The organism is Micromonospora sp. NPDC049203 (assembly GCF_043197215.1).
Taxonomy (GTDB): domain Bacteria; phylum Actinomycetota; class Actinomycetes; order Mycobacteriales; family Micromonosporaceae; genus Micromonospora.
In genome coordinates this window covers 96,057-153,727 of record NZ_JBICSV010000009.1, presented here as the reverse complement: position 1 = coordinate 153,727, position 57,671 = coordinate 96,057, and the positions used below count along the sequence as shown (strand labels likewise).

At 71.7% G+C, this 57,671-nt stretch carries 51 protein-coding genes (1 of these 51 only partly in view); 36 read left to right on the top strand and 15 right to left on the bottom strand.

Annotated features, from left to right (window positions below; genetic code table 11):
- The 19 genes from ACGFIA_RS23475 to ACGFIA_RS23385 all read left to right on the top strand — a co-directional run.
- Positions 1–210 carry the 3' end of a carboxymuconolactone decarboxylase family protein gene (locus ACGFIA_RS23475; RefSeq protein ID WP_357385821.1) on the top strand. It extends 453 nt beyond the left edge of the window, so the window shows 210 of its 663 coding nt (coding positions 454–663); its start codon lies beyond the left edge, outside the window; its stop codon occupies positions 208–210.
- Entirely contained in the window at positions 207–872 is a 666-nt protein-coding gene (locus ACGFIA_RS23470) for an SDR family NAD(P)-dependent oxidoreductase (protein WP_357385819.1), read from the top strand. Before ACGFIA_RS23475 ends, ACGFIA_RS23470 begins: the two co-directional genes overlap by 4 nt.
- Before the next feature lie 31 nt (positions 873–903).
- On the top strand, positions 904–2,127 hold the full coding sequence (locus tag ACGFIA_RS23465; RefSeq protein WP_357480307.1) for a CoA transferase: 1,224 nt from the start codon (positions 904–906) through the stop codon (positions 2,125–2,127).
- 49 nt (positions 2,128–2,176) lie between these two features.
- Entirely contained in the window at positions 2,177–3,025 is an 849-nt protein-coding gene (locus ACGFIA_RS23460) for a cyclase family protein (RefSeq protein ID WP_357385815.1), read from the top strand.
- A complete protein-coding gene (locus tag ACGFIA_RS23455; RefSeq protein WP_357385813.1) occupies positions 3,018–4,460 on the top strand; it encodes an MmgE/PrpD family protein in 1,443 nt (480 codons plus the stop codon). The genes ACGFIA_RS23460 and ACGFIA_RS23455 overlap by 8 nt, the downstream gene beginning before the upstream one ends.
- Positions 4,457–5,914 (top strand): dihydroorotase family protein, encoded by a 1,458-nt coding sequence (locus tag ACGFIA_RS23450; RefSeq protein ID WP_357385811.1) that lies wholly within the window; start codon positions 4,457–4,459, stop codon positions 5,912–5,914. The genes ACGFIA_RS23455 and ACGFIA_RS23450 overlap by 4 nt, the downstream gene beginning before the upstream one ends.
- Complete coding sequence (locus ACGFIA_RS23445) at positions 5,911–6,762, top strand: CoA ester lyase (protein WP_357480299.1); 852 nt, start codon at positions 5,911–5,913, stop codon at positions 6,760–6,762. The genes ACGFIA_RS23450 and ACGFIA_RS23445 overlap by 4 nt, the downstream gene beginning before the upstream one ends.
- 389 nt (positions 6,763–7,151) lie before the next feature.
- On the top strand, positions 7,152–8,468 hold the full coding sequence (locus tag ACGFIA_RS23440; protein ID WP_357385807.1) for a cellulose binding domain-containing protein: 1,317 nt from the start codon (positions 7,152–7,154) through the stop codon (positions 8,466–8,468).
- Between the two features lie 407 nt (positions 8,469–8,875).
- Complete coding sequence (locus ACGFIA_RS23435; protein WP_393262044.1) at positions 8,876–10,279, top strand: arabinofuranosidase catalytic domain-containing protein; 1,404 nt, start codon at positions 8,876–8,878, stop codon at positions 10,277–10,279.
- Positions 10,280–10,329: 50 nt separating this feature from the next.
- Positions 10,330–12,747, top strand: a complete 2,418-nt coding sequence (locus ACGFIA_RS23430) for a ricin-type beta-trefoil lectin domain protein (protein ID WP_357480296.1) — start codon at positions 10,330–10,332, stop codon at positions 12,745–12,747.
- 118 nt (positions 12,748–12,865) lie between these two features.
- The gene (locus ACGFIA_RS23425) at positions 12,866–14,620 is read left to right on the top strand and encodes a family 43 glycosylhydrolase (RefSeq protein ID WP_357480319.1); all 1,755 of its coding nucleotides are present in this window, start codon (positions 12,866–12,868) and stop codon (positions 14,618–14,620) included.
- Between the two features lie 11 nt (positions 14,621–14,631).
- Positions 14,632–15,756, top strand: coding sequence for an RICIN domain-containing protein (locus ACGFIA_RS23420; RefSeq protein WP_357471698.1), 1,125 nt, complete (start codon positions 14,632–14,634; stop codon positions 15,754–15,756).
- 94 nt (positions 15,757–15,850) lie between these two features.
- Positions 15,851–16,267, top strand: coding sequence for a PPOX class F420-dependent oxidoreductase (locus ACGFIA_RS23415; RefSeq protein ID WP_357385799.1), 417 nt, complete (start codon positions 15,851–15,853; stop codon positions 16,265–16,267).
- Between the two features lie 47 nt (positions 16,268–16,314).
- Positions 16,315–16,905: a DinB family protein gene (locus ACGFIA_RS23410; protein WP_357385797.1), complete on the top strand. Its 591-nt coding sequence runs from the start codon at positions 16,315–16,317 to the stop codon at positions 16,903–16,905.
- 90 nt (positions 16,906–16,995) lie between these two features.
- Positions 16,996–18,807: a hypothetical protein gene (locus ACGFIA_RS23405; RefSeq protein ID WP_357385795.1), complete on the top strand. Its 1,812-nt coding sequence runs from the start codon at positions 16,996–16,998 to the stop codon at positions 18,805–18,807.
- Between the two features lie 39 nt (positions 18,808–18,846).
- Positions 18,847–19,848 carry a glycosyltransferase family 2 protein gene (locus tag ACGFIA_RS23400; protein WP_393262039.1) on the top strand — a complete coding sequence of 334 codons (1,002 nt, stop codon included), beginning with the start codon at positions 18,847–18,849 and terminating at the stop codon, positions 19,846–19,848.
- Positions 19,849–19,960: 112 nt separating this feature from the next.
- Positions 19,961–21,097 carry an SPFH domain-containing protein gene (locus ACGFIA_RS23395; protein ID WP_357385791.1) on the top strand — a complete coding sequence of 379 codons (1,137 nt, stop codon included), beginning with the start codon at positions 19,961–19,963 and terminating at the stop codon, positions 21,095–21,097.
- On the top strand, positions 21,094–22,185 hold the full coding sequence (locus ACGFIA_RS23390; protein WP_357385789.1) for a hypothetical protein: 1,092 nt from the start codon (positions 21,094–21,096) through the stop codon (positions 22,183–22,185). Before ACGFIA_RS23395 ends, ACGFIA_RS23390 begins: the two co-directional genes overlap by 4 nt.
- 147 nt (positions 22,186–22,332) lie before the next feature.
- Entirely contained in the window at positions 22,333–23,031 is a 699-nt protein-coding gene (locus tag ACGFIA_RS23385; RefSeq protein ID WP_357385787.1) for a DUF4386 domain-containing protein, read from the top strand.
- Between the two features lie 6 nt (positions 23,032–23,037).
- Here the strand turns inward: ACGFIA_RS23385 and ACGFIA_RS23380 are convergent, their stop codons facing one another.
- Positions 23,038–23,835 (bottom strand): glucose 1-dehydrogenase, encoded by a 798-nt coding sequence (locus ACGFIA_RS23380; protein WP_357385785.1) that lies wholly within the window; start codon positions 23,833–23,835, stop codon positions 23,038–23,040.
- Between the two features lie 87 nt (positions 23,836–23,922).
- Here ACGFIA_RS23380 and ACGFIA_RS23375 point away from each other — a divergent pair, with 87 nt between their 5' ends.
- Positions 23,923–24,762 (top strand): helix-turn-helix transcriptional regulator, encoded by an 840-nt coding sequence (locus tag ACGFIA_RS23375; RefSeq protein ID WP_357385783.1) that lies wholly within the window; start codon positions 23,923–23,925, stop codon positions 24,760–24,762.
- A 19-nt stretch (positions 24,763–24,781) separates the two neighbouring features.
- Here the strand turns inward: ACGFIA_RS23375 and ACGFIA_RS23370 are convergent, their stop codons facing one another.
- Entirely contained in the window at positions 24,782–26,047 is a 1,266-nt protein-coding gene (locus tag ACGFIA_RS23370; protein ID WP_393262034.1) for a cellulose-binding domain-containing protein, read from the bottom strand.
- A gap of 187 nt (positions 26,048–26,234) precedes the next feature.
- Positions 26,235–27,140 (bottom strand): DUF6745 domain-containing protein, encoded by a 906-nt coding sequence (locus ACGFIA_RS23365; protein ID WP_393262031.1) that lies wholly within the window; start codon positions 27,138–27,140, stop codon positions 26,235–26,237.
- A 154-nt stretch (positions 27,141–27,294) separates the two neighbouring features.
- Between ACGFIA_RS23365 and ACGFIA_RS23360 the strand changes: the two genes are divergently transcribed.
- Positions 27,295–27,756: an SRPBCC family protein gene (locus ACGFIA_RS23360; RefSeq protein ID WP_357385777.1), complete on the top strand. Its 462-nt coding sequence runs from the start codon at positions 27,295–27,297 to the stop codon at positions 27,754–27,756.
- 686 nt (positions 27,757–28,442) lie between these two features.
- Positions 28,443–28,853, top strand: coding sequence for a DoxX family protein (locus ACGFIA_RS23355; RefSeq protein ID WP_393262028.1), 411 nt, complete (start codon positions 28,443–28,445; stop codon positions 28,851–28,853).
- A 24-nt stretch (positions 28,854–28,877) separates the two neighbouring features.
- Here ACGFIA_RS23355 and ACGFIA_RS23350 read toward each other — a convergent pair whose 3' ends face one another.
- Entirely contained in the window at positions 28,878–30,002 is a 1,125-nt protein-coding gene (locus tag ACGFIA_RS23350) for an arabinogalactan endo-beta-1,4-galactanase (RefSeq protein ID WP_393262025.1), read from the bottom strand.
- Positions 30,003–30,033: 31 nt separating this feature from the next.
- Positions 30,034–31,215 carry a cellulose binding domain-containing protein gene (locus tag ACGFIA_RS23345; protein WP_393262022.1) on the bottom strand — a complete coding sequence of 394 codons (1,182 nt, stop codon included), beginning with the start codon at positions 31,213–31,215 and terminating at the stop codon, positions 30,034–30,036.
- A 184-nt stretch (positions 31,216–31,399) separates the two neighbouring features.
- Here ACGFIA_RS23345 and ACGFIA_RS23340 point away from each other — a divergent pair, with 184 nt between their 5' ends.
- The 4 genes from ACGFIA_RS23340 (at position 31,400) to ACGFIA_RS23325 (ending at position 34,224) form a co-directional block, all read left to right on the top strand.
- A complete protein-coding gene (locus tag ACGFIA_RS23340) occupies positions 31,400–31,678 on the top strand; it encodes an FmdB family zinc ribbon protein (protein WP_357385769.1) in 279 nt (92 codons plus the stop codon).
- A gap of 60 nt (positions 31,679–31,738) precedes the next feature.
- Entirely contained in the window at positions 31,739–32,992 is a 1,254-nt protein-coding gene (gene fmdA, locus ACGFIA_RS23335) for a formamidase (protein WP_357480293.1), read from the top strand.
- 102 nt (positions 32,993–33,094) lie between these two features.
- Positions 33,095–33,424, top strand: a complete 330-nt coding sequence (locus ACGFIA_RS23330) for a cupin domain-containing protein (RefSeq protein ID WP_357385765.1) — start codon at positions 33,095–33,097, stop codon at positions 33,422–33,424.
- 290 nt (positions 33,425–33,714) lie between these two features.
- The gene (locus ACGFIA_RS23325) at positions 33,715–34,224 is read left to right on the top strand and encodes a hypothetical protein (protein WP_357480290.1); all 510 of its coding nucleotides are present in this window, start codon (positions 33,715–33,717) and stop codon (positions 34,222–34,224) included.
- A 58-nt stretch (positions 34,225–34,282) separates the two neighbouring features.
- Here the strand turns inward: ACGFIA_RS23325 and ACGFIA_RS23320 are convergent, their stop codons facing one another.
- Complete coding sequence (locus ACGFIA_RS23320; RefSeq protein ID WP_393262017.1) at positions 34,283–35,239, bottom strand: helix-turn-helix transcriptional regulator; 957 nt, start codon at positions 35,237–35,239, stop codon at positions 34,283–34,285.
- A 58-nt stretch (positions 35,240–35,297) separates the two neighbouring features.
- On the opposite strand from ACGFIA_RS23320, the gene ACGFIA_RS23315 reads away from it, so the two are divergent.
- Positions 35,298–36,041 carry an alpha/beta fold hydrolase gene (locus ACGFIA_RS23315; protein WP_393262014.1) on the top strand — a complete coding sequence of 248 codons (744 nt, stop codon included), beginning with the start codon at positions 35,298–35,300 and terminating at the stop codon, positions 36,039–36,041.
- 68 nt (positions 36,042–36,109) lie between these two features.
- Here ACGFIA_RS23315 and ygiD read toward each other — a convergent pair whose 3' ends face one another.
- On the bottom strand, positions 36,110–36,955 hold the full coding sequence (ygiD, locus tag ACGFIA_RS23310) for a 4,5-DOPA dioxygenase extradiol (RefSeq protein WP_393262011.1): 846 nt from the start codon (positions 36,953–36,955) through the stop codon (positions 36,110–36,112).
- 129 nt (positions 36,956–37,084) lie between these two features.
- On the opposite strand from ygiD, the gene ACGFIA_RS23305 reads away from it, so the two are divergent.
- The gene (locus ACGFIA_RS23305) at positions 37,085–38,173 is read left to right on the top strand and encodes an epoxide hydrolase family protein (RefSeq protein ID WP_393262008.1); all 1,089 of its coding nucleotides are present in this window, start codon (positions 37,085–37,087) and stop codon (positions 38,171–38,173) included.
- Here ACGFIA_RS23305 and ACGFIA_RS23300 read toward each other — a convergent pair.
- The 4 genes from ACGFIA_RS23300 to ACGFIA_RS23285 all read right to left on the bottom strand — a co-directional run bounded on the left by ACGFIA_RS23300 (position 38,157) and on the right by ACGFIA_RS23285 (position 41,934).
- Positions 38,157–38,489, bottom strand: a complete 333-nt coding sequence (locus ACGFIA_RS23300; protein ID WP_357385753.1) for a hypothetical protein — start codon at positions 38,487–38,489, stop codon at positions 38,157–38,159. The genes ACGFIA_RS23305 and ACGFIA_RS23300 overlap by 17 nt on opposite strands.
- Entirely contained in the window at positions 38,486–38,665 is a 180-nt protein-coding gene (locus ACGFIA_RS23295; RefSeq protein WP_357385751.1) for a hypothetical protein, read from the bottom strand. The genes ACGFIA_RS23300 and ACGFIA_RS23295 overlap by 4 nt, the downstream gene beginning before the upstream one ends.
- Positions 38,666–39,153: 488 nt before the next feature.
- Positions 39,154–40,350 (bottom strand): helix-turn-helix transcriptional regulator, encoded by a 1,197-nt coding sequence (locus tag ACGFIA_RS23290; RefSeq protein WP_357385749.1) that lies wholly within the window; start codon positions 40,348–40,350, stop codon positions 39,154–39,156.
- A 1,200-nt stretch (positions 40,351–41,550) separates the two neighbouring features.
- Positions 41,551–41,934: a PadR family transcriptional regulator gene (locus ACGFIA_RS23285; RefSeq protein ID WP_357385747.1), complete on the bottom strand. Its 384-nt coding sequence runs from the start codon at positions 41,932–41,934 to the stop codon at positions 41,551–41,553.
- Positions 41,935–42,040: 106 nt separating this feature from the next.
- Here ACGFIA_RS23285 and ACGFIA_RS23280 point away from each other — a divergent pair, with 106 nt between their 5' ends.
- Complete coding sequence (locus ACGFIA_RS23280; RefSeq protein ID WP_393262003.1) at positions 42,041–43,288, top strand: FAD-dependent oxidoreductase; 1,248 nt, start codon at positions 42,041–42,043, stop codon at positions 43,286–43,288.
- An 8-nt stretch (positions 43,289–43,296) separates the two neighbouring features.
- The gene (locus ACGFIA_RS23275; RefSeq protein WP_393262000.1) at positions 43,297–43,785 is read left to right on the top strand and encodes a MarR family transcriptional regulator; all 489 of its coding nucleotides are present in this window, start codon (positions 43,297–43,299) and stop codon (positions 43,783–43,785) included.
- Between the two features lie 25 nt (positions 43,786–43,810).
- Here ACGFIA_RS23275 and mraY read toward each other — a convergent pair whose 3' ends face one another.
- A complete protein-coding gene (gene mraY / locus ACGFIA_RS23270; protein ID WP_393261997.1) occupies positions 43,811–44,914 on the bottom strand; it encodes a phospho-N-acetylmuramoyl-pentapeptide-transferase in 1,104 nt (367 codons plus the stop codon).
- 210 nt (positions 44,915–45,124) lie between these two features.
- Here mraY and ACGFIA_RS23265 point away from each other — a divergent pair, with 210 nt between their 5' ends.
- Positions 45,125–45,334, top strand: coding sequence for a hypothetical protein (locus ACGFIA_RS23265; RefSeq protein WP_357385739.1), 210 nt, complete (start codon positions 45,125–45,127; stop codon positions 45,332–45,334).
- A gap of 89 nt (positions 45,335–45,423) precedes the next feature.
- Positions 45,424–46,230, top strand: a complete 807-nt coding sequence (locus ACGFIA_RS23260; protein ID WP_357471676.1) for an aminoglycoside adenylyltransferase domain-containing protein — start codon at positions 45,424–45,426, stop codon at positions 46,228–46,230.
- On the opposite strand, the gene ACGFIA_RS23255 is transcribed toward ACGFIA_RS23260, so the two are convergent.
- Both ACGFIA_RS23255 and ACGFIA_RS23250 read right to left on the bottom strand, forming a co-directional pair.
- Positions 46,227–47,375: an MFS transporter gene (locus tag ACGFIA_RS23255; RefSeq protein ID WP_393261994.1), complete on the bottom strand. Its 1,149-nt coding sequence runs from the start codon at positions 47,373–47,375 to the stop codon at positions 46,227–46,229. The genes ACGFIA_RS23260 and ACGFIA_RS23255 overlap by 4 nt on opposite strands.
- Before the next feature lie 167 nt (positions 47,376–47,542).
- A complete protein-coding gene (locus tag ACGFIA_RS23250) occupies positions 47,543–48,406 on the bottom strand; it encodes an aldo/keto reductase (protein ID WP_357385733.1) in 864 nt (287 codons plus the stop codon).
- A gap of 87 nt (positions 48,407–48,493) precedes the next feature.
- On the opposite strand from ACGFIA_RS23250, the gene ACGFIA_RS23245 reads away from it, so the two are divergent.
- Positions 48,494–48,907, top strand: coding sequence for a nuclear transport factor 2 family protein (locus ACGFIA_RS23245; protein ID WP_357385731.1), 414 nt, complete (start codon positions 48,494–48,496; stop codon positions 48,905–48,907).
- Between the two features lie 8 nt (positions 48,908–48,915).
- On the opposite strand, the gene ACGFIA_RS23240 is transcribed toward ACGFIA_RS23245, so the two are convergent.
- Positions 48,916–49,893, bottom strand: coding sequence for an aminoglycoside phosphotransferase (locus tag ACGFIA_RS23240; protein ID WP_357385729.1), 978 nt, complete (start codon positions 49,891–49,893; stop codon positions 48,916–48,918).
- Positions 49,894–50,433: 540 nt separating this feature from the next.
- Between ACGFIA_RS23240 and ACGFIA_RS23235 the strand changes: the two genes are divergently transcribed.
- The 3 genes from ACGFIA_RS23235 to ACGFIA_RS23225 form a co-directional block, all read left to right on the top strand.
- Entirely contained in the window at positions 50,434–53,499 is a 3,066-nt protein-coding gene (locus tag ACGFIA_RS23235) for a hypothetical protein (protein WP_357385727.1), read from the top strand.
- Positions 53,500–53,815: 316 nt separating this feature from the next.
- On the top strand, positions 53,816–55,153 hold the full coding sequence (locus tag ACGFIA_RS23230; protein WP_357385725.1) for a hypothetical protein: 1,338 nt from the start codon (positions 53,816–53,818) through the stop codon (positions 55,151–55,153).
- Positions 55,146–57,671 (top strand): tetratricopeptide repeat protein (locus ACGFIA_RS23225; protein ID WP_393261990.1); only part of this gene is annotated, 2,526 nt, incomplete at its 3' end. The genes ACGFIA_RS23230 and ACGFIA_RS23225, both read left to right, overlap by 8 nt.

Below are 57,671 nucleotides of genomic sequence, written 5' to 3'. Positions count from 1 at the left end.
GAGGAGGCGTTCCTGCACCACCTCGACCGGCTGTACGCCGCCGGGGTGCGGGAGCGGGACATCGCCGAGGCGATCAGCTACCTGCTGCTGCCGCGCGGCGCCAACGCGCTGCTCTGGGCCACCGACCAGTGGCTGGCCGCGGTGGAGTCCGGCCGCGTCACCCCCACCGGTGAGCTGGCCGGCGTCAACACCCGGACCCGCCGGTCATGACCTCGCTGGTGGTCGGCGGACGCGGGGCGATCGGCGCCGCCGTGGTCGACGCCCTGCGCCGCGACGGGGAGACGGTCCACGTGCTGGACCGGGCCGACGGCGTGGACGCCGCCGACCCGCGCCAGGTCAGCCGGTTCCTGGACGCGCTCCCCGAGGCGCCGACCCGGGTGGCGCACCTGGCCGGGTCGGTCGGGCACGGCGGGCTGCTGGACGTATCGCCCGAGCAGTGGCGGCAGGTGCTGGACGACAGCCTGACCAGCGCCTACGTCGTGGTCCGGGCGGTGCTGCCGGCCATGCTCGCGGCCGGTGGCGGCGCGATCGTGCTGATGAGCTCGGTGAACGGCCGGCACGGCGGGAACGCGATGTCCGGGCCGGCCTACGCGGCGGCGAAGGCCGGTGTGCTGGCGCTGACCCGCAACGTCGCCAAGGAGTTCGGCGGCCGGGGCGTACGGGCCAACGCGGTGGCGCCCGGACCGGTCCGGTCGGTGATGACCGAGCGCCTGTCCGCCCGGGAGCTGTCGGACCTGGTCGGGCAGGTGCCGCTGCGCCGGCCCGCCGAGCCGGCGGAGGTCGCCGAGACGATCGCGTTCCTGCTCGGCGAACGCGCGAGCTACGTCAACGGCGCCACTGTCGACGTCAACGGCGGGATGTGGACGGGATGACCGGGACCGTACGAGTAAGGAGGTACCAGCGGTGACTGAACGGGAGAACCGGGCGGACGGGCACGGCCCGCTGCACGGCATCCGGGTGCTTGACGTCTCGACCATTCTGGCCGGGCCGCTCTGCTGCCAACTGCTCGGCGACTACGGCGCCGACGTCGTCAAGATCGAGCACCCCGTCGCCGGGGACAGCATGCGCGGCCACGGCGAGGCCAAGGACGGCGTGCCGCTGTGGTGGAAGGAGATCTCGCGCAACAAGCGGACCGTCGGGCTCAGCCTCTCCGACCCCGACGGCGCCGACCTCTTCCTCCGGCTCGCCGCCACCGCCGACGTCGTGGTGGAGAACTTCCGCCCCGGCACGCTGGAACGGTGGGGCGTCGGCCCGGACCGGTTGCACGAGGTCAACCCCGGGCTGGTGATCGTCCGGATCACCGGCTTCGGTCAGACCGGCCCCTACGCCGCCCGCCCCGGCTTCGGCACGCTGGCCGAGGCGATGAGCGGCTTCGCCCACCTGACCGGCGAGGCGGACGGCCCGCCGACGCTGCCCGCGTTCGGCCTGGCCGACAGCATCTGCGGCATCGCCGCGTCGTCGGCCGCGGTGATGGCCCTCTACGCCCGCGACGCCCGGAGTGGCCGGGGCCAGGTCGTCGACATGAGCCTGCTGGAACCCATCATGACCGCCGTCGGCCCCGGGCCGATCGCGTACGACCAGCTCGGCGTCGTCGGGCAGCGGCACGGCAACAGGTCCACGAACAACGCCCCGCGCAACACCTACCGCACCCGGGACGGGAGCTGGGTCGCCGTGTCCACCAGCGCACAGGCGATCGCCGAGCGGGTCCTGCGCCTGGTCGGTCACCCCGAGGTCATCGACGAGCCGTGGTTCCGCTCCGGCCGGGAGCGGGCCGCGCACGCCGACCTCCTCGACGCGTACGTGGGCGGATGGATCGCCGAGCGTACCCGCGACGAGGTGTTGCGGGAGTTCAGCGCGGCGGGCGCGGCCGTCGCCCCCGTCTACGACGCGCGGGACCTGGTGGAGGACGAGCACGTCCGTGCCACCGAGATGATCACCACGGTGCAGGACGACGACCTCGGACCGATGCGCATGCACAACGTGATGTGGCGGATGTCGGACACGCCCGGCGCGATCCGGTTCACCGGACGGGCCCTGGGCGCCGACACCGACGAGCTGCTCGGCACCGAGCTGGGCTGCACGCCCGAGTTCCTGGCCGAGCTGCGCGCGCGCAAGGTCGTCGCCTGACCGCCCCCGTGGTCGGTCGACCGATTCCGAAAAGAGTGAGGAACAACCCGTGACACCCCCAACCCAGGCCACAGTCGCCGATCCGCTGCTCGCGGCCGTCCGTGGCGGAGTGACCGTCTACGACCTCGGCCGCCGGCTCTCCGTCGGCATGCCGCAGTCCCCCAACCACCCCGCCTACTGGCACTCCCTGCCCCGCCGGCACGGGGACATGGTCCGGTCCGACGGCGGCTCCGCGGCGAACGACATGATCACCATGGGTACGCACGTCGGCACGCACATCGACGCGCTCGCCCACGTCTCGCACCGCGGCCTGCTCCACGGCGGGGCGGACGCGGTCGAGGCGGGCCGGGGCGGCCGGTACGTGGAACTCGGCGCGCACACGATCGCCCCGATGGTGCGCCGTGGCGTGCTGCTGGACGTGCCCCGCGCGATCGGCGCCGGCGACGGCTGCCCGGCCGGCTACGAGATCACGCCGGACGACCTCGCGGCCACGGAGGCGGCCCAGGGCACGCCCGTCGGCGCTGGCGACGTCGTCCTGGTGCGCAGCGGCTGGGGCCGGTTCTTCGAGCACGAGGACCGCACCGTCTACATGGGCCTGGAGTCCGGGGTGCCGGGCGTCGGCGAGGCCGGAGCGGTGTGGCTCGCCGACCGCGCGGTGCACGCCGTCGGGGCCGACACCATCGCCTTCGAGCGGCTGCGCCCGGGTGCGGCGCACAGCGTTCTGCCGGCGCACCGGGTGCTTCTGGTGGAACGCGGCATCTACATCATCGAGGCGATGGCGCTGGAGGAGCTGGCCGCCGCCGGAGTACACGAGTTCACCCTGGTCCTGGCGCCGCTGCCGCTGTTCGGCGCGACCGGTTCGCCGGTGCGTCCGCTGGCGGTGGTCGGGCATGGCTGAGCCCACGCTGGCCGAGCGGCTCGCCGCGTTCGCCGCGGCCACCACGCACACCGGCCTGCCCGACGACGTACGGCACAGCGTCCGCCAGCGCGTGCTCGACGTGCTGGGCCTCTGCGTCGCCGCGTACCGGCTGCCGACGAGCACCGCGGCGGCCGGGTTCGTGGCCGACCAGGGCGGCCGGCCCGAGGCGCACGCCGTCGGCCTGCCCGAGGCGGTGCCGGCCGCGCAGGCCGCCTTCGCCAACGGGGTGCTCGCCCACTCGCTCGACTACGACGACACGCACCTGCCCTCGGTGCTGCACCCCAGCGCCGGCGTGGTGCCGGCCGCGCTGGCCGCCGCCCAGGCGGCGGGGGCCAGCGGCGGTCAGTTGACGGCCGCCGTCGCGGTCGGCCTGGAGGTCGCCGTCCGTCTCGGCATGGCCGGGTACGACCGCGAGCTGGGCAACTCGGTCTTCTTCGAGCACGGGCAGCACGCCACGTCGATCTGCGGGGCGATGGGCGGAGCCGCCTCGGCGGCGCTGCTGTTCGGCCTGGGCTCCGAGGGGGTCGCCAACGCCCTCGGCGTCACCGCCTCCTTCTCCGCCGGCATCATCGAGGCCAACCGCACCGGCGGCACCGTCAAGCGACTGCACTGCGGATGGGCGGCGCACTCGGCGGTCACCGCCGCGCAACTCGTCAAGCGCGGCTTCACCGGCCCGCCGACCGTCCTGGAGGGCAGGTTCGGCTTCTTCCGCGCCTTCCTGCGCGACGAGGTCGACCTGGACCAGGTCACCGACCGGCTGGGCGAGGAGTGGTCGGTGCCGGGGATCTTCTTCAAGCCGTACCCGGCCAACCACTTCACCCACGCCGCGATCGACGCCGGGCTGCGGCTGCGCGAGCGCGGCCTGCCGCTGGACCGGATCAGCCGCATCGAACTGCGGGTACCCGCCGCGGTGATCCGCACGATCGGCCAGCCGATCGAGGTCAAGCGGGCGCCGGAGACCGGCTACCAGGCGCAGTTCTCCGGGCCGTACGCGGTCGTGGCGGGCCTGCTCGGCGGCTCCGGGCTCGGCGTCGGGCTGACCGACTACACCGACGAGCTGGCCCGCGATCCCCGCCGCCGCGCGCTGATGGCGACCGTCGACGTGCTCCCCGACGACCGCTGCGACTCGATCTTTCCCAACCAGTTCCCGGCGATCGTGACGGTCCGCACGGACGACGGCCGGGAGTGGACCGAGGAGGTGCTGGCCAACCGTGGCGGCCCGCAGCGCCCGCTCAGCGACGAGGAACTCGCGGTGAAGTTCCGGGAGAACGTCGCCGGCCGGCTCACCGACGAGGCCGCGCGCCGGGTCGAGGACCTGGTGCTGCGCCTCGACACCCTCGACTCGATCGACGAGATCCCCCGGACCCTGGCTCGCCTGGAGGCCGGCTCACCCACCTCAAGGAGTAACCCATGACGTCCTTTGACACCCTCGTGACAAACGTCCGCGTGGTGCGGCACGAGTGGACGCAGCCGCGGCAGGTGGACATCGCCATCCGCGACGGCCGCGTCGTGCGGGTCGCCGCCGGCATCGACCCGGCGCTGGCCCGGACCGTCGTCGACGGCGGCGGCAGGCTCGCCTTCCCCGGCGTGGTCGACGCGCACCAGCACTGGGGGATCTACAACCCGCTGGACCAGGACGCCGCCTCGGAGAGCCGGGCCTGCGCCCAGGGCGGGGTGACCTCAGCCATCACCTACATGCGCACCGGGCAGTACTACCTGAACCGGGGTGGCGCGTACGCCGACTTCTTCCCCGAGGTGCTCGCCGCCACCGCCGAGCGGTCGCACGTGGACTACGCGTTCCACCTCGCGCCGATGTCGAAGCAGCACATCGGCGAGATCCCCGAGCTGGTCGAGCGGCACGGGGTCACCTCGTTCAAGGTGTTCATGTTCTACGGCAGCCACGGCCTGCACGGCCGGTCGTCCGACCAGAGCAGTTTCCTGATGATCCCGGAGAACGAGCGGTACGACTACGCGCACTTCGAGTTCGTGATGCGCGGCGTGCAGGCGGCCCGGGAGCGGTTCCCCGAGCTGGCCGACGAGATCTCGCTGTCGCTGCACTGCGAGACCGCCGAGATCATGAACGCGTACACCCGGATGGTGGAGGAGGAGGGGACGCTGTCCGGGCTGGCCGCGTACCACGCCTCCCGGCCGCCGCACTCCGAGGGCCTGGCCGTGAGCATCGCGTCGTACCTGGCCCACGAGACCGGCCTGCCGACGATCAACCTGCTGCACCTGACCTCCCGCAAGGCGGTCGACGCCGCCCTGCGGATGTCGCAGGCGTTCCCGCACATCGACTTCCGCCGCGAGGTCACCGTCGGGCACCTGCTCGCCGACATCGACACCGCGAACCTGGGCGCCAAGGTGAACCCGCCGATCCGGCCGCGCGAGGACGTCGAGGCGCTCTGGGAGTACGTCCTGGACGGCAAGATCGACTGGGTGGTCAGTGACCACGCCTGCTGCCGCGACGAGGTGAAGTTCGGCGAGCCCCGGGACGACGTGTTCGTGGCGAAGTCGGGCTTCGGCGGCGCCGAGTACCTGCTGCCCGGCCTCGTCTCCGAGGGCCGCCGCCGCGGCCTGCCGTACCACCGGATCGCCGAGATGACCGCGTGGAACCCGGCCCGGCGCTTCGGGCTGCGCACCAAGGGCGACATCGCCGAGGGCTTCGACGCCGACTTCTGCCTGGTCGACGACGACCACACCTGGACGGTGCGGGCCGCCGACTCGGAGTCGGTGCAGGAGTACACCCCGTTCGAGGGCTTCGAGCTGAACGCCCGGGTCACCGACACGTTCCTGCGCGGCGAGCGGATCCTGGAGGCGGGCGCCGTGGTCGGCACGCCCCGCGGGCGTTACCTGGCCCGGCCGGCGTGACCCGTACGCCGCGCAGTTACCTGTACGCGCCCGGGAACGAGCCGAGGAAGCTCGCCAAGGCCGCGACGGCCGACGCCGACGCCGTGATCTGCGACCTGGAGGACGCGGTCCCACCGGCCGCCAAGTCGCAGGCCCGGGACAACGTGGCCGCGTTCCTGGCCGACCCGCCGCGGCGCGACGGTGAGTGGTGGGTGCGGATCAACGCCGACTCGGCCACCGCCGACGTGGCGGCGGTGGCCGGCCCGGCGCTGCGCGGCGTCGTGGTGCCCAAGGCCGAGCCGGAGTTGCTCGACGAGGTGGCCGAGGCGCTGGCTCGGGCCGAGTCGGCGTGCGGGCTGCCGCCCGGCACGCTGCGGGTGCTGCCGCTGCTGGAGACCGCGCGCGGCGTGCTCACCCTGGACCGGGTGGCCGCCGCGCCGCGGGTCCTGCGGCTGGGCCTCGGCGAGGCGGACCTCGCCGCCGAGCTGGGCCTGCGGCCGGGGCCGGACCGGGAGGAGCTGTGGCCGCTGCGCACGGCTGTGGTGCTCCACTCGGCCGCGGCCGGCCTGGTGCCGCCGGTGGGTCCGGTCGAGACGGCGGTACGCGACGCCGAGCGCCTGGACCGGAGCACCCGGATGCTGCTGCGGCAGGGCTTCCGGGCCCGCACCGCGATCCATCCCGCGCAGGCGGCGGTGATCAACGACGTGTTCACCCCGTCCGCCGAGGAGGTGGCCGACGCGCGGGACGTGGTGGCGCGTCTCGCCGCCGTCACCGGGCACGGGCACGGCGTCGCCGTCGCGGCGGACGGCCGGATGATCGACGCCGCCGTGGCCCGAGCCGCCCACGACGTCCTGGCCCGCGCGGTCTGAGGCGGGGCCGGCGAGACATCTGTTATCGCTAACAGGCTGGGCCCACGGCCCGGCCGCCGAGACCGCGGCGACCAGCGCCGGGACGGGTCCGCACGGCCCGTCCCGGCGTTAGCTGTTGAATGTGTTATCGATAACCTGCTATGTTCCGGGACGGGAGCGAAGGGCACGCTCCCCGTCACCCCCACAACCGGCAAGGCGTCCCGAGGCACCCTCCTCGCCGCCCGGCCGGTCGGTGACCAGTCCGGGCCGCTCCGCCGATGCACGCGACGCAGGCGGCCACGGACGACTTCGGCCCCGGCCCACGCGCGGCTCCGCGCCCTTCTCGCAGGCGACGTCGGCATCGACGGACGGCCCGGCCTGCACCGCCACCAAGGGCAAGGAGTCAGTCAATGGCGAAACGAACACGGCTCTTCTCATCCATCGCCGCCGCGGCGGTGCTTCTCGCGGCGGCGGCCGGCGGCGCGCTCAACGGCGGCCTCGGCGAGACGGCGCAGGCGTCGACGAACGGCACGCTCGCGGCGACAGCCGGCTGCGGCAAGGCGCCCACGCTGTCCAGCGGTACGCGCACCATCTCCAGCGGCGGCCAGAACCGCAGCTACATCCTGCGCATCCCGGACGGGTACGACCGCAACCGCCCGTACCGCCTGATCTTCGGTTTCCACTGGTTGAACGGCTCGGCGAACAACGTCGCCTCGGCCGGCTACTACGGCCTGCTGCCGTTGTCGAACAACAGCACGATCTTCGTCGCGCCGCAGGGCATCGACAACGGCTGGGCCAACACCAACGGCCGGGACCTGACTCTGTTCGACGACATCTCCCGGCAGATCGAGAACGACCTCTGCGTGGACACGTCCCAACGGTTCGCGCTCGGCTGGAGCTACGGCGGGGCGATGAGCTACGCGGTGGCCTGCGCCCGGCCGAATGTCGTCCGCGCGGTCACCGTCATCTCCGGCGCCAACCTCAGCGGCTGCAACGGCGGCACCCAGCCGGTCGCCTACTTCGGCATCCACGGCATCTACGACAGCGTGCTGAACATCTCCATGGGCCGGTCGCTGCGGGACACGTTCGTCCGCAACAACGGCTGCACCGCGCAGAGCCCGCGCGAGCCGAGCCGGGGCAGCCTCACGCACATCACCACCGCGTACTCCGGCTGCCGTGAGGGCTACCCCGTGCAGTGGGCCGCGTTCGACGGCGACCACACCCCCAGCCCGGTCGACGGGTCGTCGAGCCCGAACGACTCCCGGACCTGGACGTCGGCGGAGATCTGGCGGTTCTTCAGCCAGTTCGCGTCCACCACGCCGCCGACCACGGCGCCGCCGACGACCACGCCGCCGACCACTCCGCCGGTCACCACCGCGCCGCCCACGACTCCGCCGGTCACCACGCCGCCGCCGAGTCAGCCGGGTGCCTGCACGGCGACCTACCGGACGGTGAACACCTGGCCGGGCGGCTTCCAGGCCGAGGTCACCGTGGCCAACAACGGCGCCGCGACGCTCAACGGCTGGACCGTACGCCTGACCCTGGCCTCCGGCCAGGCGATCAGCAGCCTCTGGAGCGGCGTCAACACGGGCACCACCGGCTCGGTGTCGGTCCGCAACGCGGACTACAACGGGACCCTGGGCGCGAACGCCTCCACGACGTTCGGGTTCACGGCCACCGGGAACGGCGCCACCGCGCCCAGCGGTGTCACCTGCACCAGTCCCTGACCAGGACGGCCCGCCGACCCCGTTCGGGGCGCCGGGCCGGGGGTGGCAGACCGCCCCCGGCCCGGCGCTGGGCGGGGAGCAAACCGAGATCCCGCTTCCCGCCGAGGTGTGCTCTAATTAACACTGGTCGATGTTTGCGTTAACACTGCCACCTGACATGCCACCACCACCAGGCTGGTCAGACCCCTTGCTTCACAGGTGTTAGCGCTTGCACCGGCGGCCATCCATAGCTCGTGAGGCACCGCGCCGGCACGAACGACCGCGGAGCCCTGCGTACCCGAGGAGCCGTCATGGTGATCCCCCGTCCCCGGTCCGTCCGATCCGGACCATCCCGTCTGACCATCCCCGCGCTGATTCTCGTCCTTGTCGTCGCCGGTGCCGCCCTGGCCACTTCGAGCCGAAACGCCGTGGCCGCCCCCGGGCCCGGCTCCATCGTGGGCGCGCAGTCCGGCCGCTGCGTCGACGTCCCCAACGGCAGCACCACGAACGGCACCCAGGTGCAGCTCTACGACTGCACGGGCGGCACGCCGCAGAACTGGACGTACACGTCGGCGAAGCAGTTCATGGTGTACGGCAGCAAGTGCCTGGACGCCAACGGCCAGGGCACCAGCCCGGGCACGGCCGTGATCATCTGGGACTGCAACGGCCAGGCCAACCAGCAGTGGAACGTCACCTCGGCCGGCACCATCACCGGCCAGCAGTCCGGGCTGTGCCTGGACGCCACGAACGCGGGCACCGCCAACGGCACCAGGATCATCCTGTGGACCTGCAACGGCCAGGCCAACCAGCGGTGGAACACCTCGGCCACGCCGTCGTCACCGCCGCCCACCTCGACGCCCCCGCCCGGCGGGCGGCCGTGCGACATCTACGCCGCGGGCGGCACGCCGTGCGTGGCCGCGCACAGCACCACCCGGGCGCTGTTCTCGGCGTACGGCGGCAACCTCTACCAGGTTCGCCGCGCCTCCGACAACGCCACCCGCAACATCGGGCTGCTGGGCAACGGCGGCTACGCCGACGCCGCCGCACAGGACGCGTTCTGCGCCGGTACGAGCTGCGTGATCACCGCCGTGTTCGACCAGTCGGGACGCGGGAACGACCTGTGGTACCAGGGCTCCGCGCAGGTCCCCGGCTCCACCTCCAGCCGGCCCGCGAACGCGACGAGCGAGTCGTTGACGGTCGGGGGCGCCCGGGCGTACTCGCTCTACATCAATCCCGGGAACAGCTACTGGCGCGACGGCCACCTGACCGGCGTCCCCACCGGCGCGGCCCCCGAGGGCATGTACATGGTGACCAGCGGCACCCACGTCAACAGCGGCTGCTGTTTCGACTACGGCAACAGCGAGACCACCCGCAGCGCCGACGCGGCCGGGGCGATGGACGCGATCAACTTCAGCACCAGCTGCTGGTTCGGCGGCTGCTCCGGCAGCGGCCCCTGGGTGCAGGCCGACCTGGAGTGGGGTCTCTACCCGGGTGGCAGCCAGTCCTGGAACCCGAACCAGCGGGCCTTCACCAACCGGTTCGTCACCGCCACCCTGAAGAACAACGGCACCTCGCGGTTCGCCATCAAGGGGAGCAACGCCCAGTCCGGTGGCCTCGCCACGCTCTACGACGGGTCGCTGCCGGCCGGCTACAGCCCGATGCGCAAGCAGGGCGCCATCATCCTGGGCAGCGGCGGCGACTGCTGCAAGCCCGGCGGCGGCGCGAACCTCAGCGCCGGCACCTTCTACGAGGGCGCCATGGTGGCGGGCTATCCGTCCGACGCGACCGAGAACGCCGTCCAAGCCGACATCGTCGCCGCCGGCTACCGCTGACCGGCGGGCGAGGCAAGCGACCACACCCCGCATTCGTGAAAGGACTCGTCATGTCCGAACCGAGTCGGAGGCGCCGTCGCCCCCGACTGCTGGCGGCGCTGGCCGCCAGCGTCCTTGCCGCCGCCGGCGGCCTGACCCTCACCGCCGGACCCGCGCAGGCGGCCACCACGATCACCGTCAACGGCACCTCCGGCGGCCAGACGTTCGACGGGGTGGGCGCGGTCAGCGGCGGCGGCGGCAACAGCCGGCTGCTGATCGACTATCCGGAGCCGCAGCGCGGACAGATCCTGGACTACCTGTTCAAGCCCGGCTACGGCGCCGCGTTGCAGATCCTCAAGGTCGAGATGGGCGGCGACACCAACTCCACAAGCGGCTCGGAGCCGAGCCACGCACACGTGCGGGGCGACCTGAACTGCAACCGCGGCTACCAGTGGTGGATCATGGAGCAGGCCAAGGCCCGCAACCCCGCCATCAAGCTGGCGGCGCTGCCGTGGGGCGCTCCCGGCTGGATCGGCAACGGCAACTTCATGTCCCAGGACATGATCGACTACTTCGTGAGCTGGCTGGGCTGCGCGCGGCAGCACAACCTCACCATGGACTACATCACCGCCGCCCAGAACGAGAAGCGCACCGACGCCAACTGGACCATCAGCCTGCGCCAGGCGCTGAACGCCAACGGCTACAGCGGTGTGAAGATCATCTACGGGGACGACTACCCCGGCAGCTGGGGCCCGGCGAACGCGGTCGCCAGCAACACCACGCTACGCAACAGCATCGACGTGCTCAGCGGCCACTACCCGTGCGGCTACCTCAGCGCGCAGACCACCTGCACCGTCTCGTCCACCGCCACCAGCACCGGCAAGACGCTGTGGAACAGCGAGGGCGGATCGCAGGACTACAACGACGGCGCCAAGCCCCTCGCCCGCGGCATCAACCGGGGCTACATCGACGGCCGGATGGTCGCCTACCTCAACTGGGACCTGATCGCGGCGATCACGCCGAACCTGCCCTGGTCCACTGTCGGGCTGATCCTGGCCAACCAGCCGTGGTCCGGCTGGTACTCGGTCGGCAAGAACACCTGGGCGCTGGCGCACACCACCCAGTTCACCGCGCCCGGCTGGCGCTACCTGGACTCGTCCTCGGGCTACCTGGGCGGCAACCGCAACAACGGCAGCTACGTATCGTTGCGGTCGACCAGCAGCGGCGACTACAGCACGGTCATCGAGACCATGGACGCCACCGCGGCCCAGCAGGTCACCATGAACATCACCGGCGGGCTGTCGACCGGCCAGGTGCACATCTGGGCCACGAACCTGAACTCGACGAACCCGAACGACTTCTTCGTCCGCGGCGCGGACATCACCCCGTCGGGCGGGTCGTTCTCGCTCACCGTCCAGCCCGGTCACCTCTACACCGTCACCACCACCAGCGGGCAGGGCAAGGGCACCGCCAGCAGCCCGGCGCAGGGCTCGCTGGGCCTGCCGTACCGCGACGACTTCGACGGCTACGCCAGCGGACGGTTCCCGAAGTACCTCCAGGACATGCAGGGCGCGTTCGAGACCGTCGGCTGCGGCGGCGGGCGGGCCGGCATGTGCCTGCGCCAGATGTCCGCGCAGGCGCCGATCACCTGGAAGACGCTCGCCGACCCGGCGACCTACGGCGGGAACCTGAGCTGGGGCAACTACACGGTCTCCGCCGACGTCCTGCTCGAACAGGCCGGCTACGCCCAGATCATGGGGCGCGTCGGCAGCACCAACCTGGACCCGATCGGCCGGTACAACGCCTACTTCCTGCGGGTCACCGACTCCGGCGCGTGGTCCATCCTGCGCAACAACACCGCCGGGCAGCTCGTCACTCTGCGCAGCGGGAACGTCGCCGCGCTGGGCACCAACCGCTGGCACAGCCTCGCGCTCGGCTTCTCCGGCACCACCATCACCGCGACCATCGACGGCACGACCGTCGGCACGGCCACCGACTCCACGTTCGGCACCGGCCAGGTCGGCTTCGGCACCAGCCAGGGCGGGACCGCCCAGTTCGACAACCTGTCGGTGGTCGCCGGCCCGGGCGGCAACCCCGGGGGTACGAGCGGCGCGCTGCTCAACCCCAACTCCAGCCGCTGCCTGGACGTGCCGAACCAGTCCCAGACCAACGGCACGCAGGTGACGTTGTGGGAGTGCAACGGCGGCGCGAACCAGCAGTGGACGGCGACCTCCGGCCGCCAGCTCCAGGTGTACGGCAGCAAGTGCCTCGACGCCGAGAGCCAGGGCACCTCGTCCGGCACCCGGGTCATCATCTGGGACTGCAACGGCGGCACCAACCAGCAGTGGAACGTCAACACCGACGGCACGATCACCGGCGTCCAGTCCGGACTGTGCCTGAGCCCGAACGGCGGCGGGACCGGCAACGGCACCGCGATCGTCCTGTCCGCCTGCACGGGCGGCAGCAGCCAGAAATGGAGCCGGGCATGACGGCCCGACCTACCACACCCATCCGCCGCGGCGCGGCCAACCGGGGAGATGACCTGTGACGTCAACGCTATGGAGAACCGACCGCCGGACCAGACGATGGCTCGCGCTGGCCGTGACCATGCTCGCCCTGCTGGGGCTGGCCCCGGTCATCGCCGGAGAGCTGAGCCCGACCGCCGCCCGGGCGGACAACCCGATCGTGCAGAACATCTACACGGCCGACCCGGCACCGCTGGTCTACAACGGCCGCGTCTACCTCTACACCGGCCACGACGAGGACAACTCGACCTGGTTCACCATGAAGGAGTGGCGGGTCTACTCGTCCGACGACATGGTCAACTGGACCGACCACGGCTCACCGCTCAACCTCGCCACGTTCAGCTGGGCCAAGCAGGACGCGTGGGCCGGTCAGGCGGTCTACCGCAACGGCAAGTTCTACTGGTACGTGCCGATGGTCGTGCGGGCGACCGGCCAGATGGGCATCGGGGTGGCGGTGGCGGACAGCCCCACCGGGCCGTTCCGGGACGCCATCGGGCGCCCGCTGGTGAGCAACGGCGAGATCGACCCCACCGTGTTCATCGACGACGACGGCCAGGCATACCTGTACTGGGGCAACCCGCGCCTGTGGTACGTGAAGCTGAACTCGGACATGACCTCGTACTCGGGCAGCCCGACGCAGATCCCGCTGACCACCGCGGGCTTCGGGACGCGGACCGGAGACGCGAACCGGCCCACCCTCTACGAGGAGGGGCCCTGGGTCTACAAGCGCAACAACATCTACTACAACGTGTTCGCCGCCAAGTGCTGCTCGGAGTTCCTCGCCTACTCGACGGCGCCCGGCCCGCTGGGGCCGTGGACCTACCGCGGCACGGTCATGCCCACCCAGGGCAGCAGCTTCACCAACCACCCCGGGATCGTCGACTTCAAGGGTGGCTCCTACCTCTTCTACCACAACGGGGCCCTGCCCGGCGGCGGCGGTTTCACCAGGTCGGTGGCGGTGGAGAAGTTCTCCTACGGCGCGGACGGCTCGATCCCCACGATCAACATGACCACCACCGGCGCACCTCAGGTGGGCACGCTCAACCCGTACGTCCGGCAGGAGGCGGAGACGATCGCCTGGGGGCAGGGGATCGAGACCGAGCCGGCCAGCGGCGGGGGGATGAACGTCGGCTTCGTCGACAACGGTGACTACATCAAGGTCAAGGGCGTCGCCTTCGGCACCGGCGCGGCCTCGTTCACCGCGCGGGTGGCCTCGGCCGGCAGTGGCGGCACCATCGAGCTGCGCCTGGACGGCACCGGCGGCCCGGTGGTGGGCACCTGCCGGGTCTCCGGCACCGGCGGCTGGCAGACCTGGGCCGACACGACCTGCGCGGTCAGCGGCGCCACCGGCACCCACGACCTGTACCTGCGGTTCACCGGCGGCAGCGGCTCGCTGTTCAACATCGACCACTGGCGGTTCACCCCCGCCGGGAGCACTCCCCCGCCCACGAACCCGCCGACCACCACGCCGCCGCCGATCGATCCCCCGCCGACCACCACGCCGCCCACGACCCCGCCGCCCACCACGCCGCCGCCGTCCGGTGGCGCCTGCACCGCGACCTACCGCACCACAAACTCCTGGTCCGGCGGGTTCCAGGCCGAGGTGACGGTCACCGCCGGCGCCGCGGCGCTCAACGGCTGGTCGGTGCGGTGGAACCTCGCCGGCGGCCAGAGCATCAGCCAGGTCTGGAGCGGCACGCTGAGCACCAGCGGCTCCACTGCGACCGTCCGCAACGCGGAATACAACGGCTCGGTGCCGGCGTCCGGCTCGACCACGTTCGGCTTCGTGGCGAACGGCTCGCCCTCCACCCCGTCCCTGACCTGCACCAGCCCGTGAGAGGAACAGTCATGCGTACCCGAGCGAGAAGATGGCTCACCGCGGGCGCCGCGCTCGCCCTGCTGGCCGCCGGCGTGCTCACGCCCGCCGGCCCGGCGGGCGCCGAGTCCAACGGCGGCACCCGGGTGATGCCACTCGGTGACTCCATCACCGAGGGCACCCAGGTGCCGGGCGGCTACCGGATCGGCCTGTGGCAGCGGATGGCGGCCGGCGGCTACCGGGTCGACCTGGTCGGCTCCCAGTTCAACGGGCCGGGCAACCTCGGCGACCACGACCACGAGGGCCACCCCGGCTGGCGCATCGACCAGATCGACGCCAACATCACCGGCTGGCTGAACTCCTACCAGCCACGCACCGTGCTGCTGCACATCGGCACCAACGACATCCTGCAGAACTACAACGTCTCGACCGCGCCGAACCGGCTGTCGTCGCTGATCGACCGCATCACCAACACGGCGCCGAACGCGGACGTGTTCGTCGCGCAGATCATCCCGCTGGCGAACTCCGGCCAGGAGGCGGCGGTGCGCACGTTCAACGCCGCCATCCCGGGCATCGTGCAGTCGAAGGTGAACGCCGGCAAGCGCGTCCACCTGGTCGACCAGCACTCGGCGCTGACCACCGCCGACCTGATCGACGGCATCCACCCGACCGCCACCGGCTACGACAAGATGGCCGCCGTCTGGTACCGCGCGTTGCAGTCGGTGTCCGGCAGCATCGGCACCCCCGGCAGCGGCGGGGGCACCTACCAGAACGTGCAACTGGTCGGCGTCGGCTCGGGCCGGTGCCTGGACGTGCCGAACGGCAGCACCACGAACGGCACCGCCGTGCAGTTGTACGACTGCTGGGGCGGCACCATGCAGCGCTGGACGTACACCTCGGCCAAGCAGTTGCAGGTGCTCGGCAACAAGTGCCTGGACGCCAACGGGCGGGGCACCGCCAACGGCACCAGCGTGATCATCTGGGACTGCAACGGCCAGCCCAACCAGCAGTGGAACCTCAACGCCGACGGCACGATCAGTGGGGTCCAGTCCGGGCGCTGCCTGGACGCGGCCGGCTACGGCACCGCCAACGGGACCAGGATCAACCTCTGGGACTGCCACGGCGGCACCAACCAGCGGTGGAGCGTGCGCGCCTGACCGGCACGCGACGGGCTCCCCGGCCCACGACGCCGGGGAGCCCCGCCCGCCGCATGACCAGCGGCGGGACCGGCGGGTACGTAGAGTGGGAGCCATGTCGAAGCCGCCGCTGCCCGAGCCCGCCGTCGCCATGCTGTCCAAGCCGAATCCCGCCGTCATCGCCACACTGCGCGACGGCCAGCCGGTGACCGCGGCCACCTGGTACCTCTGGGAGGACGGCCGCGTCCTGGTGAACATGGACGAGGGCCGCCGCCGGCTGGCGCACCTGCGCAGCGACCCCCGGGTCTCCCTGACGGTGCTGGACGAGGGGAACTGGTACACCCACGTCAGCCTCATCGGGCGGGTGGTCGAGGTGCGCGACGACGAGGGCCTGGCGGACATCGACCGGATCTCGCAGCACTACACCGGACGGCCGTACCCGCGACGGGACCGCGGCCGGGTCAGCGCGTGGATCGAGATCGAGCGCTGGCACGGGTGGGGCGCGCACAAGGACAACGACCAGACCGGCTGACCGCCGCCGCCCCCACGATGTCCGACCCATGCGCGAGAGTGTCGGGCATGACCGAATCGAAGGACCCGAAGACCGCGCTGCACCACTACCTCCGCGCGATCCGGGAGAACCTGATCTGGAAGCTCGACGGGCTGAGCGAACGCGAGGCCCGGCTTCCCCGCACCGCGACCGGCAACAACTTCCTGGGCCTGCTCAAGCACTGCCTGAACGTCGAGGCCGGCTACTTCGGGCCCACGTTCGGCCGCGAGTTCCCCAACCCCGGGGAACTGGTCGCGCTGGAGATGTTCGACGCGGACCCGCAGGCGGACTGGTACGCCCGGGAGGACGAGACCAAGGACGGGCTGATCGACCTCTACCGCCGGGTAGGAGCGTTCGCGGACGAGACGATCGAGACGCTGCCGCTGGACGCGCCGGGGCGGGTGCCGTGGTGGTATCCGGGCCGGCAGGACGTCACGCTGCACCAGATCATCGTGCACGTCTGCGTCGACCTGGCCCGGCACGCCGGTCACGCCGACATCATGCGCGAGCAGCACGACGCGGCGATCGGGCTGGGGCGGGAGAACCGGAACGTCCCCGACGGCTATGACTGGCCGGCGTACGTCAGTAAGCTGTCGGCGCTCGCGGACCGGTTCGCGTAGCCGGCCCTTCCGGTACTGCGGGCCGGAAGTTTCAACCATATTTCGGACAGCGGATCGACAGGATCAGCAGCATCGTGAAGCATCTATCCCATGAAAATCCGGCCCGCCGTCGCCCCGCCGGCCGCTGAGGACAGCGGTCCCGCGCAGCCGCCCGCCGATCCGCCCTCGGACGACAGCCCCACCGACGAGCGCCCGACGGACGGCAGCCGCCGGTGGCGGCCGAACCCGGAGTGGACGCTGGCGATCCTGGGCAGTCTGCTGCTGGCGGTGGTGCTGACCTGGCCGACGTTGCGGCACCCGGCGACCACGATCCCCGGCGACCTGGGCGACCCGACGTTGCAGGCGTGGCAGGTCGCCTGGTCGGGGCACGCCCTGCTCAACGACCCGGCCAACCTGTGGAACTCGAACACGTTCTATCCGGAGCGCTACACCTACGCCTACAGCGACACGCTGCTCGGCTACGCGCCGTTCGGGATGCTCGGCTCCGGATTCGAGGCCGCGCTGATCCGCTACAACGTGCTCTACGTGCTGTTGCACGCGCTGGCGTTCGTCGGGGCGTACGCGCTGGCCCGGCAGCTCGGCGCGAACCGCTGGGGCGGTGCGGTCGCCGGGGTGGCGTGGGCGTACGCGCCGTGGCGGCTGGCGCACTCCGGCCACCTGAACATCCTGTCCAGCGGCGGGATCGCGCTGGCGCTGGCGATGCTGGCGCGTGGCCACGGCTGGTCGCTGCGCCACGGATACCGCCCGGAGCGCCGTCGGCCCGGCTGGGCGGTGGCCGGGTGGCTCGTCGCGGCCTGGCAGGTCACGCTCGGCTTCGGCATCGGGCTGCCGCTCGTCTACTTCCTGCTGGCCGCCGCGCTGGTGGCGGCCGGCTGCTACGGCTGGTCCTGGTGGCGCAAGCGGGAACGGCCCCCGTTCGGCCGGCGGCTGCTCGTCGCGGACCTGGCCGGTGGCGCCGTGTTCGGCACCGTCACGCTGCTGCTCGGGCTGGTCTACCTGCGCGTGGTCGACCTCAACCCGCAGGCCGTCCGGTCGCTGGACTGGACCAAGATGTTCTCCCCGCCGCTGATCGGGTTCGTCACCGCGCCCGGCGACTCGTGGCTGTGGGGGGAACGGCACGCCGCCGCCCGCGAACAGCTCACCTGGCCGCCGGAGATGGCACTGCTACCAGGCATGACGCTGATCGGGCTGGCCGCGGCGGGGCTGTTCGTCTCGGCCTTCCCGGTGCGGCACCGGGTCACGCTGGGCCTCGGCGTGGCCGGCACCGTGCTGCTGGGCCTCGGTTCCACGCTCGGCGGGGACGGCGAACCCGGCTACCTGACGCTGTCCCGGCTCCTGCCGGGCTGGGACGCGTTGCGCACCCCGGGCCGGATGATGCACTGGACCAGCCTGTTGCTGGCCGTGCTGGCGGCCGGGCTGGTGACCGCGCTGGCCGAGTCGTGGCGCCGGCCGGCGGCGGCGCGCGCGTCCCGGGCCGTCGCGGCACTGGTCCTGCTGGTGCCGCTCGCCCTGGTCACGCTGGAGGGCGTCAACCGTACGCCGCACCCGGTCGTGCCGACGCCACCGGCGGCGATGCGGACCGCGCCGGAACCCATGCTGGTGCTGCCCGCCGGTGGGGTGGGCGACCTGAACTACATGCTGTGGTCGACCGACGGGTTCCCCCGGATCACCAACGGGCTCGGCGGTTTCGAGCCGGTCACCCAGGCCCAGACCCGGGTCGCCGTGGCCTCGTTCCCCGACGCGGGCAGCGTGGCGTACCTGCGCGGGATCGGCGTGCGGTCGGTCGTCGCGGTGCCGAGCCGCGCGGCGGGGACGCCGTGGGAGGGCATCGAGACCCGGCCGGTCGACGGGCTGGGCATCACCCGGGAGGATGTCGATGGCACGCTTGTCTACCGCCTCTGACGCCGGGTGCCCGGGCGCGGGCCGGGCACGGTGAGCGCCGTGCGGTTGTCAGTGGTGGTGCCCTGCTTCAACGAGGAAGCGTCGGTGGAGCGGCTGCACGAGATGCTCAGCGTCGCGTTCGCCGAACTGCAGGACGTGGACGTCGAGGTGGTGTACGTCGACGACGGCAGCGAGGACGGCACGCTTGCGGCGCTGCGCCGGCTCGCCGCCGCCGACCCGGCCGTCTGCTACACGTCGCTGAGCCGCAACTTCGGCAAGGAGGCGGCCATGCTCGCCGGCCTGCGCCGGGCCACCGGCGACGCGGTGGTCATCATGGACGCCGACCTGCAACATCCGCCGCGGTTGCTGCCCGAGATGGTGATGCTCTACCGCCAGGGCTTCGACCAGGTGATCGCCCGCCGGGACCGGCGTGGGGACCGGTTCATCCGGATGGTCGCCTCGCGCTCCTTCTACCGCCTGGTCAACTGGTGGATAGACGTCCGCCTGCTCGACGGCGCGGGCGACTTCCGGCTGCTGTCCCGGCTCGCGGTGAACGCGATCCTGGCCATGCCGGAATACAACCGCTTCTCCAAGGGCCTGTTCTCGTGGATCGGCTTCCGCACGGCGGTGGTGGCGCACCGCAACGAGACCCGGCAGGCCGGGCACAGCCGCTGGACGTTCGGCAAGCTGTTCAACTACGCGTTCGACGGCCTGCTGTCGTTCAACAACCGGCCGCTGCGCCTGGCCATCTACGGCGGGCTGTTCCTCACGCTCATCGCGGTGGGCTACATGGCCTGGGTGGTAGCGGACGCCGTGGAGAAGGGCATCGACGTGCCCGGCTACACCACGATCATCGTCAGCGTGATCGGGCTCGGCGGCATCCAGATGATGATCCTCGGGGTGATCGGCGAGTACATCGGCCGGATCTACTACGAGACCAAGCGCCGCCCGCACTATCTGGTGCAGGAGACCGAGCGCCTCGTCGATACCCCCGGCCGGGCGTCCCGGCTTCCGGAGCAGCGTACGGCCACCGGCGAATCGATGGCCGGCGAAACCGGCTGAGCGCCTCCGATCGGTGGCCGCCGATAGCGCCGAAAAGCTGTCTTTTCGCAGGTGGCGGGCGGTTGCTATGGTCGCCGCGACGCCGGAGACCGGCGCCGAGGAAAGGGTTGCGATGGGGCTGATGGACAAGCTCCGGGGCGAGCTCATCGACATCATCGAGTGGCTGGACGACAGCCGCGACACGATGGTCTGGCGATTCCCCCGGTATCAGAACGAGATCAAGATGGGCGCCCAACTGGTCGTCCGGGAGTCCCAGACGGCGGTGTTCGTCAACGAGGGGAAGATCGCCGACGTCTTCGCACCGGGGACGTACACGCTGGAGACCCGCAACCTGCCGATCCTGTCCACCCTGAAGGGCTGGAAGTACGGCTTCAACTCTCCGTTCAAGGCCGAGGTGTACTTCGTCAACACCCGGCAGTTCACGGACATGAAGTGGGGCACCCAGAACCCGGTCATCCTGCGCGACGCCGAGTTCGGTGTGGTGCGGGTGCGGGCGTTCGGCGCCTTCGCGGCCCGAGTGGTGGACGCGGCGCGGCTGCTACGGGAACTGGTCGGCACCGACCCTCAGTTCCGCACCGAGGAGGTGCAGGAGTACCTGCGGCAGCTCATGGTCGGGCGGCTCGGCGGCGCGCTCGCCACGGCCGGGGTGCCGCTGCTGGACCTCGCGGCGCACCAGGACGCGATCGGCCGGCGGCTGGCCGCCGTGCTGACCGAGGAACTGGCCGAGGTCGGTATCGCGATCCCCAAGTTCGTCATCGAGAACGTGTCGGTGCCGCCGGAGGTCGAGAAGGCGCTGGACAAGCGGACCAGCATGGGCGCGGTCGGCGACCTGGACCGGTACACCCGCTTCCAGGCGGCGAACGCGATGGAGGCCGCGGCGAACAACCCGGGTGGCGAGGCGGGCGCGGGCATCGGCCTCGGCCTCGGCATGGCGATGGGCCAGCAGATGGCCCGGTCGATGGGCGGGGGCGCGGCCACGCAGCCGGTGCCGGCCCAGCCGGCCCCCGCGCAGCCGGCCGCCGCCGAGCCGCCGCCGCTGCCGGACCAGGCCCAGTGGTACGTCGGCGTCGGCGGCCAGCGGCAGGGCCCGTACGACCTCGGTGGGCTGGCCGAGCAGGCGGGTGCGGGCGCGCTCGGCGCGGACACGCTCGTCTGGCGCGCCGGCATGGCGCAGTGGCAGCCCGCCGGGCAGGTGCCCGAGCTGGCGTCGGTCCTCGCCAGCGTCCCGCCGCCGCTGCCGCCGGCATGAGCGACACGGCTGTCTCGCCGCCCTCGTACCAGTGCGGGGGGTGCGGCGCCCGGGTGGAGTACGCGCCGGGCACCACCACGCTGAGCTGCCCGTACTGCGGGTACCGGCAGGAGATCGCCGGCGCCGGCCGGGAGGTGCGCGAGCACGCGTACGCGGAACTGGCGTCGCTGCCCCGCAAGCCGGTGGCGAGCGTCGGGGCGCACACGTTCGTCTGCCCGGGCTGCGGCGCCCGGACGGAGAGCGACGCGCTGGCACAGCGCTGCCAGTTCTGCGCCACCCCGCTGGTGGCCGACGCCGGAGCGGGTGAGCTGATCGCGCCGGAGGCGGTGCTGCCGTTCGCCGTCGACCGTAACGGCGTGCGGACGGCCCTGGGCCAGTGGTGCGGCAGCCGCTGGTTCGCGCCCGGGAGCCTGAAGAAGATCACCGAGGCGGAGACGCTGAAGGGCACGTACCTGCCGCACTGGACGTTCGACGCGCGGACCGTGTCGGACTACCAGGGTCAGCGGGGCGAGCACTACTACGTCACCGAGACGTACACGGTGACGGTCGACGGCAAGCAGGAGACGCGGACCCGGCAGGTGCGGCACACCCGGTGGCATCCGGCCGCCGGCACCGTCCGCCGGGACTTCGACGATGTGCTGGTGCCCGCCACCACCCACCTGCCCACCGAGCAGTTGGACAAGCTTGCGCCGTGGCCGCTGGCCGAGGTGACCGCCTACCACGGCGACTACCTGGCCGGATACCAGGCCCTGCGGTACGACACCGAGCCCGAGGCAGGGCTGACCGAGGCGAAGGCGCGGATGGCGCCGGTCATCGAGCGGGACTGCCGGTCGGACATCGGCGGCGACGAGCAGCGGGTGTCCGCCGTCGACACCACGTACTCCGACGTGTCGTACAAGCTGGTCCTGCTGCCGGTGTGGATCGCCGCGTACCTGCACGCCGGGCGGTCGTACCAGGTGCTGGTGAACGCGCGGACCGGTCAGGTCATCGGCGAGCGCCCCTACAGTGCGGCGAAGATCGCGGCGGCGGTGCTGGCCGCGCTCGCGCTCGTCGCGGCGATCGTGGTGGCGTACGCGATGAGCCGCTGACGCGTACGGGCCACCGGTGTGCCGCACCGGTGGCCCGTACGCATCGCGCGAGGTGACTGCCCGAGCGGCCGATGCGCCGCCGGGCCGGTCCGCAGGACAGTGAGGGCACGACCACCATCGGCCGGGCGGCGGCGGAGGGGAAACCCGATGGACTCACTGCGAAAGACGTCGCTGGTCGCGGGCGGCGCCTATCTGCTCACCTTCGTCTCGATCCCCACCCTGACCCTGTACGCCCCGATCCGCGAGGCGGACTACGTCCTGGGCACCACGTCGGACGCCCCGGTCGTCCTCGGTGGCGTGCTGGAGATGATCGTCGCGCTCGCCTGCGTCGGCACCGCCGTCGCGCTGTACCCGGTGCTCAAGCACCAGGGCCCGGCCCGGGCGCTGGGTTTCGCCGGCGCCCGGGGCCTGGAGGCAGCCGGCATCCTCGTCGGCGTCGCGAGCGTCCTGACGCTCGTCGCGCTGCGGCGGTCCGGGGCCGGGCCGGACGCGCTCGTCACCGGCCAGGCGCTCGTCGCCTTCTACGACTCGGTGTTCCTGCTCAGCCAGTCGCTCCTGCCGGCAGTGAACGCGCTGCTGGTGGGCACCCTGCTGTACCAGTCCCGCCTCGTGCCGCGCGTGCTGCCGGTGCTCGGTCTCGTCGGCGCGCCACTGCTCGTCGCCTCCGACCTCGGCGTCCTGTTCGGCGCCTGGGACCGGCTGTCGCCGGTGACGGCTGTCGCCGCGCTCCCCATCGCGGTGTGGGAGTTCTCGCTCGGTGTCTACCTGGTCGTGAAGGGCTTCCGGCCCTCGCCCGTCCCGGCCGGCGCGGTCGAGCCCCGGCCGGTCCAGGACGCCACCGTCTGAGCCGGGTCAGGCCCGCGCGCCGCCGTCGACCCGCAGCACCGTGCCGGTGACGAAGGAGGCGCGGTCGCTGAGCAGCCAGGCGGCGGCCTGGGCGATCTCGTCGGGCTCGGCGGCCCGGCGCAACGGCGTGGCGGCCGCGAGCCGGTCGATGATGCCCGGCGACTCGGCGTCCCAGGAGCGCATCATCTCGGTGAGCGTACTGCCCGGGGCGATCGCGTTGACGCGGATGCCCTCCGGCCCGTAGGTGACCGCGGCGGACTCGGTAAGGCTGTTCACGGCGCGCTTCATCGCCCCGTACGCGGGCAGTTCGGGGTTGCCCATCAGGCTGCCGACGCTGGAGTTGTTGACGATCGCGCCGGTGCCGGCGGTGGCCCGGATCGCGGCGACCTCGGCGACCATGGCGAGCCACGGTCCCTTGAGGTTGACGGCGTAGACGTGGTCGAAGTCGTCTTCGCGCACCCGGTCCATCGGTCCGGGCGGCACGATCGTCGCGCCGTTGTTGAAGGCGACGTCGAGGCGGCCGTACACCTCGACGGCGCGGTCGACGGCGGCACGCACGCTCGCCGCTTCGGCCAGGTCGCAGACGACGTACTCGGCGGTGCCGCCCGTGGCCCGGATCTGCTCGGTGACCGCCTTCAGCTGTTCCTCGGTCCGGGCGGCGAGCAGCACCCGGGCGCCCTCGGCGGCGAACAGCCGGGCCGCCGCGGCGCCGATGCCGCGCCCGGCGCCGGTGATGAAGGCGACCTTGCCGGCCAGCAGGCCGGTGGTGGGGTGGACGGTCGTGTCGGTTCGTGTGGTGTCCATGCCGGCAAGCCTGCGTCCGGTCGCGGAGCCCATCCAGGTACGGCCGGTACCTGGTTACGCGCCGCCGCGCACGGGCACACTGGGGTCGTGGACCGACGTGAGCTGGCAGTGTTCCTGCGCAGCAGGCGGGAACAGATCGCACCGGCCGACGTGGGCCTGCCCGCCGGACGGCGGCGCCGCACCCCCGGGTTGCGTCGCGAGGAGGTGGCGCGGCTGGCGTTCATCTCGACCGAGTACTACACGCGGCTGGAGCAGGGCCGGGGTCCGCGTCCGTCGCGGGAGGTGCTGGCCGGGCTGGCCCGCGCGCTGCGGCTCTCCGACGCCGAACGCGACCACCTCCACCACCTGGCCGGGGAGCCGCCCGCGCCGCCGCCCGGGCCACCCCGGGAGGTACGCCAGAGCGTGCTGGACCTGCTGCACCGGCTGCCGCAGGCGGCGGCGTTCGTGACCTCGGCGGCGTTCGAGGTGATCGCCTGGAACGACCTCGCGGCGGCGCTCATGGAGGACTTCTCCGCGGTGTCCCGGCGGGACCGCAACCTGGTCCGCCGGGCCTTCCTCGGCCCGCACCTGATGTACGGCGTGTCGGACGCGAGCGAGTTCGCCCGCCACTCGGTCGGACGGCTGCGCGCCGCCGCGGCCCGCTATCCGGACGATCCGGAGATGGCCGCGCTGATCGCGGAGCTGCTCGCCGGGAGCGAGGAGTTCGCCCGCCTGTGGGCCTCGCACGAGGTGGGCGGCGCACGGACGCTGTGCAAGACGTTCCGGCACCCGCTGGTCGGGCCGGTGACTGTCAACTGCGACGTCCTCGACATCACCGACCGCGACCAGCAGGTGGTCATCTACACCGCCACCCCCGGCTCACCGTCGGAGGAGGCGCTGCGGCTGCTCTCCGTGATCGGCACGCAGCGCATGACGGTGGAGCACTGAGCCACCCGGCGACGGCACGTCAGCAGCCGATCCGGCTGGACCCGACGGCGACGTCGTCGTACCAGAGGGTGTCGGCGCCGCCGCCGTAGCTCTCCCAGCCCAGCTTCAGGTCGGTGAGCTGCGGTCGCCAGGTGCGGTTGTACCACTGGCCGTCGATGTCGTGCGTCGGCACGCCGTCGGCGGTCAGCCCGGTCACCGCGACGCCGTCCAGCCAGGTACGCAGTTGACCGGCCGAACCGTCCACCATGAACTCGAGGCAGGCCCAGCGGTTGGTGGGCAGCGGCACGCTCTGCGCCACCCCGGCCGGGCTCTGCTCGGGCAGCGTGGCGTCGTCGGAGGCGCGGTTCCACTGGAGCGCGCCGTTCTGGCCGCCCAGCCGCAGGTCCCGGTTGCCGTCGGCGGCGTCGGCCATGGTGATCATCGTGGTGTGGTCGGTGGGCTGGGCGGTGGTGTGCCGCACCCAGATCCGGGCGTACCTGACGCTGCCCAGGCCGCTGAGGTTCTTCGTGGTCCGGACGAACACGTGGTTGCAGTACCCGGCCGCGCCGTTGATGCGGACCGCGCGGCTGCCGCTGTGCGTGGTGGACGTGTCGATGGTGGCCGTGCCGGCGCCGGAACAGTCCGGGCTCACCACGCTCCAGTCACCCGACGGCGTCGAACCGGTCTGGTTCTCGAAACCGTCGCAGAGCACCGCCCCCGCGCACCCGCTCGGCGGTGGGGTGGTCGGCGGCGCCGTCGTGGGAGGTGCCGTGGTCGGCGGCGCGGTCGTCGGCGGCGCCGTGGTCGGCGGCGCCGTCGTGGGCGGGGCGGTCGTGGGCGGGGCTGAGGTCGGCGGCGCCGTGGTGGGCGGCGGTGTGGTCGGGCCGGCGCCGTTGCACGGTACGCCGTTCAGGCTGAACCCGGTCGGCGTGCCGCCTGCGGCGCCGAATGTGCCCTGCACGCCGAACTCGGTCGAGCCGCCGGCCGGGATGCTGCCGTTGTACGACACGTTGCGGGCGGTCACCGTCGACCCGGACTGGCTGACTGTGGCGTTCCAGCCGTTCGTCACGCGCTCGTCCCCGGCGTACGTCCAGGTTACGGTCCAGCCGGAGACGGCTGTGTCACCCGGTGACACCTTGATGTTCGCGGTGAACCCGCCGGGCCACTGGTTGGGTGTGTAGTCGACCCGGCAGCCCTGCGCGGCCGCGGCCGGGCCGGTGAGCAGGGCCGTACCGGCCGCGGTGACGGCGGCCAGCGCGGCGACGGCCGCCACGAGCGGTGCGGGTCGGGCACGGAGAATCGTCATGGAGAGTCCTTCGACGTCGGGCAGGGCGCGGCGGCACGCGTCCCGGATCGGACGCGGCGGCGCGCGAGGATGCGGCGCGGCGATGCGCCAGGGTGAGTGGTCGATGCGTACGACCGATGTGCCCGGCTCGAAGGCGGCCCGGTCAAGCCGCCGAGGTCCGCGGACCTCGGCGGCGCCCGAGTCCAATCTATTTATCGCCGCCTATCAAATCAATGTCTGCGCCCGCGCCGCTCAGCGGTGGTTGCCAGCCGTCCCGATAGCGCACGCCGCCGGGTCGCAGCCGGATCCGGTCGTGCGCCGTTCCCGCGACGGGCTCGGTCCGGATGACCGCCGGCCGGTCCACGACGACGCAGACGTCCTCCCCCGGCCACCACCAGCCGCCGGAGCGGGCCAGGCCGGCCCAGGTGTCGAGGTGCCCGTCCTCGTCCGGCCCGTACCGGGCGAGGCCGAGCCGGCGCAGCACGTCGTAGTACGCGATCCATGACGCGTCCTGCTGCCCGTACCAGCACACGGGCACCGGGCCGCCGCTCGCCAGCGCCGCACGCACCGGCAGGTAGAACCCGTGCGCGAGGCTGCGGTGCAGCGCCGCGCGTACCCCCTGGTGCAGCACGACGGCGAGCGGTACGCCGCTGTCGAGGGCCCGCTGCGGCGGCAGCTCGGGCCACGGCTCCCTGGCCTTACCGGTGCGGGCGGGTGACAGCTCGGGATCGGTGTGCGCCACGCCCGCGCTGAGGGCACCCCGGAGCTGGGACACGATCATGGCGATGTCGCTCGCCACCAGCGGCGTCCTGGGCGGCCGTGCCGCCCGGATGCGGTCGTGGAGCGAGTCGAGTGTGGGCCAGCCGGCGACCAGGGGAATCGCCTTGGCCGGCGAGTCGACCCACTCGAACCGGGGTCGCGGCCGCGACGCCCTCGCGTAGACGGCGGTCAGGCAGCGCTCGGCGGCCGGCCGGTCGGCCGGCTGCGTGGACAGGGCGTGGTCGAGCCATTCCTGGCGGATCCGGACCGCCTGCTGCCACAGGCCGCCGGGGTCACCGCCGCGAACGGCCTGCGGGATCGTCGCGGCGCCGTCGCGCCGCGTGCGGGCGCTCATCGCGCCGGGGCGTCGCCGCCCTTCCGGTAGGAGATCATGGCCCGACTCTGACTCACGGCGCGGCATCGCTCAAGCGAATTCCGGCCATATAGTGACCGCGTTCGCCGTGCCCGAGGGAGAGAAGGGAACACCGCTGACCGTGGACAGTGACCGCTTGACCCGACCCCCCGTCATCACCGCGCAGATGCTCGTCCGCCGGCCCGCCGCCGAGGTCTTCCAGGCGTTCGCCGACCCGGCGGTGACCACGAGGTTCTGGTTCACCAGGAGCAGCGGCCGGCTGGAACCCGGCGCCACTGTCACCTGGGAGTGGGAGATGTACGGCGTCTCCACCGTCGTCACCGTCAAGGACGTGGAGGAGAACCGCCGCATCCTGGTCGAGTGGGATCCGGAGTCACCCACCCAGGTCGAGTGGCGGTTCCTGCCGGGCGAGGGCGACACCACGCTGGTCCGGATCACCGAGAGCGGCTTCGCCGGCACCGCCGACCAGGCCGTGGGCAGGGCGATCGACTCGATGGGCGGGTTCACCATGGTCCTCTGCGCCTGCAAGGCGCTGCTGGAGCAGGGTGTGCTGCTGAACGCGGTCGCGGACGCCCACCCGAGCGGCTTCGGGGACTGACCGGGCCGGCTGCGGGTGGGCCGGGTGTGCCCGCAGCCCTGCACGGGCGGCTGCCGGAGCCCGGAGCCAGCGGAGCACGTGGTGGCCGTCACTGTTCGTCGACCGCCCCGGAACGAGGTTGGTCAGGCCGAGCATCGCCCCGACGAACCCGGCGCCGAGCAACGCCGGCCGCGTCCACGCCGTACCGGTGGACGCCGACGCGACGACCAGCGCCGCCGCGGCGCACAGGTTGGCCGACGGGCCACCGAGATAGAACAGCACCATTCGCAGCGGCAGTGCCGTCATCGACGGCGAAGGCCCTACCGACACCTCGTTGCGCCAACCGTTGAAGGGCGCGATACGGACCGCGACGACCGGCAGGCACAGCAGCTTCGCCACGACGAGGTGTCCGCACTCGTGCAGGACGAGGTGCAGCCAGAACGACAAGCAGGTGAGGCCGGCGGCGGCCATCGCACCCGGGACGGACTCGGTGACGAGCAGCGCGAACGCCGCCGACTCCACCGCCAGGAGGAGTGACACGGCGACCAGCCGGCGGCGGAGCTTCACCGGAAGAGGGTACGGCCGGGTGACGGGCGGCGTGGCCCCACTGCGTGGCGCGGCTGTCAGCGATGAGTTCGCCCGCCCTGGCCGGTCTGAACTGGTGCGTCCGATCGGATGCGGAACACCAGCCGACCGCAGGAGGAACGATGACCACGACCGTTGCCGACACCACTCCCCCGCCCGTCGCCCGCGGGCTGCACCGGACGCTGTGGGTGCTCCAGATCCTCCTCGGCGTCTTCTTCATCGTCGCCTCGGCCGGCCCCAAGCTGTTCGGCGAGACGAACGCGGTCCAGTCCTTCGAGGACATGGGCGCCGCGCCCTGGTTCCGCTACTTCATCGGCCTCGTGGAGCTGGCCGGTGGCATCGGGCTGCTCGTGCCGCGGCTGGCCGGCCTGGCCGCCGTCGGGCTCGCGCTGCTCATGGTCGGCGCCGCCGTCACCCAGGCGTTCATCCTGGACGGCGGCGCGCTGGTGCTCACCCCGGTGGTGCTGTTCGCGCTGTTCGTGTTCATCGCGTGGGGCCGCCGCCACTCGATCGGCCGGCTCCTGCGGCGCTGAGCCGGGGGTGCGCCGGCCGACCCGTCAGGGCCACCAGTGCACCCCCGGGTTCACCCGCCCGAACCAGTCGAAGACGGCCATGTTGTCCCACTGGTTCCCGGTGCCGTTGATGTTCGCCGGGTCCCAGCCGTTGCCGCTGACCGCGTACCAGGTCGGCTCCCAGTAGAAGACACCGATCGCGCCGGCGTTACGGGCGGTGTTCTGCACCCAGTCGAACTCCTGGGCCTGCCCGGACCAGGTCGCGCTGATGCCGTCGCAGGTCGCGTCGCCGATGGCGTTCGGCTCGCCGTCGGCGTTGTCGCGGGTGAAGGGGTACGCGGTCTCCACGATCACCACCGGCTTCCCGTAGCGGCCGCGCAGGTCGACGATGTTGTTGTAGAGGTTGGCCAGGCTGCCGTGCCACATGCAGTAGTACGACAGGGCGGTCATGTCCCACTGCACGCCCTGCGCCCGGATGCCGTCGTAGAACCACCGTGCGTTGGCGTTGCTGTCGGCGTTCGCGGTGTGGATCATCACCGGAATGCTGCTGCCGCAGGTCTTGACCGCGTTGTAGCCCTGCTTGAGCAGCCAGGCCAGCGGGGCGAAGTCGTTGTTGACGACCTTGCCCTCGTTCCACAGCATCCCGACGTTGATCTCGTTGCCGATCTGCACGCTGTCCGGCGGCGTGCCCTGCCCCCGCAGGGCGGTGCAGACGTCGTACGTGAAGGCGTACACGTCGTCGCGCAACTGGCTGAGGCTGTGGCCGGCCCAGGCGGCCGGCTTGTACTGCTTGCCCGGGTCGGCCCAGGTGTCGGAGTAGTGGAAGTCGATCAGCACCTTGAGGCCCTTGGCCTTCGCCGTACGCGCCTGGACGAGCACCTTGCTCTTGTTGTTGTAGCCGCTGCGCGGGTTGTTCCAGACGCGCAGCCGGACGTAGTTGACGCCGACGGACCGGAGGATGTCCAGCGGGTCGCGGGCCACCCCGTTGGCGTCGTAGTACTGAGCGCCCAGGTCCAGGCTGCGCTGCAAGGAGGAGACGTCGGCGCCGCGCATGGTGAGCGTGTTGGCGGCGGCGACCGGCGCGGGCGTACCCCCGAATGTGGTGGTGACGGCGAGGACGACGGCCGTGACGGCCCCGACCAGGGTGCGGTGGCGGTGCGATGTGCTCACGATGCTCCTCTCAGCCGGTCGCGGACGGTGCTCAGCCCACCGCGCAGGGGGTGCCGTTGAGCGAGAAGGCGGTCGGCGGCGCGTCGCTCGCGCTCCACCGCCCCTGGAAGCCGAACGTCGCGGAGCCGTTCGGCGCGATGAGGCGGTTCCAGTCGGCGTTGCGGGCGGTCACCGCGGCGCCGGTCTGGCTGACTGTGGCGTTCCACGCGGTGGTGACCTGCTGGTCCCCCGGGAAGCCGAAGGTGAGGGTCCAGCCGTCGACCGGCGCCGTGCCGGTGTTCTGGACCGTCACCGCCGTCACGAAGCCACCCGGCCACTCGGACTGGTTCCGGTAGGTGACCCGGCAGGTCGACGGCGGCGGGGGCGGTGGCGTGGGCGTCGTGGGCACGGTGACCGTGTTGGAGGCGATCGACACGTTGCCGGCGGCGTCGCGGGCCCGCACGTAGTACAGCGTGCGCAGCGGCGTCGGCGCCGGCAGCGACATCGTGTACGTGGTGCCCGGCACGGTGGCGACGCGCGTGGAGGTGAACCAGCCGTCGAACCGGTAGACGTCGTAGGCGAGCACGCCGACGTCGTCTGTCGACGGTGACCACGACAGCCTGGCGGTCGAGTCGGTCACCTCGCCGACCGTGAGGTTCCCCGGTGCGCTGGGCGGGGTGGTGTCCGGGCCGGTGTCCGTCACCGGCGTGACCACTGTCAGCGGGTCGCTGGCGGGCGAGCGACGGTTGTCCCCGTCCCGGGCCGACACCCGGAACGTGTACTGCCGGCCCGGCTGGATGTAGTTGGTGACCGTCGCGGTGGTGACGTCGCCGAGGCTGAGGCTGTAGACCACGTCGTCGAACGGGCTGAGGTAGACGATGTCGTACCCGACGACGGGGCAGCAGCCGCGCGTGGCGGCCGTCCAGGTGAGCGTGACGGACGTGCTCCGTACCTGGGTGGCGGTCAGGTTCGTGGGCGCGCTCGGCGGGAACGGCGTGGTGCTGGGCGGGTCGGGCGGCTTGGGCGTCGACGTGGGCGTCACGGTCCCGGTCGGGTCCGCGACGGGCGTCGCGGCGCCGCCGGGCGCCGGAGCGGCAGCGGGGTACGCGGTGCCGGCGTCCGCCGGCGGGGCGGCGCTCAGGGCGGTGACGAGTACGGCGGTGGACAGCGCGACGGCGACCGGCAGACCCGGCCGCAGGCGGCGCAGAAGTGAGGACGAGGAGACGGCGGCCATAGGTAGACGATGCCCGCAGGCATCGATGATCGCCAACGTGTCCCACGCCTCGGCCGGCGCGACGAACTCCGCCTCATTCGTCGTTTCGCGCCGCTTATGTCAGTAATAGGCCACAATCGGAGAGACAGGGTGAGCCGCTGCGGAAGGCCCACCGCACGCACGAAAGGCTGGACGGGACGCGGCGATGGCCACCTTCGAGTACCGCTGCCCGCAGGACGGCAGCTTCGACGTCGTGACGCCGGTCGGCACCGCGGACCCGTCGACGGGCTGCCCCCGGTGCGGGTTGCCGGCGGCCCGGGTGTTCTCCGCGCCCCGGCTCGCCCGCATGCCGGCGGCGCTGCGCGACGCCATGGACCGGACCGAGCGCAGCGCGGAGCAGCCGGAGGTGGTCGGGCGGGTGCCCGGCCGTCGTCCGGCACGCCGCTCGACGAACCCGGCCCACGCCCGTCTGCCCCGATGGTGACCGGGCTCGGGCAGTCCACCTGACCCGCCGCGGCGGGACGCACGAGAAGGGCTCGACACCGTGCCTGAACTGCTGTTCCCTCTAGACTCGACGAAGAGGTTCACCGACCAGGAGAAGGTCGGGCACAACCGCTGGCATCCCGACATCCCGCCCGTGGCGACGGTACGGCCCGGACAGTCGTTCCGCGTCCACTGCCGCGAGTGGTTCGACGGCGCGATCCACAACGACGACTCCGCCGAGGACATCCGGGACGCTCCGCTGACCCGGGTCCACGCTCTCAGCGGCCCGTTCGCCGTCGAGGGCGCCGAGCCGGGCGACCTGCTCATGGTCGACATCCTCGACATGGGCCCCATCCCGCAGGAGTCCGGTCCGCTGGCCGGCCAGGGCTGGGGCTACACGGGCATCTTCCCCACCGGCAACGGCGGCGGCTTCCTGACCGAGCAGTTCCCCGACGCCTACAAGGCGGTCTGGGACTTCAGCGGCCGCAAGGCCACCTCCCGGCACATCCCCGGGGTGTCGTTCACCGGGATCGCCCACCCGGGGCTGATGGGCACCGCCCCGTCCGCGTCGCTGCTGGCGACCTGGAACCAGCGGGAGGGGGCGCTGATCGCGACCGCGCCCGACCGGGTGCCGCCCCTGGCCCTGCCCCCCGAGCCGCAGGACGCGATCCTCGGCAGCCTCACCGGCGCCGACTTCGACCGGGTGGCCGGGGAGGCGGCGCGTACCGCCCCGCCCCGGGAGAACGGTGGGAACCAGGACATCAAGAACTTCACAGTCGGCAGCCGGGTCTTCTACCCGGTGTTCGTGCCGGGTGCCAACCTGTCGCTGGGCGACCTGCACTTCTCCCAGGGCGACGGAGAAATCACCTTCTGCGGCGCCATCGAGATGGGCGGCTTCGTCGACCTGCACGTAGACCTGATCAAGAACGGCATGCAGACGTACGGCGTCGCCGAGAACACGATCTTCATCCCGGGCGACACCCCGCCGCAGTTCAGCCAGTGGCTGGCCTTCTCCGGGCTCTCGGTCACCCTCGACGGCGAACAGCGGTACCTCGACTCGCAGCTCGCCTACCAGCGCGCCTGCCTGCACGCCATCGACTACCTGACCCGCTTCGGCTACCAGCCGGAACAGGCGTACCTGCTGCTCGGCGCCGCACCCATCGAGGGCCGGCTCTCCGGCGTGGTGGACATCCCCAACTCCTGCGCGACCGTCTACCTGCCCACCGAGATCTTCGACTTCGACATCCGCCCCTCGGCCGCCGGTCCGACCCGCATCAACCCGGGCAAGGGCGCCCCGAAGGCCACCATGCGGTGAGCGGCTGAGCACGCCGAAGGCCGGTGGTGCGGCGACGGGGCGCGCACGCTACGGTTCGCGGAGGAGCACCCTGCCCGGCGCGACGAGCAGACAGGAGACCTCATGCAGAAGTCATCCCTCACCGCACTGGCCCGCGAGCAGCTGGAACTCGCGCACACCTCCTCCAGCGGCCGCAGCAGCTCCACCGTCTACGGCGGCCACGAGCACACGCTCCGGCAGACGCTGATCGCGCTGACCGCCGGGCAGATGCTCGGCGAACACGAGAACCCCGGCGAGGCCACCGTCCACGTCCTGCACGGCCGGGTCCGGCTCGGCGCCGGCGAGACCTCCTGGGACGGCGCTGCCGGCGACCTGCTGATCGTGCCGGACCGCCGGCACAATCTGGAGGCGCTCGAAGACTCAGCGGTGCTGCTCACCGTCGCCAAGCGCTGACGGTCCGGCCCCGGGAGGCCGGCAACCGTGCCGGGGCGTCGACGGCCGTCTCGAACGCGCCGTCAGCCGTCAGGGCGTCTATCGGCTCACCGACGAATCCGCCGCTCGACTGGGCGCCCTGCTCGACGGGGCGCCGGCCCCCGAGCCGGGGTCGTGCAGGCGTACCCGGACTGCCGGGAGAGGCTTTGACAGCAGCGCGTGCCGCCGCTCGGCGGCGATGTCACACTGCGGCAGTGGAGCGCTTTCGGTGTGCGGGCTGCGGGAAGCCGCTGAGCGTCCCGGTCCGGTTGGTGGAACTGCCGGCGGCGCCGCACTGGTCGGTCCTGGACTGCCACCAGGTGAACCCGCCGCTCCTTGGCCCCGGCACCTACGCGATCGACGAGGCCGCCTACGGCCGTGATCAGGTCACCGACACCTTCGTCCTCTCCCCCGGCGACGTACGCGGGACACGCTTCGTCCATGACCGCGTCCACACGGGTTGCTGGTCGATGGTGGGCTGGATCCCCTGCGTCGCCTGTCAAGGCTGCGGGGCCGTGATCGCCTCGCGGACCGACGACTGCGGGACGGCGCAGGAACTGCGCTTCCTTCCCGCGATGGTTGTCCGGGAGCGGTGTGACGACGGGCCGGACCGCGTGACCGATCCTTTCGCGCTGATCGCCGACTGGGACCGTCCTGCGCCCGACACCAGACGGCACCGTGGGGTGCCCGAGCCGACCCGTCCTCGTCCCGAACTCGTCGCCACCCGCTGGGGCGGCCGAGGCGTGCGGGAAGCTCTCTTCCGGGACGATCCGCCGGCCTGACCCGGCCGCGCGCCGTCCGCACGTGGGCCGAGGCGGGTCTGACCACCTTTTCCGAGCCTCAAGCGGTGGCGTCGGCGAGCAGTCGGGCGGCCAGGGCCCGCACCTCGTCCTTGAGTTCGCCCGGTCGGTCGATCGTGAACGGCCAGCCGAGCCCGGCGAGCATCTGTGCCGCACCGTCGAGCCGTTCGGCTCGGGCGGTGAGACGCACTCCGCCGGGCACCTCGGTGAGCGTGCCGACCGAGGGCGGGATTCGTCGCTGCGCCTGCTCCAGGCTGGTGTGCAGCACCACGGAGATGTCGTGCGCGTACGGCACGGCTGCCAGACCGGTGAGTACCTGCGTGGTGGAATCGAAGCCGGCCGGGATGTCGAACCTGCCCTGAAGGGGGTGGGCTGTCCCGATGCGGTCGAGGCGGAACGTCCGTACGGCCTGGCGGTGGTGGTCGTGACCGGTGACGTACCAGCGGCCGGCGTGGAAGACCAGCCCGTACGGGTCGAGCTGACGTTCTCCGGACTGGCCGCGCCAGGTGGTGTAGGTGATGCTCACCGGTTGCTGATGCCGGGCCGCTTCGGCGAGCACCAGCAGCACCTCGATGCCGGGCGGGGCCGGCTTCCGGACCCGGGCGGTGAAGTCCACGGTCTCCAGCAGCGAATCGATTCGCCGGGCGAGAACGGCCGGCAGCACCCGGCGGATCTTCGCGGTCGCGCTCTCGGCGGCCGCGCCTTCGGTGGTGACCAGCCCGGCCCGGGTAGCGGCGACGAGCCCGAGCATGACGGCGACCGCCTCCTCGTCGGTGAGCATGAGCGGCGGCAGCTTGTATCCAGGCGCGAGCCGGTATCCGCCGTAGCGACCGCGCCGGGCCTCGACCGGGATGCCCAGGTCGGCGAGGTGCGCGGCGTATCGGCGGACCGTGCGCTCGTCGACGCCCAGCCGACCCGCCAGGTCCGCGACGGTGAAGCCGCCGCCGGCCTGGAGGATCTCCAGCAACGCCAGTACGCGCGCGGTCGGCCGGGTCAAGAATCCCCATTTCTCATCCGGGCGGAACATGTCCGGTATTGATCGTAGCGTGGCACGCATGACGACCTTCGTACTGGTTCCCGGGTTCTGGCTCGGCGCATGGGCCTGGCGGCCGGTCACCGCCGCCCTGCGCGGGCACGGCCACGAGGTGTACCCGCTGAGCCTGACCGGCCTGGGCGAGCGCGCCCACCTGGCCCGCCCGGACACCGACCTCGACGTCCACGTCACCGACGTGGTCAACCTGCTGCGCTACGAGGACCTGCACGACGTGGTTCTCGTCGGGCACAGCTACGCCGGCGCGGTCGTGACGACCGCCGTTGCCGACCGCATGACCGACCGCATCGCCCAACTGGTTTTCGTCGACACCGGCCCGCTACCCGACGGCGCGGCGAACGCCGACTTCAGCCCGCCCCAGGAGCGTGAACGCAACGCGGCGGTGGTCGCCGAACACGGCGACGGCTGGCGGCTGCCACCCCCGCCGTGGGCCGAGCTGGCAGCGGGCGCGGCAGACGTGGATGATTCGGTCGTCGCGTTGCTCGCTGAGCGGTCGGTGGCCCAGCCGTGGTCGACTGCCACCACCCCGGTGCGGCTCACCGGGGCGTGGGAGAAGGTGCCCCGCCTCGGCGTGCTGTCGAGCTTCACCGTCGAGCAGGCACGCCAGATGGCCGCCACCGTGCCGCTGTGCCGGCACATGGCCGGCGATCCGTGGCGGTACGAGGAACTGCCGACGTGGCACTGGCCGATGCTCAGCCGACCGGTCGAGCTGGCCCAGATCCTGCACGAAGGCAGGCCGACGGCGTAGCCCGCAGTGCCCGGGCAACCTGAGTACGGTCGCCCGGGCACCGAAGCGGTTGACCAGCCGGCGCCTGCTCAGATGTTGGAGCCGTCCGGCGGCAGCCCGGGCGGTGGCTGCGGGGATCCGCCCCGGCCGGCAGCCGGTGGACAGGACATGCCCAGCGTGTAGGCCGTCATGGACAACGAGCCGTAGGCGTAGCCGTCGACCAGGACCTCGGTGTCGGGGGTGTCCATGGCGGCGGCCAGGCCGGCGAGATACAACGCGGGGATGAAGTGGTCCGGTGTCGGTACCGCACGGCGGAAGTCCCCGTGAGCGTCGAGGGTCGCGTACTCGCCCGGGTCGGTCAGCATCCGGGTTTTGGCGTCCTCGTCGAAGCGTCGCGCCCAGTCGAAGCCGTCGTCGGCCAGCGCCCAGTCCATGCCGCGCAGGTTGTGCACGACATTGCCGCTCGCCACGATCAGCACTCCACGCCGACGCAGTGGAGCCAGCTGCGCGCCGAGTTGAAGGTGGTAGTCCATCGGCTTGTCGGCGTTGATGCTGAGCTGGACGACGGGAATCGTCGCGTCCGGAAAGGCATGCGTCAGCACCGACCAGGTGCCATGGTCGATGCCCCAGCTGTCGACGTCCGCCCCGACCCAGGTCGGATGGACGACGTCACTGACCTCCTCAGCCAGTTCGGGCAGCCCCGGCGCCGGGTACTGCACCTCGAACAGCTCCTGAGGAAACCCGTAGAAGTCGTGGATGGTCCTCGGCCGGGGCATCGCGGTGACGGCCGTGGCGTTGATGTACCAATGGGCGCTGACCACCAGGATCGCGCGGGGACGCGGCACCGCTGCGCCGAAGGCTCTCCACGCGGAGGTGTACCGGTTGACCTCGAGGGCGTTCATGGGGTTGCCGTGGCCCAGGAACGCCGCGGGCATCAAGACATCCAAGGCCGGATGTACGTCTGAAGGCACGTGGACACGATAGTGCCCCCTCACAGCGGCTCCGGCCTGAATCACGCTCCTCGGGGGATCGGAGATCGCTCCTGGCGATGAGACCATGATCGGGTGACGCCCTTCCACATCGATGTGCCCGAAGCCGTCCTGGAGGACCTGCGGGCTCGGCTTTCGCGGACGAGGCTCGCGCCGGCCGCACCGGGAGAACCGTGGGCCGCCGGCACCGACCCTGGCTACCTGGCAGGTCTGGTGCGGTACTGGCTCGACGAATTCGACTGGCGTGCGGCCGAGCGTGCCCTCAACCGGTACCCCCAGTTCGTCACCACGGTCCGAGGCACGCCGGTCCACTTCGTTCATGTCCGCTCGGCATCGCCCGATGCCACGGCGCTGATCCTGACCCACGGCTGGCCCAGCACGTACACGGAGATGCTGCCCCTGGTGTCCCGGCTCGCAGACTTCGACCTCGTCATACCGAGCCTGCCCGGCTTCGTCTTCTCCGGGCCACTCGCCGAGGGCCCGACGACCGAGGCGGCTGTCGCGGACGTGTGGGCCGAGCTGATGACCCGGCTGGGCTACGACCGCTTCGGCGCCTACGGTGGCGACATCGGCTCCGGCGTGTCGACGTGGCTCGGCGCCCGCCACGCAGATCGGGTCATCGGGGTCTTCTCGCAGCACATCAAGTTCCCCCCGGCGGACCGCAGGGGCGACCTCAGCCCGGCCGAGGAGGCGTTCATCGCCATGCTCGACGCGAAGGCCCAAGACGACTGGGGCTACGGAATCATCCAGGAGACACGGCCCGACACCCTTGCGGCCGCGCTGAGCGACTCGCCGTCCGGACTGGCCGCATGGATCATCGAGAAGTACCAGCGCTGGAGCGACTGCGGCGGCGACATCACCCGCCGGTTCGGCTTCGACGAGCTGCTGACCACCGTGATGCTGTACTGGGTCACCAACTGCATCGGCACGTCCTTCCGGCCCTACCGTGACGACCGCCTGGCCCCCCACCTGCCAATGGTCGCCGTGCCCGCCGGAATCACTGTCAGCGTGGAGGACGCCGGCCTGCCCCGGTCGTTCGCCGAACGCACCTACGCCAACCTCACCCACTGGCGCGAGCCCACCGTCGGCGGCCACTTCCTCGCCCAGGAAGAGCCCGACCTGCTCGCTGCCGACCTGCGCGCGTTCTTCAGCGTGCTCCATTGATCCAGCGGGTAGGCCGCCAGTTCCACGCGGGTGGCGCCCGGTCGTCCGTACCCGGTCGAACACCCGGCTCCGATTCGGCTGGCATGGGCGGGCCGGTCTCCCTGGTCCAGCCGAGGAACCGGCGGTGCAACACGCCCGCCGGCGTCCAGGGCATGTCCTCGGTGGCCTGGACGAGATAGGCGCCGAGGTACAGCGCCAGCGACACCGGCGCATCCATGAACTCCGCGCGCAGCTCGCGCTTGCGCGTAGGGCACGGCCAGGGCAGGTCGCAGCCGCCACAGCTCCACACCGGCATGACCGGCCCGTGGGTGGTCACCGCGCACCCTCCAGGAACCGCGCGGTGATCGCCCGCGCCTGCCGGCTCGTCGCCCATTTCACCTGCCAGCACGGGTACGGCGTGAGCCGCGCCCACCACGCCCGGCACCCGGCACACATGCCGTCGAGCCCTCGGACATGAACCGCGAGGATCGCCTGTTCCTGCTCGCTGCTCACTGCTCACCCTCCGACGGCCAGTGGCCCCGATCGATCGGAATCCGGTGCCGGGCGCGACACGGCAGGTCGGACCCACAGCGGCAGACGCGCCGCCAGAGCCGCCACGACCACACCGGCCGGTGCCTGCGAGCAAGAGTCAGCGCGGTGGCAGACAGGTATTCGTCATACGAGACGCGCCGCTCCCGCGACATCGATGTGTCCCCGGCTCCCGCCGGGGCCTGTTGCCCGCCTCGCGCCTGGTCCAGCAACCGCCGCCGGGCAATGTCCTGCTCCATCATCTGGATGCGCTGCCCGACGCCGTACGCCGTCGGAATCGACGGGAGGTACCGGCCCACGAGTCGCCGCAGGGGCCCGACAGGCACCGTCATCTACTGGCCCTCCGTGATGAGAGCACGAAGAGGCACTGCTGATGTGCCTCGATCCGCGCCCGGTTCAGTGAGGTCCAGCGTCGCGCCGCGTGCGCCTACGATCCAGAAGGTGACTGTCCGCTAACCAGGCGTGCTGTCCGCTGTTGATCGTCGGACCGGGGCGTACTCGACGCACAGTTCACGGAGCATCGCGGCCTCGGGCACTCCGAGATCCTCGACCTTGGCCAGCAGTTCCGCGGCTCGCCACCAGTTCGACGGCACCACTCGCCCGGATGCCACGGCCTGCGCCCCGAGCGCAACCGCTTCGTCCGACTGACCGGCGGCGACGAGAGCAAGCCCGAGGTCGAGACGCGCCGATGCCGACCGGCGTGGCCGCGCTCCCCCGTCGCCGTGCGGATCCAGATCGGCCAGTACGGCCCGAGCCACCTGCTCGGCGCCCGGGTCACCGGCCCACGCCAAAGTCGTGGCCGTATAGGCGGCGGCCTTGGCAGGGTCGTAGCGATAGTGATGCTCGGCTCGCTCGGGAACGGGCAAGTTCGCCGCCAACCTCTCTACCCGATCCAGCGTTCGCCGGGTGGCAGCAACGTCCCCAATGCGAGCCCATGCACGGGCCTCCTGAGCAGTAGCCTGGATCCTGGCCGAGCTGCCCTGAGGCGCGACCCGTTGAGCCTGCTGGGAAAGATCGAGTGCCGAACGGTAGTCACCTTGCGTCAGCACGTCCCAAGCCCGCGTCTCCAGACACCACGCCCGAATCTCGGGATGCTCAGCATGTTCAGCAAGGTCACGAGCAGCTCGCAGATGAGCAGCCGCAGCATTCCGCTGCCGCAAATCGATGTGGACCGTGGCCCGCAGCACCGCCAACCAACCGCCGGCAACCAACAGCCGACGCTGTTGAGCAAGCGTCACCCGCCCGTCCAGCAGCCGCACCACATAGGAGAGGTGCCGCCGCACCAACGGCAACAGATCCGCCGGCGCCATCGTCGGATAGGAGCTGGCAAGGTCGTCAACGCCCTGCTCGATCCGCTCGAGCATGTCGTTGCTGACATCACTCGCGGCGACTCTCGCCCGCAACTCGCCGGCCTCGGCCGCATGGTCGATCGGCGCATCGACCAGCCGAGCAAGCACTCCCCCGGCGTCGAGAATCCGGTCCAGGTGACGCGCTGTGTCGACCGTCGGAGCCTTGAGCCCTGCCTCCAACTCGTGCAGATGGCTCTTACTCCGATGAGCGAGTTGCCCGAGAGACCGAAGCGACAGGCCACGCCGCTCCCGAAACTCCCGCAGAGCTACCCCAAAGCGCGGATCGACGGACGAGGCCATAACGCCGCTCCAAGCTCAAGAGGCCAGGCGAATCAGCCGGCCGCCACCCATCGACGGTACCCCGACTCTCCGTACGCGGATGCCCACGCTGCTCCGTGAGCGGGCCAGGGCCAGGGTGACAAGGTGGAGCGCCCTACCGGACGTAAGACCTTGTCCGCCTGGCCCTGGTCTGCCCGGCTTGCCGCGCCTCGACCCGCACCGAGCGGAACGCGCTTGATCTCGTAGAGGCGGACTCGGCAACAGGTCCTCCACTGGCCCGAGCACGCATCAGCTGACGCCGGTCATGACCGGACCGCCCCTATGTCGGTCAGGCGCGGGTGCGCTGTCGCAGCCGGGTGGACACGACAGCGACAACCGCCATGAGGACCGCGACCACCAGGGACGGCAGCGCGTCGGGCCGGCGCAGCAGTTCCCCCGTCAACCCGCTGTTGTCCAGCTGGTAGAGCGTACCCAGGAGAAGGGTGGGGACGACGGCGATCAGCAGCCGCTGATCGGCCGTCGCCACCCACAGGAAGGCCGCCACGCCGACGATCACCATGGCGGCGGCTGCCGCCCGCACGCCCGGGTCGGCCATGCGGAAGCCGCCCGCGGGGATCAGGTGCAGGGCGAGTATGCCGGCGGTGACCAGAACTGCGTTCGCCCGCGGCGCCGGCGGCACGTCCGCCGGACGCCGCAGGCCCAGAATGATCAGAGGCGCGGCGACGATCGGCGCCCACCACTGTGGCAGGCCGTTGGAGAACAGGTACGTGGAGATCACGGTCGGCACCACCGCCGCAGCCACCGCCAGGGCGGCAGCGGTACGGGCGCGGCCCGCGACGAGCGCCACCAGCGCGGCGATCAGCACGATCTCGTGGACGCCCTGATTCTTGACGACGGTCAGGGGGTCCGAGAGTCCGCCGAACTGGAATGCCTCGATGATGTCGTCCAGGCCGATGAGCACACCCAACGCCAGCACCGCCATGGCGCCCAGGTGGATGCCCTGCCAGAACAGCACGGCGGTGGGCCGGGGCGCGGTGCTGCCACCGTGTACCCGTAGGGCGCCGCGGATCAGCGATGCCGCCTGCCGGAGGCTGGGCCAGCGGCGGGTGGTCGGTTCGTCGCCGATCAGCGTGTCGATCAGCTCGTCGGCGCGTTCGCGGCGGTAGTCGGCGGGGTAGGCCCGCAGCAGCATCCGGTAGCGCTTTTCCAAGACATCGGAACTCATGCTGGTCTGATCCTCGCGGTAGAAGGTTGACGGGCGATTGCCTGCGATGCGACCCGGCGTGGCAGGCGGTCCATGACCACCCGGGCGGCCTGGGCGAGCCGGTCGGCCTCTTCGGTGAGTACGCGACAGCCCTCGTCGGTGAGCCGGTAGTAGCGACGGGCACGCCCGTTGACGATCTCCTCACCGTCGGTGGTGACGAGTCCTTCGCCGAGCAGCCGGTCGATCACGGAGTACAGCGATCCGGCGGCGAGGGTCACCCGCCCGTCGGACAGCTCATTGACCCGCTTGATCACGGCATAACCGTGGAGCGGTCCGCCGAGCAGAGCAGCAAGGACGAAGTAAGACGGTTCCCGTAGCGCGGGACGCGAAGCTGATCCCATGAGCCGAATATACAAGCAACTTGAGTATCAGTCCAGAGTGACCATGCACAGTGGCGCGTCCTGCGACGACCTTGCCCGAATCATCTTAATGATTAAGATAACCGCCATGAGTGCATCGACAGGCTTCTCAGTGGCGATCGCCGGCGCCGGCCTCTCCGGCCTCTGCCTCGCCCAGTACCTGATGCGCGCCGGCATCGACGTGCACGTCTACGAGCGGGACCCGGGCCCCTTCATCCGGCGGCAGGGCTACCGGATCATTCTCGACCGGTACGGGCTGGCGGCACTGCGCGAGAGCCTGCCGCGCCCGCTGTACCGCCTGGCGCTGGCCACCGGCGACGAGCCCGGCGGGCAGCTGCGCTTCACCGACAGGCGGCTGCGGGACGCCTTCACCGTCACCTTCAAGGACGACCCGCACGAGACCCGTCAGGTGGACCGGCTGACCCTGCGGTCGATCCTGCAGTCCGGGCTGGACGGGCGCATCCACTACGGCAAGACCGCCGTCGCGGTGGACAGCGGCGGCCCGGCCGGGCTGCGGCTGCGGTTCTCCGACGGCGGGGCCGCAGCCGCGACGGTCGTGGTGGGCGCGGACGGCGTCGGCTCGGCGCTACGCGCGCAGCTGGTGCCGGACGCCGACCCGGCGGACACCCCGATGGCGGGCATCTACGGCCGGTCACCGCTGTGGCGCGACGGCGCGAGCGTCATCCCGGACGCACTGCGTACCAGCGGGGTCCTGGCCATCGCCGACCGGCCGGGCAGCGCCTTCTTCTTCACCTCCATGCGGTTCGGCGAGAGCCCACGGGAGGCGTTCGCGCGCCTGGCCCCGGGCAGCTACGCCCCCACCGGCGACGACTACGTCATGTGGGCGCTCCTGCTGCGGCGCGACGAGCTGCCCGGCGGCGTACGCGGTGACCTGCGGGCACTGCGGCACCTGGCGGCCAGCCGGAGCAGGGACTTCCACCCGCTCGCCCGGCGGCTGGTCGACACGGCCGAACTGGACGCCACGGTGCTGAACCTCTTCGCCACCGGGCGGCGGCCGATCCGGTGGGCGGTCCCCCGGGCGACGATGATGGGCGACGCCGTGCACGTCATGCCGCCGTTCGGCGCGCACGGCGGCAACACCGCGCTCCGCGACGCCGCCCTGCTCGGCCGGCGACTGGTCGACGCCCGGGACAACGGCACACCCGTGGAGGAGGCGATCGCCGGTTACCAGGACGAGATGGTGCCGTACGCCTTCCGCGCCGTCGACACCGCCGGCAAGCTGATGCACCGTCTCACCGGCGGCGCGGCGGCGCCGCACTGGGTGCTGACCCGCGTGTTACCTCGGCTGCACCGGGTCACCGTGCCGGAGGCATGATTGCCCGCATGTCCCGTGATCCGGCCCGTGCCTCAGCGGTCGCCGCCCTCATGCGCGCCGGGCGGGAGACGTCGCGGCTGTCCATGGTGTTCCGGTACGCCATCGCGGAGCGGCTGGGCCTCACCGTGAGCGATCTGGAATGCCTCGACTACCTGGCCGACGCCGGGTCCGCCACGGCGGGGCAGATCGCCGGACGGACCAACCTCACCACCGGCGCGGTCACCAGCATGCTCCGCCGGCTCCAGCAGGCCGGCTACGTCACGGCCGAACGCGACCCGGCAGACCGGCGGCGCGTCGTCGTCACGATACGGCCGGAGCGGGTCGCCGACCTGGAGCGGCCGTACGAGCGTTTCGCCGAGCGGGCGGAACGGCTCGTCGAGGGCTACAGCGTCGAGGAGGTCGGGCTGCTGGTCCGGCACCACGACCGCCTCCAGGCGATGTACCTCGCGGAGTTGGACCACCTCCGCGACGGCGACACCGCGCAGTGGTCCGCCTGAGCCGGCGTCTCCTGTCGCTCCGCCGCTATCCCACAGCCGCCAGGAAGTCCGAGTAGAACAGGCCCAGGCCGGTCGCGACGCAGACTCCGGCCACGATCCAGAATCGGACCACGATGGTGGACTCGCTCCATCCGGCCAGCTCGAAGTGGTGGTGCAGCGGCACCATCCGGAAGACCCGCTTGCCGGTGGTCCGGTACGAGACGATCTGGATCACCCAGGTCGTGGTGATGATGACGAACAGCCCGCCGATCAGGATCGAGAGCAGCGTCGTACGGGTCACCACCGCGAGCCCGCCGATCAGGCCGCCCAGCCCGAGCGCGCCCACGTCCCCCATGAAAATCCGCGCCGGGGACGTGTTCCACCACAGGAAGCCCACGCAGGCGCCGGCCGCCGCGGCCGCGATCATGGCGATCTCCAGCGGATCGCGGACCTGGTAGCAGTACTCGTTCACGCGGGCGTACCCGTCGTCGGCGCACCAGTGCCGGTACTGCCAGAAGCCGACCAGCGAGTACGCGCCGAGCACCAGGATCGACGCGCCGGTGGCCAGGCCGTCGAGGCCGTCGGTGAGATTCACACCGTTGGACATCGCCGTGATCACGAAGATGAAGACCAGGACCGCGCCGACCTTGCCGACATCCAGCCAGCTGATGTCGCGGATGAGCGAGATGTGCTCACTGGCCACGGTCTGGCCGTTCGTGCTCGGCACGTACAGCGCGGCCACCCCGAACCCGCCGCCGACGAGGGCCTGCCCGAGCAGCTTGCCCTTTGCGGACAGCCCGTCGGAGTTGCGCCGGCGCACCTTGAGGAAGTCGTCGAAGAAGCCGACCGCGCCGCAGAAGACGAACAACCCGAGCAGCACCAGGGCCGTCATGGTGGGCCCCTCCTGCGCGATCTGCCGTTCGGGCAGGGTGGTCAGGGCGAGGTGCCCGGCGACGTACGCGAGGACCGTCGCCACGATGAAGACGACGCCGCCCATCGTGGGCGTGCCCACCTTGCCCTCGTTGCTGGCCAGCCCGATGGACCGGATCGGCTGACCTGCCTTCAGCGCGCTGAAGACGCGCACCGCCACCGGCGTACCGAAAAGGGAGATGACGAAGGCGACAGCGGCCGCGACGATGACCGCCCTCACCGGCGGGCCTCCGCGAGATCCGGGTTCCGCACCGCGTCCCCATCACCCTTCCCGACCGGCGCGTGACGTGCCGACCTGAGCCGCCGGCGCTGACGGATCTTCGCGAAGTCATCGATCACGACACCTGAGCTTGCCATCCGGCGGCGGAGGGGGCAGCCCCGCGACCGCCAGCACGCCGAAGGTGGCGCGTATGCCGTAGCGTCAACGAGCATGAGAACGATGCTGGTGTCGCTCGCGGTGGTCGTGGTGACGGTGCTGGCACTCGTCGTCTTCGTCGCCCGGCGCGACCGGACGAGGCGCCCGTCGGACGAGGATTCGGCTGCGGTCCGCCGGGCCGGCGCCGACCAGCACCGGCACGATGCACAGCGTCAGGCCGGGGCGGGCATCGCGGAGCGGCACCGCAATTCGCCGAGCGTGTAGGCGCGGCCCGCGGATGATCCGCGCGGCAAAGCGTGCCGGATCGGTCTACTCGGTGGCGGCACCGGCGGTGCGTGGCGCAGGATCGCCTGGTGGTCCTACCCGACATGGTTCTGGCCGACCTCCGCGAGGCGTGGTGCCGTGCGCTTGCCGACCGGCTGCGCGGCCTCTACCTGCACGGCTCGCTCGTGGCAGGGGACTTCGCCGCCGACCGCAGCGACCTCGACCTGCTCGCGGTACTCGCGAGCGACCCGGACGAGAAGCTCCTCGGCGTACTCGCCGGGCTGCACGCGGACCTCGACCGGCGGCACCCGCAGTGGGCGGGCCGGATCGAAGTGGAGTACGTGTCACTGGACGCGGTCCGCGACGTCGGCGGCCGGGACCACCTGATCGCCCGGATCAGCCCCGGGGAGTCGCTGCACCTGCTACCCGCCACCACCCACCGCGTCGTGACCTGGGCCGCCGTACACGACTACGGCCGTACGCTGCTGGGACCCCCTGCCGACGAACTGCTGCCCGCCGTCGAACCCGACCGCGTCCGCGCCGCCCTGCTGGACCACGTCCGTGACTGGCCCACCTGGGTGACCCAGATGACCACGCCCGGAGCCCAGGCGTACGCGGTACTCACCCTCTGCCGCGCCTACCAACGTCTGCGCAACGGCCGGCAACTGTCCAAACGGCAGGCCGCCGACCAGACCGCCACCGCCTGCCCCCGCTGGGCCGACCTCGCCGTCTGGGCCCGCGACTGGTGGTACGACTCCGGCCAGGACACCGACCCCGGCCGGGCCGACGACGTCCGGGACTTCGTGCACGGGGTCAGCGCCGCCATCCTGGCCCCGACCGATGGTGGGCAGTGGCGCGGGACGGACCGCGACGCAGCGCCGAAGCCGCCGGGCTAGCCGGCCACGACCGGCTCCGGACGCGTCCGTTCACCCCATCGGACGACCGCCGGGGCGACCAGACCGACCGCGACGAAGACGGCGCCCATCAGCAGCCAACCGGGGGCGCCCCAGGCGATGCAGAGCAGGCCCAGGACGGAAGGGGCGGCGACGTTGGCCAGCCCCGCGCCGAGACCGGCGACTCCCGTGTACTGCCCCTGCGCGTGTGCGGGCGCGAGGAGGAACTGCAACTCGAGCGAGCCCGCCGTGTGCCACAGCTCGCCCACCGTGTGCGCGGCGACTCCCAGCGTCATCAATGCCACGGCGAGCCATCCGGGCATCGTCGACGTGGCGGCGATCAGGGCCATCCCCACCAGGAACGCCAACCCGGAGCGACGGATGGCCCGCCCGGCCGCCGGACCGGTGTCGATCCCCCTGCTCGCCCTGACCTGGAGCGCCGCCACGAGAGCGGTGTTGACGAGCACGGCCGCCCCGACGAACCAGCGCGGAGCGTCGGTACGCGAGATGATCCACACCGGCAGCGCGAAGACCAGCACCTGGCCCTGAATTCCCATGACCGCGTCGAGCACGGTGACGGCCATGTACGGCTTGTCCTTCAGTGCTATCCAGCGTCCGCTCGTGCGGGGTACCGCGATGGGCGGCAGTGAGGGCAGCCGGGTGATGACGGCGGCGCACGCCACGAAGCTGACGGCGTTGCCGACGACCAGGGTCAGGTAGGCGGCGCGGGTGTCCAGTTGCACCGCGGCGCCGGCGACGAGGGCACCGCAGGCTCCGGCGAGGTTGGCAACCGAACGGAGGTAGGCGCGGAACTGGGTCAGGTTCGCGCCGCCGAAGCCGCGCACCAGCGGGCCGCGTGACGCCCCGCCGGCTGACTGGGCGAGCTGGTTGAGGCAGACCAGGACGACGAACGGCCAGAACGTGTGGACGAAGACGAGGGCGGCCGTGGTGGTGGCTCGGACGACAAGCGTCAGCAGATAGATCTCGCGCGGGCCCCGCCGATCGGCGAGATGCCCCGTCGGGATCCCGGCGAGCATCCCGACGAGCGCCGCGATGCCCATCCCCAGGGCCACCTGCGCGAGGGGAAGCCCGACGGCGCGGGTGAAGAAGAGCACGGCGCTCGTCATGAAGACGCCGATTCCCACCATGTTGACGAAGGTCGCGACGGCCAGGACGCGCCGAGGGCCGCGCTCGGGGACGAGTCCTCGAGCCGCCAGCCAGGAGCCGCGCGGCGGAGGAGTGGAGTGGGACGTGACCGCTGCCCGCAAAGGGGGAAACCTTCCGTCGAGGGTCGTGGACTCCTGGCGGGGCGCCGCTAGTCGAGGCCGGCCAGTTCCTCCGGCGACAGGCGCAGCGCCCCGGCGGCTAGGTTCTCGACCAGATGGTCGGGGTCGCCCGTGCCGGGGATGGCCAGCATGTGCGGTCCGCGGCTGAGGGTCCACGCGATCCGCACCTGTGCCGGCGTCGCCCCGTGGGCCCGGGCGACGGCCGCCACCGCCTCGTTCGTGGCCACCCCGCCGGCCTCACGTCCGTCGCCGGCGATCGCGAAGAACGGCACGAAGGCGACGCCCTGCTCCCCGCAGGTGCGCACGAGCTGGTCGTGCACGCGCCGGGTGTCGACGCCGTACGGGTTCTGCACGCAGACCACCGGGGCGATCGCCTGTGCCTGCGCGAGGTGCTGCGGGCGGATGTTCGACAGGCCGAGATGCCGGATGAGGCCGGCGTCGCGCAGGTCGGCCAGCGCGCCGAAGTGTTCCGCGACCGACTCCAGCCCGTGCTGGCGCAGGTTGACCACGTCCAGGTGGTCCCGGCCGAGCTGGCGCAGGTTCTCCTCGACCTGTCCGCGCAGTTGGTCGGGGCGGGCCAGCGGCAGCCACTCTCCGGACGGGTCGCGGCCCGGCCCGACCTTCGTGGTGATGACCAGGTCGTCGGCGTACGGCGAGAGCGCCGTATTGATCAGCTCGTTGGCCGAACGCAGCGGCGAGAAGTAGAACGCCGCCGTGTCGATGTGGTTCACCCCGAGTTCGACCGCCCGGCGCAGCACGCCGATGACGCGCTCGCGGTCGCTCGCCACACCGCCCCTGCCGGTCAGGCGCATCGCGCCGAATCCGATCCGGTTGACGGTCAGGTCGCCGAGAGTCCAGGTACCTGCGGACGCCGCAGTGATTACGTTAGGCACCGGGCGAACCTAGCCACCGCAGATGACCTGCACAGCCGGTCATCTGCCCGATACCGCTCCCCGGAGATCGCTGTTAACTTATCTACAGTGAAGGACGATGGTTTTCCCGTTGGGAACGGCGACGCGGACAGCACCACGGTCGAGGACTTACGCACCGCTGAACGGCGTCTTCAACAAGCCCAGCTGTCCTCCGACGTTGCGGCGCTGGATCGGTTGATCGACGACCGCCTCGTGTTCACCGGGCCGGACGGCCGGCTCTACTCCAAGCAGGACGACCTGCACGCGCACCGGTCCGGCCAGCAGACGATGACCCGGGTCCACGAGGAGGACCTGGCGGCGCTCGTGGTCGGCGGCACCGGGGTGACATGGTTCCTCGGCACGCTGGAAGGCACCCTTGCCGGCGAGCCGTTCCTCGCCCGGGTCCGCTACACGCGCACATGGATCCTCGACGAGGACGAGGGGTGGCGCCTGCTCGCGGCACACGTCGGTCCGGCCGACTGAGGTCGCCGTCAGATCGCGGCGAGCGCCTTGTTGATGTTCCACTCGGCCAGGTCCAGCATCCACTTCCGATCCGGGAAGTCGGTGTCCGCGATCCGCAGTGGCCCTTCGATCAAGGACAACGTCTGCGCGTACCGGTACAACTCCAGCCGGTGGGGATCGAGATCGACCGGCCGAAGCGCCGGATACGTCTCACCGAAGCGCATCTGCAGCCAGGCGTGATCCCATTCGACATCGAAATACGCCAGCCCTTCGAAATCGATCATGACGGCCTCACCAGCCGGTGTGACGAGCACGTGATCCGGGCCGAGCTCACCGTGCACCAGCCCGTACTCCTCGCGTGCGGTGACCGCGCCCCTGAGGTGGCGTACGTGGGCGGCGACCCGGTGATGGGCGTCGGCCAGCCGGGCGTCGCGGGCCGCGGCCACGTCGAGATGGCCGAGCGCGCGGTCGACGATCACGTCCTCCGGGCGTCGAGCCTGGGACGCCTCACCCCGGCCGACGTCCGCGACCTTGCCGTAACGCGGGCCGAAGGCGGTGTGCATGCGACGCAGGGCGTCACCGAGCGCGGACAGCGGCGTGGCGGCGGCGGCCCGGTCGTGCTCCAGTAGCGCCTCCAGCCGCAGCGCGCCGGCGTCCTCGACGAGCGCGATGTCGGCGTCGAGGTGCCGGCGCTCCCGGTCGATCATCAGCAGGTGCGGTACGCGCACTCCCGCAGCGGTGAGCGCCGCGTGGCCGGCGGCGAAGAGATCCGCGCCCGAGGCATCGGTGAACGGGTCGTCCGGGACGGCCGGCGACGGTGGCCAGTAGTTCTCGTCCGTGGCCCACACGTACAGCATCACTGTTGTCCGGTCGTCAAGCCGAAGCCGGTAGACGCCCTTCTTGGTGCCGCCGGTGAGCCGGTCCAGGGCAGCGAGCCGCCGATCGGAGCCGAACTGTTCCGACACCAGGCCGTGCAGGTCATCCGGCCGCAGGAACCTACGCGTCATGGCCGCCTCTCCTCAGACCGAGGCAACCAGGCTGCCAGGCCGGGCGGCGGCACACAACCAAGTTGACGCACCGGACGGGCGGGGTCACGTCAGCCCCGGTTCACTCGGACACCTCCGGGCACTCGCCGAATCGGCCAGCGCGCCCGGGGCGACGGCCGGCGGTGGGGTGAGGCGGGGCGTCCGGGTGTACTCGGAGCAGGTCGGATAGGAGTTCTTCACATGGGCCGGGATGTGGTCCGGCGAGGTGTCGGTCATGCCGGGCAGTCAACCGGCATGCCGTCCCGGCCCGCCAGGGGCACCGGTCCCGGGCGACGCGGGACGGCGACACCCCACCGCGCGGTTGAGCGGCGGCGTCCGGCGGGTGCGGGACATCCACCCCTGGCCGGCGGGACGCACGCGGCCACAGGCTGCGCTCTGCGCTCACCGCCCGGTGGCGCGGAGTGATCCGGAGGAATCCCAGTGGGTGTGATGGTGTGGGCTCCCCGCCGCCGACGGCGATGGAGAGCACTTGTCGCCGCGGTCGTGGCGGCGGTGGTGGTCGTGTCCCCGACGCCGGCGGTGGCGGCTGAGGCGGTGGACTACGAGGCGGCGAAGTTCCACGACGGGGTGTTCGCCGCGTACCTGCGGGCGCACAACGGCGGCGTGGCGGGCCTGAAGAACCTGGTGGTCACCGCGGAACTGCTCGACTGGCGGGGCCGCAACGCCGGCGCGTCCCGCGACGACGTGGTGCGGCACCTGGTCGCCACGCGGCAGGCGGTCAACGCGGCGGGCATCTCCGACACCACCGCCCGCACCACGTACGCCACGGTGATCAAGCTGATCGACGCGCTCTCCGGCGTCCCCGGTGTCAGCATCGGAGCGCCGATGGTCAAGGGGCTGCTGGACGCCACCGTCGGCGGCACCATCACCGCCTCGGCCGAGGTCGAGGACGCGGTGACCAGCGCGTACCAGAACTACCGGTGGATGGATGCGCTCTACGCGCAGCAGGAACGCGCGTGGGGGCAGCTCACCCGGGCGGCGGCGCAGGACGCCGACCTCGCGGCGGCCTGGGACGGGGAGATCGGCGCGCAGCTCAACGTGCGCTCCACCGCGACCACCGAGCAACTGCTCGCCGACCCGCTGCTCGCCTCCTACGTCAACACCGAGGCGATCCTGGAGCACCTGGGCAACGAGCAGGCGTACCTCGCGGAGCTGCGCACGGAGCTGCGCGGCGCGTTGGAGAAGGTCGCCGAGCAGAACGCGGAGGTCATCAAGAAGCTGGCCGCCGCGGACCTGAAGTATCCGATCGGGCCCGGCCCCAAGCCGACGCCGCAGGACTACACGGCCGCGCTGGCCGAGGCCGCCGGCCGGCAGGTGGCGATCGACGCCGCCGAGTCCGCGGTGACCATCCTGGCCACGCTCGCCGGGTTCGCCGACGAGAAAGCCGGCAAGGAGGTGCTGGCGATCGGCAAGGCGGCGGTCGGCATCGCCACCGCCATCAACAAGTACCTGCCCACTGTGGCCGGTCTCAGCCTCAGCGACGCGATCGGGTCGCTGAGCACAGTGGTGCTGACCGGTAACGTGCTCGGCGCCGTGATGACCCTGCTGCCGATGTTCATGGGCTCCGGCCCGAGCGAGCACGAACTGGTGATGCAGGAGATCGGCAAGCTGCGCGAGCAGGTCGGCGAGCTGCGTACCGAGATGCACGAGCGGTTCGACCGGGTCGAGGCGATGCTCTCCGCGATCTACGACGACATCATGTCGGTCCTGCTGCGGATGCGCGACGACCTGAGCGGCGTGATCCGCGACATCGACGCGATCAAGCAGCAGATCTACGGCCTGGAGACGAAGGTCGACCAGCTCAGCCTCTCCATGCAGGAGGCGCTGAAGAAGAGCGCGCTGAACGACACCGAGTTCGTCATCAACACCTACGTCGGATACAAGGCGCGCACCGGGCGTCCCCTCTCGGTGGCCCAGTACGACGAGACGGAGGGCCGGCTGTTCACCTCCGCGACCTCCACGGCCGCGGGAGCGCCCTTCGTCCTCACGCCGGCGGAATGGTCGCAGTCGACTGTCGATCCGGTGCGGGTGCTCGACGAGAAGAGCCCCTACGGCGCCATCGACTACCTGTCCTACCTGGCCCGCACCTGGGATCCGTCGTACCCGGCCACCACGAAGACACCGCACGCCGGGGTCTGGACGATGTCGACGCGGCCCTTCACCGCCCTGGCGCTGGAGAACCCGGCGCTGGCCGGCGACATGACCGGCGACGACTCCTTCGCCGCCCGGATCGGCCGTTCCGGTCAGCAGATCGTGGACGCCTCCAGCCGGTTCAGCCGGCCCACCCCGGACGGGCACCGCAACGCGTTGTTCACCGGGCTGGTGGACAACTACAGGACGGCCGTCAACGCCCAGTCCACCGAGCTGCGCAAGCTGCGCGACTCGGTCACCAAGGGGGGATACAACCCGTGGTACGGGCCGGACCAGATGCCGCCGACCCGGTTGACGAACACCCGCTCGTACTGGACCGGCCAGCAGCCGCGTGCCTACAACGGGAACGGCACGATGGCCGGGTGCGCGCCGTTCAGTCCGCTGCCGGCCGTACGCATCCCCGCCAACGTGCGGCTCGCCGACCTGCCGAGCGCGTTCCAGTTGCTCGCCCACGGCACGAAGGAGCAGTTCGAGCCGCACTTCCGGATCTGCTACGACGCGGAGCTCGTCAACCACCGGACCACCACCGGGCCGCGCCTCGAGACCACCAGGGCGGACCTTCAACTGACTGTGCACGCCCAGATGAGCGTCAACCAGGGCAACTTCTGGATGGACGTACGGACGTGGCGCAACACGAAGAGCGCCGGCATCGTCTGCTCGTGGAGCACCCGGGACAACCCGCCCACCGGATACTGCTACGACGAGGTCTACTACATGACCTACGACGACGAGTCGGTGCACCTGCCGGCGTTCGAGGCGGGTGCCGGCTTCGCCGACAACCCCGAGCGGCTGACCATCGCGCGCCACCTGGCCGACCGGATGCTGTGGGGCAAGCAGAAGGAGTACTACCAGGTGGTCAACCGGAAGTTCGCGGACCCGACCTCGGATCTCCGCTCGGCCGCCAAGGACGTCACGAAGGCGTTCCGGCTGCTGCAGGCGTACACCAAGCTCGGTTTCCCGGTGGCGCTGGACTCCGACGCGTCGCTCAGCGCGTACCTGCTCGGCGGCAACCTGCTGCCGAGCGACTACCGCCACCCCGGCGCGCCGGTGGGGCGGGAACTGCCGGACACCCACATCAGCCGGGCGTACACCATCGCCGAGTCCGACTACGCGCCCTGCACGCAGGCGACGCCCGGCGACCCCTGCCCCGACACCATGTCGGAGATCGACCCCCGGGTCGGGCAGGCGCCCATCTTCGGACCGTCCTGCTCCGGCGCGGACAGCCCCGGCTCCCCCAACGAGTATCTGGGCAACTGCATCCACGCGGTCGCCATCGAGCGGGCCGGTGAGCTGGCGGCGATCTACGAGACGTACTCGCAGCGCCTCGCCGCGAACGTCTACCGGGAGCGGCTGCCCGAGGTCGCCGCGGTGATCGACCAGCTGCGGGTCAGCGGGAAGGCGGTCACGCAGAGCTGAACCCCCGGGGGTGGGGGGGGGGGGGGGGGGGGGGCCGCCGCCCCCCCGGGGGGGCGCCCGGGGGGGGGCGCCCCCCCCCCCCCCCCCCCCCCCCCCCCCCCCGCCTGTTCGGCCTGACGGCAGGGGTACGTAGTGAGGCACGGCAGGCGGTCCCCGTGTCGGAACCACGACTCGTTCTCCCGGATCATCGCCACTGCCACGCAAATACACTTCACGTCACTGATCGGACCGCCGTCAATCTCGATCATCGAGGCGGAAGGGCAGACACTTGCAGCGACACCCCGTTACGGATCTCGTCGTGGTGGTTCCGGGCATCATGGGCAGCGCTCTGGCCAGAAATGGCGATCCGGTATGGGACGTGTCGCCGGCCGCCGGTTGGCGAGGACTGGTGAGCGCTCTCGGCTCAGTCGCCGCGCTGCGTCTGCCCAGCGACATCGGCGACGAGCATCCGGGAGACGGGGTGGTTGCCGTCGACGTTCTGGGTGGGGTGCACGTCATCCCCGGCGTGTGGTCTCCGGTGGTCGGTTACCGGCGGTTGGTGCGTTGGCTGCGGCAGCGGTTCACCCTGGACCCGACGGAGGCAGGCCGTACGGGCAACCTCGTCGTCTTCCCCTACGACTGGCGCCTGTCCAACCGGTACAACGCCACAGAACTGGAGCGGGTGGTGGTGCCGGCGCTGGAGCGCTGGCGCGGGGCCGGGCATCCACAGGCCCGGCTGGTGTTCATCTGCCACTCCATGGGCGGCCTGGTGGTCCGGTACTTCCTGGAGGTGCTGGGCGGGGCGGCGATGTGCCGATCGCTGGTGACCATGGGCACTCCGTACCGGGGTTCACTTCCGGCACTGCGGTATCTGGTGGACGGGCTGAGGGTGCGGGATCGGGAACTCGCGAGGCTCACCGCCCTGGCGCGAAGCCTGCCCTCGCTGCATCAGTTGGTGCCGACCTATGCCTGCGTGGCCCAACCGGACGGGCTGCAGTACGTGCGGGATGTTCCCGTCGAAGGTCCGGACAAGGCCCTGCTGGCCGATGCGGAAGCCTTTCATCGTGAGATCGCGGACGGCGTTCGCGATCGCTGTGACACATCCCCGTACGAGATTCACCCGATCATCGGTTTCGCCCAGCCCACGCCGACCGTCATGCTTCCCGACGGCGACGGATATGTGTGGTCGAATGAGATCGACGGGCAGGACGAGGGCGGCGACGGCCGGGTGCCGTTCCTGTCCGCCGTGCCGCCCGAGCTTCAGGGCAAGGGGCCACGGGAGCGGGCCCACCTGCAGGCCCACGGCGCCCTCCCGGACGACCGGGGCGTACGTGAGGGGATCGAGTTCGCCCTCACCCAGATCCGCCGGTTCCATCGCGGCCCGAGTGACCCGCGAGCCTTCGGGGTGCGGGTGCCGGAGATGGTGTCGCCGGGTGAACCCCTCACGGTGACCGTTACCGCCGACAGTGACGAGCTGGCGCTGGCGGTGACGATCACCGATGCGTACGCCACCGCAGCACCGCCAGCGGTGACCATGGCCAACCGCGGCCAGGGCCGTTACACCCGCGCCGTCGGAGGTCTCCCACCCGGTCTGTACGAGGTGGCTGTGGCACCCCGAGGCGGCGGGCAGCCGGTGACCAGGCACGTGATGGTGTGGGACGGCCAGGATGGATGACCAGGGGCCGGCACGCTACTTCCTCGGTGTCGCGGTGGAGGACTACCTCCCGGTGTCGGGGCAGCAGCCGCTGGACGGGGCGCGGGACCAGATGGACGCACTGGCCGACAGGCTGGGCGAGTTCGGTTTCCGGACCACCCGGATCGATGACCCGCGCCACGAGAGCCTGCCGGGCCAGCTCGCTGCCTGGCGGGCAGCCAGCGTTGCCGCGGGCCAGCCGGCAGCGGCGTTGGTGGCCTGGTCGAGCCACGCGAGGAAGGACGACGACGGCCAGCTGCATCTGCTGGCCATCGACAGTGACCCGGCCTTCTCCGACACCAGTTACGAGCCGCGGAAGCTGGCCGAACACGCCCGAGCCGTCGCCGACCAGGCCCTGATCGTGCTGGACACCTGCTACGCGGGCGCCGGGACGGTCGAGGTGGCCCGAAAGACCATCGCCGCGTGGGCCCGCCAGTCACTGCCGCCGGGGCGCCGAGCCTGGCTGGGGGTGCTGGCCGCCGCGCAACCCGACGAAGAAGCCGACGGGCAGGGCCTGCTCGTCGATCAGCTCACCCGGTTGCTCACCGACGGGCCGACGGGCGCCTACCGCGCCCAGTGGGCAGTGCGTACCAGAGGCATCACCGGAAGTGACCTGATTCAGGCCGCACTGCGGGAATGGCCGGACGACTGCGGCCAACGTCTGGTGGATGTGCAGACTGGTGACGCACTGCCCGTGTTCCACAACCCCCGATGGCGGCCCACCAGCCGGCCGGAGCTGGTGGAGCATCTGGTCCGAGCGGCCCAGGGCGGTGACCGGCTCGACGAGGGCTGGTTCTTCACCGGCCGCCACGCCGTCCTGACCGACATCGTCGGCTGGCTCAGGCAGCCACAGCCCGGCATCTACACGGTCACCGGCCCGGCCGGCTGCGGCAAGTCAGCCGTGGTGGGACGCATAGCCGCCCTGTCCGACCCGACGCGGCGAGCGGACCTGTTTCGACACGCGCCTCTCGACGCTGAAGACGCCGACCCGGGCACCGGCAGCGTCGATGCCGCCGTGCACCTGCGTGGACTGGACGTGTCAGCCACCATCACCAGCCTGGCTCACGACCTCGGCCTGGCGCAGCCGGCCACACCCGCCGAACTCGTCGCCGAGGTGTCCCGGCTGGACGTGCCCCCGGTCATCGTCCTGGACGGTCTGGACGAGGCGGCACCAGCTCAGGCCGGCCAGTTGCGTATGGATCTGATCGAGCCACTGGGCCGGGTGGCCAAGATCCTGCTGGCCACCCGGGCCCGAGCCTACGAAGCCCGAATCGCCGACGGGCGGGAGACCACCGAGCAGGGTGACGCGGCGTTGACGATGGTCCCGCAGAGCAGCAGGGTCTTCGACCTGGCGGCGGAGTCTCACGCCGAGCAGGACATCGCCGACTACGCACGGCGACGCCTGGCCGGCGGTGGTCACCCCGACGAGCAGGTCGACCTGGTGGCTGCGGAGATCGCCCGGCGCGCGGTCGGCGACGCCGGCGGGTTCCTCTACGCGCGTATCGTCACCGGCACCCTTGCCCGGCGCATGCTGAACCCCACCCGGCAGGGCTGGGCCACGCTGCTCGGCGGGTCGATCACCGAGGCGTTCGCCGCCGACCTCGCCACCGTCGACCCGATCGAGATCGAGGGCAGGCCGGTCCCCGCGGCCGGCGAGGACCTGCTGCGGGCGCTGGCCTGGGCGCAGGGGCGTGGACTGCCGGCGGGCGAGCTCTGGCAGCGCATGGCCACGACTCTGGGAACGACAGGCGTCGCGTACGGGCCGGACGTGGTGGACGCGGTCCTCGAGCGCTACGGCCGCTACATCGTCGAGGACGAGCAGGACGGACGAGCCGTCTACCGGCTCTACCACAGGGAGTTCGTCACCCATCTCCGTTCGGTGACACAAACGGTGGCGGGCCGCCCCACGGCGGAGGTGGCCGCGGAAGCGGTCCTCCGGCTGCTGCTCGAGCAGACAGACGACGGGCGACGGCCCGATCAGGCCGATCCCTACCTGCGACGCTACCTCTCCGCCTACGCCGTGCAGGCCGGCGCGCAGGGTCTCGCCCCGCTGCGGCGGCTGGCCGAGGCCAACCCCGACGCCTGGCTACCCGACCTCGCCTCGTCCCTGAACAACCTCGGCAACAGGCTCGCCGAGGCCGGGCGACGCGAGGAAGCCCTCGCCCCCACCGAGGAAGCCGTCACCATCCGGCGGCGGCTGGCCCAGAACAACCCCGACGCCTGGCTGCCCGACCTCGCCTCGTCCCTGAACAACCTCGGCGTCAGGCTCGCCGAGGCCGGGCGACGCGAGGAAGCTCTCGCCCCCACCGAGGAAGCCGTCACCATCTACCGTCGGCTGGCCCAGACCAACCCCGACGCCTGGCTGCCCAACCTCGCCGCCTCCCTGAACAACCTCGGCGTCAGCCTCGCCGAGGCCGGGCGACGCGAGGAAGCCCTCGCCCCCACCGAGGAAGCCGTCACCATCCGGCGGCGGCTGGCCCAGAACAACCCCGACGCCTGT

Excerpts from the sequence above, each read along its gene's own strand:
- ACGFIA_RS23455 (WP_357385813.1), top strand. The coding sequence starts at position 3,018 with ATGGCTGAGCCCACGCTGGCCGAGCGGCTCGCCGCGTTCGCCGCGGCC.
- ACGFIA_RS23275 (WP_393262000.1), top strand. The coding sequence starts at position 43,297 with ATGTCCCGTGATCCGGCCCGTGCCTCAGCGGTCGCCGCCCTCATGCGC.
- ACGFIA_RS23365 (WP_393262031.1), bottom strand. The coding sequence starts at position 27,140 with ATGAGCGCCCGCACGCGGCGCGACGGCGCCGCGACGATCCCGCAGGCC.
- ACGFIA_RS23370 (WP_393262034.1), bottom strand. The coding sequence starts at position 26,047 with ATGACGATTCTCCGTGCCCGACCCGCACCGCTCGTGGCGGCCGTCGCC.
- ACGFIA_RS23255 (WP_393261994.1), bottom strand. The coding sequence starts at position 47,375 with ATGGTGGGAATCGGCGTCTTCATGACGAGCGCCGTGCTCTTCTTCACC.
- ACGFIA_RS23440 (WP_357385807.1), top strand. The coding sequence starts at position 7,152 with ATGGCGAAACGAACACGGCTCTTCTCATCCATCGCCGCCGCGGCGGTG.
- ACGFIA_RS23330 (WP_357385765.1), top strand. The coding sequence starts at position 33,095 with ATGCAGAAGTCATCCCTCACCGCACTGGCCCGCGAGCAGCTGGAACTC.
- ACGFIA_RS23425 (WP_357480319.1), top strand. The coding sequence starts at position 12,866 with ATGCTCGCCCTGCTGGGGCTGGCCCCGGTCATCGCCGGAGAGCTGAGC.
- ygiD (WP_393262011.1), bottom strand. The coding sequence starts at position 36,955 with ATGCCCGCGGCGTTCCTGGGCCACGGCAACCCCATGAACGCCCTCGAG.
- ACGFIA_RS23265 (WP_357385739.1), top strand. The coding sequence starts at position 45,125 with ATGAGAACGATGCTGGTGTCGCTCGCGGTGGTCGTGGTGACGGTGCTG.
- ACGFIA_RS23390 (WP_357385789.1), top strand. The coding sequence starts at position 21,094 with ATGAGCGACACGGCTGTCTCGCCGCCCTCGTACCAGTGCGGGGGGTGC.
- ACGFIA_RS23405 (WP_357385795.1), top strand. The coding sequence starts at position 16,996 with ATGAAAATCCGGCCCGCCGTCGCCCCGCCGGCCGCTGAGGACAGCGGT.
- ACGFIA_RS23380 (WP_357385785.1), bottom strand. The coding sequence starts at position 23,835 with ATGGACACCACACGAACCGACACGACCGTCCACCCCACCACCGGCCTG.
- ACGFIA_RS23410 (WP_357385797.1), top strand. The coding sequence starts at position 16,315 with ATGACCGAATCGAAGGACCCGAAGACCGCGCTGCACCACTACCTCCGC.
- ACGFIA_RS23315 (WP_393262014.1), top strand. The coding sequence starts at position 35,298 with ATGACGACCTTCGTACTGGTTCCCGGGTTCTGGCTCGGCGCATGGGCC.
- ACGFIA_RS23415 (WP_357385799.1), top strand. The coding sequence starts at position 15,851 with ATGTCGAAGCCGCCGCTGCCCGAGCCCGCCGTCGCCATGCTGTCCAAG.
- ACGFIA_RS23395 (WP_357385791.1), top strand. The coding sequence starts at position 19,961 with ATGGGGCTGATGGACAAGCTCCGGGGCGAGCTCATCGACATCATCGAG.
- ACGFIA_RS23240 (WP_357385729.1), bottom strand. The coding sequence starts at position 49,893 with ATGACGCGTAGGTTCCTGCGGCCGGATGACCTGCACGGCCTGGTGTCG.
- ACGFIA_RS23420 (WP_357471698.1), top strand. The coding sequence starts at position 14,632 with ATGCGTACCCGAGCGAGAAGATGGCTCACCGCGGGCGCCGCGCTCGCC.
- ACGFIA_RS23470 (WP_357385819.1), top strand. The coding sequence starts at position 207 with ATGACCTCGCTGGTGGTCGGCGGACGCGGGGCGATCGGCGCCGCCGTG.
- ACGFIA_RS23340 (WP_357385769.1), top strand. The coding sequence starts at position 31,400 with ATGGCCACCTTCGAGTACCGCTGCCCGCAGGACGGCAGCTTCGACGTC.
- ACGFIA_RS23345 (WP_393262022.1), bottom strand. The coding sequence starts at position 31,215 with ATGGCCGCCGTCTCCTCGTCCTCACTTCTGCGCCGCCTGCGGCCGGGT.
- ACGFIA_RS23430 (WP_357480296.1), top strand. The coding sequence starts at position 10,330 with ATGTCCGAACCGAGTCGGAGGCGCCGTCGCCCCCGACTGCTGGCGGCG.
- ACGFIA_RS23355 (WP_393262028.1), top strand. The coding sequence starts at position 28,443 with ATGACCACGACCGTTGCCGACACCACTCCCCCGCCCGTCGCCCGCGGG.
- ACGFIA_RS23290 (WP_357385749.1), bottom strand. The coding sequence starts at position 40,350 with ATGGCCTCGTCCGTCGATCCGCGCTTTGGGGTAGCTCTGCGGGAGTTT.
- ACGFIA_RS23230 (WP_357385725.1), top strand. The coding sequence starts at position 53,816 with ATGGGCAGCGCTCTGGCCAGAAATGGCGATCCGGTATGGGACGTGTCG.
- ACGFIA_RS23280 (WP_393262003.1), top strand. The coding sequence starts at position 42,041 with ATGAGTGCATCGACAGGCTTCTCAGTGGCGATCGCCGGCGCCGGCCTC.
- ACGFIA_RS23285 (WP_357385747.1), bottom strand. The coding sequence starts at position 41,934 with ATGGGATCAGCTTCGCGTCCCGCGCTACGGGAACCGTCTTACTTCGTC.
- ACGFIA_RS23450 (WP_357385811.1), top strand. The coding sequence starts at position 4,457 with ATGACGTCCTTTGACACCCTCGTGACAAACGTCCGCGTGGTGCGGCAC.
- ACGFIA_RS23385 (WP_357385787.1), top strand. The coding sequence starts at position 22,333 with ATGGACTCACTGCGAAAGACGTCGCTGGTCGCGGGCGGCGCCTATCTG.